A 48714-nucleotide genomic window follows, 5' to 3' on the forward strand; every position below is an offset into this window, starting at 1 on the left:
GGAAGCATGGCGATACAACCGTCATGGCCACACCGCATCTGACCGATGGCACCGTGTCGGTAATCGATATGGAAAGCTGGGAAACTGTCAAACGGATCAAGACCGAAGGGCCTGGGTTCTTCATGCGCAGCCATGAAAACTCGCCTTATGTCTGGGCTGATGTATTTTTTGGTCCGAACAAGGACGCTATGCATGTGATCGACAAGCAAAGCCTTGAAATCGTGAAGACTCTGCGCCCCGCGCCGGGTAAAACCGTCGCCCATGTGGAGTTTACCAGGGATGGCAGCCACGCGCTGGTTTCGATCTGGGAAGATGACGGCGCAGTGATCGTCTATGACGCGCAAACACTGGAAGAAGTCCGGCGTTTGCCGATGCGCAAACCTTCGGGGAAATACAATGTCTGGAACAAGATCACCTTCTCGGAAGGCACCAGCCACTGAGGAAAAATGGCCGGTTTGGAAACTGGCCATTCTGCTTTACCCCGCCACGGCACTGACCGTGGCCATCAATTTGTTTTTGCTGGGCTTAATTTCGCACAGTGTCGGATTTGGGGCGATTGAACCCGTTCCGGCCCTTCTTTGGTCCATCCCTTTGGGCATTCCTGCGACATGGCTGGCAGGGCGCTGGGTACGCGGATTGATGGACGAGGCAGACGGCTGAGCAAAAAGTCTGCCTGCCTGACCAAAGTCAAGTATCGGAAAGAGAGATTCCCATACGGTTTTGAAAAGATTTCCGAGTTGGATTCTCCATGTCCGCCTATCAATTTCTCCACATTCTCCCTGACCGTGCCATGCGTGCGGCATGTGGATTGGCGGGCGTCCTCCTTCTGTTGTTGCAAATGCTTGGTCCGGTGCTGGCGAGTCCCGGACAAAGCATGTGGGTGGAGATCTGCTCGGAGGCAGGGGCGGTTTGGGTTGAGGTAGACCTTGAGGAGGAAAACACCGATCCAACCGTTCCCTGCCCGAAATGTGCCGACTGCGCGCTTTGCGCGGTGACAACGGCAGGACCCGTGCCAGACTCTCCGCTGCTGGTCACGGCCCGCAACGTGGAAATTGTGCGCCCTGCTTTCGGGCATCTGTGCAATTTGTACAACTCGAAACGACTGTGGCCCGAAACCCGAGGCCCCCCGTTTGCGACCCAAGAAGAATCTGAACGCGCCCCGCGCGCGTCCATGGCGTCCACCCAAGTATTCGGAGGTGCGCCGTGGTCGTAAGTCGCGCAATCCCTTTCCTGCTGGCTTTCACCCTGTCCTGCCTGATGGCGATCAGTGTCCATGCTGACAGTCTGGCCAGTTTTCTGCCCGAGATTAAACCTGCCGATCTGGCCCCCGGTGCTGATGCCTTTGGTCCGGTGCGCGATGACGTTCCGGTTGCGCCTGTCCTGAAGGGTGGCGAGACCGTAGCCTGGGCGTTCCTGACGTCTGACTTTGTGGGAACGACGGGCTATTCCGGCAAACCGATCCATGTGGTCGCCGGCATCGATGAGGATGCTGTGCTGACTGGCGTGCAACTGGTCAAGCACTCTGAACCCATCGTGCTGATCGGTATCCCCAATTCTCGCATGGTAGAGCTGACCGAAGGCTATACAGGCCTGGACCTGAAGGTAGAGGCCGAAACCGGTGGTGAGGGGCATGACCTCGACATCATCTCGGGCGCGACGGTCACGATCATGGTGATTGATGACAGCCTCGTGCGCGGCGGTATCAAAGTGGCGCGCGCGCTGGGATTGGGCGGGCTGTCTGCGCTGCTGGCTGACGGGCCGAAACGCGAAGTCGATATGGCGAAGGATGAGGTCTATGACTGGACCACCCTGTCCGGGGATGGCTCGGTGCGGCGGCTGACGCTGGATATCGGACAGGTCAATGCGGCGTTTGAAGCAACCGGCGATCAGCGCGCGATCAAGCGCCCCGAACCGGGCGAGCCTGATGACACCTTCATCGACATGCATATGGCGCTGGTCTCGGTCCCTTCAATCGGTAAATCGCTGCTGGGCGAGGCCGAGTATCAGAACCTGACCGAATGGCTGGACGAGGGCGAACAGGCCATTCTGGTGCTGGGCCGTGGGGCTTACAGCTTCAAGGGATCAGGCTATGTGCGCGGAGGAATTTTCGACCGTATTCAGCTGATCCAGGGCGACAATTCGGTGCGGTTCTTCGACAAGCAGCAGCGTCGATTGGGCAAGGTTGCCGCGTCCGATGCGCCCAGCTTTACCGAGTTGGATATTTTCAAGATCCCCGCCGACGCCGAGTTCGACCCGGCTGAGCCCTTCCGTCTGCAACTTCTGGTTCAACGGGCCGTCGGAGCGGTTGAGAAAACCTTTCTGACCTTCGATCTGGGCTATAAATTGCCCGAGCAGTACCTGCTGCCCGTTGCAGCCCCGGCTGTGGTGGACGACGCAACCGGCGAAGCTACGGCCAAAGCTGCCTTGTGGCAACGCATCTGGAAGGACCGCACGGTTGAGATCGGCGTTCTTGGCGTCATGCTTCTGGTGCTGAGTGCGACGTTCTTCTTCCAGTTTCACGCCACGATGAATGCGCGGTTCTTCTACTGGTTCCGCATCGGTTACCTGAGCATGACCCTGTTCTTCATCGGCTGGTACGCCAATGCACAGCTGAGCGTGGTGAACCTGATGGCGTTGGCAGGCAGCCTGCGCACCGGATTTAGCTGGGACGCATTCCTGCTGGACCCGCTGGTGTTCATCCAGTGGTTCGCTGTGGCAGCTGCCCTGCTGTTCTGGGGTCGTGGGGCCTATTGCGGCTGGCTGTGCCCGTTTGGTGCCTTGCAGGAACTGACCAACAAGATCGCGCGTGCGCTGAAAGTTCCGCAATGGACCCTACCCTGGGGCCTGAACGAACGCCTCTGGCCCGCAAAATACATGATCTTCCTTGGGCTTTTCGGTCTCAGCTTTGTCTCGATCCCGCTGGCCGAGAAATATGCCGAGATCGAGCCGTTCAAGACCGCGATCATTCTGAAATTCATGCGCGACTGGCCTTTCGTGGTCTTTGCGCTGCTCCTGCTGGGGATCGGGCTGTTCATCGAACGGTTCTATTGCCGCTATCTCTGCCCGCTGGGCGGGGCGCTGGCGATCCCAGCCCGGATGCGCATGTTCGACTGGCTGCGCCGCTACAAGGATTGCGGCACGCCCTGTCAAACCTGCGCCAATGAATGCCCCGTTCAGGCGATCCACCCCACCGGTGAGATCAATCCGAACGAGTGCGTCACCTGCCTGCATTGTCAGGTGCTCTACCAGTCCGAGGACAAATGTCCCGTCGTTATCCGCCAGTTGAAACGGCGGGCCAAGACAGGGTCGGTCGATCTTAAGACCCCACTCGGACAACCACCGGCGAACCATCCAAACGCCAAACCGCAAAACGTTTCCTAAAGGAGGAACGATCATGTCGGAACATGACAAGAAACTAACCGTCACACGCCGTGGGATGCTGGGTGCAACAGCAACCGGCGCCGTATTGGCCGGGACCGGTCTGGGCTCGACCCTGATGACCGCGAAAGAGGCCAGCGCTGCCGCCAATGCCAATCTGCAACCCGGTGAACTGGACGAATATTACGGCTTCTGGTCTTCAGGTCAGACCGGCGAATTGCGCATCCTGGGTTTCCCGTCCATGCGCGAGCTGATGCGCGTGCCTGTGTTTAACCGCTGCTCGGCCACTGGCTGGGGTCAGACCAACGAGTCGCTGAAGATCATGACCGACGGTCTTCTGCCTGAAACCAAAGAGTTTCTCGCCAAGCGCGGCATGAAAACCTATGATAACGGCGACCTTCACCACCCGCATATGTCGTTCACCGACGGCACCTATGATGGCCGTTACCTGTTCATGAATGACAAGGCCAACACCCGCGTCGCTCGTGTGCGTTGCGACGTGATGAAATGCGACAAGATCACCGAGATCCCGAACGCCAAGGCGATCCACGGTCTGCGTCCGCAAAAATTCCCGCGTACCGGTTATGTCTTTGCCAATGGTGAAGATGAAACGCCGCTGGTCAATGACGGCAGCGTGCTGGATGATCCGTCGCAATACGTGAACATCTTCACCGCGCTGGACGGCGACACCATGGAAGTCGCGTGGCAGGTGATCGTGTCGGGGAACCTCGACAACACCGACTGTGACTATCAAGGTAAATACGCCTATTCGACCTCATACAACTCGGAAATGGGTATGAACCTGGCCGAGATGACTGAAAACGAGCTGGACCACGTCGTTGTCTTCAACCTCGCGGAAATCGAAGCGGGTATCGAAGCTGGCGACTATCAGGAACTGAAAGGCGTCAAGGTTCTGGACGGCCGTAAGGGTCAGAACAAGAAGTACACCCGCTACATCCCGATCCCGAACTCGCCGCACGGCATCAACACCGCGCCCGACGGCAAGCACGTCTGCATCAACGGTAAGCTGTCGCCGACCGTGTCGATCATGGATGTGACCAAGCTGGACGCACTGTTCGAAAGCGACGCCGACCCGCGGTCGTGCATCGTGGGTGAACCGCAGCTGGGTCTTGGCCCGCTTCACACTGCTTATGACGGTCAGGGCAATGCGTTCACCACACTGTTCCTCGACAGTCAGATCGTGAAGTGGAATCTCGACAAGGCAATCGAGGCTTACGGCGGCGCTGATGTGGACCCGATCATCTCGAAGGTCGATGTGCATTATCAACCGGGCCACAACTCGACCACCATGGGTGAAACCAAAGAAGCCGATGGCAAGTGGCTGATTTCGATGAACAAGTTCTCGAAAGACCGGTTCCTGAACACGGGTCCGCTCAAGCCTGAGAACGAGCAGTTGATCGATATCTCATCGAACGAGATGAAAGTGGTGCACGACGGCCCAACCTTTGCCGAGCCGCATGACTCGATCATGGTTCGTGCTGACATCGTTAATCCGGTCAACGTATGGGATCGGAACGATGTCACATGGGAAGACGCCCGGAAACAGGCCGAGGCAGATGGCATCGATCTGGAAGAAGGCGCCGAGGAACCGATCCGGGATGGCAACAAGGTGCGGGTCTACATGACTTCACAGGCACCGACCTTCAGCCTTGAGAAGTTCACCGTCAAACAGGGTGACGAGGTGACTGTTTACATCACCAACCTGGATGACGTGGACGATGTGACCCACGGCTTCTGCCTGGGTAACTACGGTATCGCAATGGAAGTTGCACCGCTGGCAACCGCCTCGGTCACCTTCACCGCTGACCGTCCGGGCGTACACTGGTTCTATTGCCAGTGGTTCTGCCACGCGCTGCACATGGAAATGCGCGGCCGGATGCTGGTCGAACCGCAGGGAGCATAACCCATGCGTTGGTCCCTGCTCATACCGCTCCTGCTCGGCTCGCCCCTTTGGGCGGCGGACTGGGATGTGCCCAACCGGGCAGGGGCCATCAACGAAATACTGGCGCAGGCGGCGGATGGAGACACCCTTCGCCTGAGCCCCGGCATTTACCCTGAGACGCTGGTTCTGGACCGGCCCGTCACCCTTGACGGGCTGGGACAGGCTACCATCGACGGGCAGGGCAACGGCAGCGTCATCACCGTGACTGGGTCGGGCGTGACGGTGCGCGGGCTGACCTTGATCGGATCAGGTTCCAGCCATGACGGGATCGACAGCGGCATTCAACTGACCAAGACGGCCTTTGCGCCGGTGGTCGAGGATAACGTGCTGCTGGGCAACCTTTATGGCGTCGACATTCATGGTGCCAAGGACAGCATCGTTCGTGGTAACCGGATTGAAGGACGTTTGGACCAGCGGATGAACGACCGCGGCAATGGCGTCTATGTCTGGAACGCGCCAGGTGCGGTGGTTGAAGGTAACGACATCCGCTACGGGCGCGACGGGATCTTTGTGAACTCGTCCAAGAAGAATACCTTCACTGGAAATCTGTTCCGCGATTTGCGATTTGCCGTGCATTACATGTATGCCGACGACTCGGTCGTCAGCGACAACGTCTCGATCGGCAACGATCTGGGCTATGCGGTAATGTTCACGACCAATGTGACGGTGGCCAACAATGTCTCGATCGGCGACCGTGAACATGGCGTTATGCTGAACTACGCCAACAAGAGCACCATCACCGGGAATGTGGTGAAAGGCGCGAAAGAGAAATGCACCTTCCTCTATAATTCCAACAAGAACGAATTCACCGATAACTGGTTCCAGGGATGCGGCATCGGCATCCACTTTACCGCTGGCAGCGAACGCAACCGCATTGTCGGCAATGCCTTCATCGGCAACCGGACGCAGGTGAAATATGTCTCGACCAAATGGGTCGAGTGGTCTGAAGACGGGCGCGGCAATTACTGGTCCGACTTCGCCGCTTATGATGTGGATGGCAACGGCATCGCCGATGCCCCCTATCGCCCCAATGACTCGATGGACCATGTGCTGTGGACCCAACCCGCAGCCAAATTGCTGCTCGGCTCCCCTGCCGTGCAGCTGGTGCGCTGGTCGCAATCGGCCTTCCCGGCGCTGTTGCCGGGCGGTGTTATGGACAGCAATCCACTGATGCAAGCCCCTGAACCCCCAGCTATGAAAAAGGTGCCTCATGACGGATAAGGCCCTGTCAATTGACCATGTTCTCAAGGACCGAGGGAAAACCCGCGTTCTTGACGATATCACCCTGTCCCTTGCCCCCGGCCAGCGCGTGGCGCTGCTGGGCCATAACGGCGCGGGCAAGTCGACTCTGATCAAAACCATCCTCGGCCTGACGCCGATTCACGGCGGAGCCATTCGGATCGGAGACGCAACCCCCGGCAGCGCACAGGCGCGGCAAGAAACGGCATATCTGCCCGAGGCGGTGTCGTTTCATCCGGCGTTAACAGGGCGAGAACAGTTGACCCTGTTCGCCAAGTTGTCCGGCGCAAAGGCCGATGTGCCAGGCCTGCTGGAACGCGTTGGCCTCAGCGATGCTTTGGACCGCCGGATCGGTGCCTATTCCAAAGGGATGCGGCAACGTCTGGGTCTGGCGCAGGTTCTGCTGGGCCAGCCGAAAGTGGCGCTACTGGACGAGCCAACCTCGGGCCTGGACCCGATTTCCCGGCAGGATCTCTATGCCATCATCGACGAGCTGGCCGCGCAAGGCACTGCCGTGTTGATCGCGTCCCACGCGCTGACCGAGGTCGAGGCCCGCACCGACCGCATCGCCATCATGCGCAAGGGCCGGATGGTAGCCGACGACACGCTGAACAACCTGTCGGCGCTGGCAGGTCTACCAATCCGCTTGAAGGTGCGCGCCAGTGCCAACGCTGATGCCCTGGCCGCCGAACTGGGTGGCAGCCGTATCAATGGCGCATCGGTGGAGCTGCTCTGTACCCCGTCCGACAAGATGGAAGCCCTGCGCCGCATCGCTGGCATGGGCGATGCGGTGGCTGACGTCGAGATGACGCCACCGAAACTGGAAGATCTCTATCGTTATTACGCACAGGAGGAGAGGCTATGACCCGCTTCCTCGCCATCACCCGCACCGAGATGCTGATCCTTCGCCGCAATCGCTGGCTGCTGGTCGCCACACTGATCATGGTTCTGTTCGCTTTGGCCCTCACCTTCGCAGGCAGCGCACCAACTGGCACACTGGGCGTCGACATGCTGACCGTTTCGGTCGCATCGATGACTACTTTGTCGGTTTACCTCGCACCGCTGCTGGCCTTGATGATCGCTTTCGACGCCATCGCAGGCGACGTGGACCGGGGCAGCCTGTCGCTGCTCCTGTCCTACCCTGCGGGGCGCGGAGAAATACTGTTGGGCAAATTCACCGCCCATCTTGCGGCGCTGGCTTTTGCCATGACCGTGGGTTTCGGCACCGCAGGCGCAGTGGCCGCTTACTTTGGTGGTGCAGGGCAAGAGAGCCTGATGGCTCTGGTCCGCCTCATCCTCACCTCGATTCTGTTGGGCGCCGTGTTTCTGGCGCTGGGATACCTGCTGTCAGCTCTGGCGAGGGGCGCTACGGCGGCAGCAGGTCTGTCGGCCGGGCTTTGGCTGGTTTTTGTCGTCCTCTATGATCTGGGCCTGTTGGGGGCTGTCGTCATGGATAAGGGCGGCGCCTTCACCCAATCCGTCTTTCCATGGGTGATGGTGGCCAACCCGGCCGACGCATTCCGTTTGTGGAACATTGCTGCGACTGAGGGCGTAGCAATGGCATCAGGCATGACCGGGGCCGCTCAGGCATTGCCCGTATGGGCCGCGCCCGCCTCTTTGTTGATCTGGCCGGTCATAGGCTTTGCTCTTGCGCGGCTGGCATTCCGGAGGGTCGAGCCATGAAACACCTCGCCCTGATCGCGTTGATCGCGTTGGTTGCTTGCAAGGAAGATGTCGCCGAGGCTCCCGATCCGGTCGATCTGACCACCGATGCGCTGAGCTTTTTCTGCCAGATGAACATAGCCGAGCACGGCGGCCCCAAGGGCCAGATCCATCTGGAGGGGTATCCCGCACCGCTGTTCTTTGCACAGGTGCGCGACATGGTCGCATACCTCAAAAGCCCTGAGCGTGATGCCGACATAACTGCCGTCTATGTCAGCGATATGGGCATCGCGCCAAGTTGGCGACAGCCGGGCATCTCGAACTGGATCGCGGCTGATGGTGCGACCTTCGTTGTTGGGGCCGATGTGGCAGGCGGCATGGGTGCGCGCGAAGTGGTGCCCTTTGCCAATCCTGCTGATGCCCAGGCATTCATCGAGATCTACGGCGGAACCGCATTGGGTCTGCCTGACATCCCGGATGCCGAAGTGCTCGGCCCTGTTGATCTTGATCTGAAGTTGGAGACCCCTGTATGACCGCCCTGTCCCGCCGCCGATTTCTGATCATCTCAGCCGCCTGTGCTGCGGCCACTCCGGCTACGGCCTCTGACGCGCGCTGGCAGGGCACTGCGTTGGGTGCCGCTGCGAGTTTGCGGTTGGTCGGGCTAACGGACGCTGAAGCCGCACCTGTCATTGCCGCCGTCGAGACCGAGGTTGCCCGGCTGGAGGACATCTTCAGCTTGTATCGCCCCCAGTCGCAGCTCAGCCGCTTGAATCGCGACGGTGTTCTGACAGCGCCGGCTCCTGAATTGTTGAACGTGCTGAGCCTGTGCGCAGCGCTGCATCAGGCCTCGGACGGAGCATTTGATCCAAGCATTCAACCCCTGTGGTACGCATTGGCAACGGGGGCACGTCCTGAAGACTTGGATGAAATTCAGCAAGTGGTAGGCTGGGAACAGGTGTCTTTCGATGCTTCGGCCGTGCGTCTTCCCGTGCCCGGCCAGTCGGCCCTGACGTTGAACGGCATTGCACAGGGCGCGATCACGGATCGGATCGCCGCACTGCTGCGCAGCTTCGGTCTACGCGACATTCTGGTTGATATGGGCGAGGTTGCCGCTTTGGGCGCGCGGGGCGATGGTACACCCTGGAAAGTTGGGCTGGCAGCGCCGGATCAGACGGTTCTGAAGCGGATTGAATTGCGCGACCGGGCAGTGGCGACATCGTCTTCGCTGGCGACTCAGCTTAGCCAGGGATGCGGGCACATCATTACCCCCGATGGGCCCGCAAGCCGCGACAGAACTGTTTCGGTTTCCGCCCCGGAAGCGGCAATTGCAGATGGGCTGTCCACGGCGATTTGCGCAGCGCCTGCCGGCAAAGTACAAGGGATCGCAGGGCGCTTCTCCGAAGCCCGTGTCGAATTGAATGTATGACAATGGATCACAATTCTCAGATCGGTCAAAAAAATTCTCGAAAAATATGATATAGGTCAAATCGTGCGCGGTTTCAGACCGCTAGGAAGTAGAGACGCGAACCTATCTTTCCAAATTCGAGTCGCCAGCTATGAGCCAGATGACGAGCAGACGCGCTTTTCTGAGCGCGCGCATCCTTCGGGAGGACCGCGATGCTATTCGTCCACCCGGGGCAGTTGCATCTGGCTTCAGCGATCTGTGCACACGTTGCGAAGACTGCGCCGGGGCCTGTCCGGAAGACATCATCACATTCGACGACAGCGGTTTTCCTGTTCTGGACCTTTCCGCCGGCGGCTGCACAATGTGTGGTGACTGCGCTGAAGCCTGTCCAACCCCAGCATTGTTGCCTGAACGCGTGGCCGAGTGGCCGTGGCGTGCGCAGATTGAGGTCGCAAGCTGCCTGTCAATGAACGGGGTGAGTTGCCGCGTGTGCCAGGACAATTGCGAGCAGGACGCCATCCGCTTTCGCCTGCAACTGGGCGGACGGGCGGAGCCTGCGCTTGATTTCGAAGCCTGCATCGGATGCGGCAGCTGCTCTGCCGCGTGCCCAGCCGGGGCCATAGCGATGCACCGCCCCACCCCACAACACCCGGAGGTGACTTTATGAATATCTGTGGCTGTCTCGTCCACATCGCCCCCGATCACACCGACGCGGCACGTGCGGTGATGACCGGCACCCAAGGCGTCGAGCTTCATGCCGAAGCCGAGGATGGTCGGTTTGTGGTGGTTGTAGAGGATACAGCCGACCAGCTGGCCTCGGACACCATCATGGATCTGCACCAGATCCCCGGCGTGATCTCACTGTCGCTGACCTATCACCATTTCGAAGATCTCGCGGAGTCATCTCCGCAATCCAATGCCCAAAGCCAACCGACCAGCAGGAGGCCCATGCAATGACCATCTCTGAATCCCGTCGTACTTTCCTCAAGGCATCCGCCGCTGCCGCAACCGCCTCGGCTGCCGGCATTCCCATGGCGACCGGTCAGGCCAACGCTCAAACCGGCGCGCCCGATATCCGCTGGGATAAGGCCGCCTGCCGGTTCTGTGGCACAGGCTGCTCGGTTCTGGTCGGCACCAAAGACGGTCGTGTGGTTGCTACGCAAGGCGACCCGGACGCGCCGGTGAACCGGGGCCTGAACTGTATCAAAGGCTATTTCCTGTCCAAGATTATGTACGGCAAGGACCGTCTGACCACGCCTCTGCTGCGAAAGACCAACGGCGTTTACGACAAAAACGGTGAATTCGAGCCGGTCAGCTGGGATGAAGCTTTTGACGTGATGGCCGCCAAGTGGAAAGAAGCCCTGGCCAAGAAAGGCCCGACCAGCGTCGGCATGTTCGGTTCAGGCCAGTGGACCGTCTGGGAAGGCTATGCAGCTGCCAAGATGATGAAAGCTGGCTTCCGGTCGAACAACATCGACCCGAACGCGCGTCATTGCATGGCCTCAGCCGTGGTTGGCTTTATGCGCACTTTCGGCATTGATGAGCCAATGGGGTGTTATGACGACTTTGAGCACGCAGATACCTTCGTGCTGTGGGGGTCGAACATGGCCGAGATGCACCCGATCCTGTGGTCGCGCCTGACCGACACGCGCCTGACCAAGCCCGGCTCGGAAGTTCATGTTCTGTCGACTTACGAGCACCGCTCGTTCGAGCTGGCCGACAATGGCATGGTCTTTGCACCGCAAACCGATCTGGCGATCCTGAACTATATCGCCAATTACATCATCCAGAACGGTGCGGTGAACGAAGAGTTCGTCAAGAACCACGTCAACATCACCAAAACGGCGACCGATATCGGCTATGGTCTGCGGGACAACCACCCGCTGCAAGAAGCGGCCGAAAACCCCAATGTCGGCAAGATGGATCCGATCAGCTTCGAAGAATATGCCGAGGCCGTTTCGGAATACACGCTGGAATACACTGCGGAACTGTCCGGTGTTCCCGCTGACAAGCTGGAGCGTCTGGCCAAGCAATATGCTGACCCCAACCGCAAGGTCATGAGCCTGTGGACCATGGGCTTCAACCAGCACACTCGCGGGTCCTGGGTGAACTCGTTGATGTACAACGTTCACCTGCTGGTGGGCAAGATTTCGGAACCCGGCAATTCGCCCTTCTCGCTGACCGGTCAGCCGTCGGCCTGTGGTACCGCGCGCGAAGTCGGCACCTTTGCCCACCGTCTGCCCGCTGACATGGTGGTGATGAACGACAAGCATCGCGAGATCTGCGAGACTGCCTGGAACGTGCCTGCTGGCACCATTCCGGCCAAGCCCGGCTTCCACGCCGTGCTGCAGCACCGCAAGCTGAAGGATGGCGATCTGAACGCCTATTGGGTTCAGTGCACCAACAACATGCAGGCCGCGCCGAACATCAACGAAGAAGGGTATCCCGGTTATCGCAACCCGGAAAACTTCATCACTGTTTCAGACCCCTATCCAACAGTTACCGCCGTTTCCGCTGACCTGATCCTGCCCACCGCCATGTGGGTCGAGAAGGAAGGCGCCTATGGCAACGCCGAACGCCGCACGCAATTCTGGCGCCAGCAGGTCAAGGCACCGGGCGAGGCCAAGTCGGACGTCTGGCAGGTGATGGAATTCTCGAAACGCTTCACTGTCGAAGAGGTCTGGGGCGAAGAGTTGCTGGCCACCATGCCGGAACACCGTGGCAAGACCATGTATGACGTTCTGTTCACCAATGGCAGCATTGATAAATTCCCGCTGTCGGAAATTGCTGAAGGTTTCGACAACGACGAATCCGAGCATTTCGGATACTACGTGCAGAAGGGCCTGTTCGAGGAATATGCCGAGTTCGGCCGCGGGCACGCGCACGATCTGGCACCGTTCGAAGTTTATCACCAGGCTCGTGGTCTACGCTGGCCAGTCGTGGACGGTAAAGAAACGCTTTACCGTTTCCGCGAAGGCTATGACCCATATGTATCAGAGGGCGCCGGTGTTGAGTTCTATGGTCACAAGGATGGTAAGGCCAAGATTATCTTTGCGCCGTATGAGCCTGCCGCAGAAGAGCCGGATGCGGAATTCGATCTGTGGCTGTGCACCGGTCGCGTGCTCGAGCACTGGCATTCAGGTTCGATGACTCGCCGGGTGCCGGAACTGCACCGCGCCTATCCTGCCGCTGTGGTTTACATGCACCCGCAGGACGCCAAGGATCGCGGTTTGCGCCGGGGTCAGGAGATCGTTCTGTCCACCCGCCGTGGCGAGGTCACCAGCCGGGTCGAAACCCGGGGTCGGAACAAGGTGCCGCGCGGTCTGGTCTTCATGCCGTGGTTTGACGAAAGCCAGCTGACCAACAAGCTGACGCTGGACGCGACCTGCCCGCTGTCGAAAGAGACCGACTTCAAGAAGTGCGCCTGTAAGATCGAGCGCGCGTAACCAGCAAGGATTGTACGGTTAATTCCCATGTCTCTTGTCGACAAACCCCTTTCGCCGCAGCGGCGTCGGTTCCTGCAGGACTCGGCCCGGGCGGCGGGCGGCTGCGTGGTCGCCGGGTCGGTGCTGGCCTATCTGGCCCGCGACGCCCGCGCTCTGCCAGCCCAGGCTTTGCGCCCGCCCGGCGCTTTGCCGGAAAAGGAGTTTCTGTCGGCCTGCATCCGTTGCGGTTTGTGCGTGCGGGATTGTCCCTACGATACCCTAAAACTGGCCGAGCTTGGTTCCGACGCGGTGGCGACGGGAACGCCGTATTTCACCGCGCGGGATATTCCCTGCGAAATGTGCGACGACATTCCCTGTGTCGCCGCATGTCCCACCGGAGCGTTAGACCCTGGGCTGGACAATATCGACGATGCTGAGATGGGCGTCGCGGTGCTAGTCGATCAGGAGAACTGTCTGAATTTTCTCGGCCTGCGGTGCGACGTTTGTTATCGCGTCTGCCCCGTCATTGACGATGCGATCACATTGGAAACCGCGCATAATACCCGGTCAGGCCATCACGCGCTGTTCATTCCGACCGTCCATGCCGATCACTGTACCGGTTGTGGCATGTGCGAGAAGAGCTGTGTTCTGCCCGAAGCTGCCATCAAAGTCCTGCCCGCGCGGCTGGCGCGCGGCAGCTCGGCAGAGCATTACCGTAAGGGCTGGGAAGAAAAGGCCGCCAAGGGCGCGCCGGTGGTTGAGGGGATCATCGATCTGCCCGACCGTTTGCCTGGACCCGGCACAGACAACTTGGTCGCTCCGGGCGGGTTTGCCCCGGGGTATGACTTGCCGGCGGTCGGACAATGAGCACCCGCACACATATGCCTGTCGGTCAGGAAGCTGTCGCCAGCAAAGGCTGGCTTGGCGCGCATCGTTATCTGATATTGCGGCGTACAAGTCAGTTGTTCTTTCTGGTTCTGTTTTTGCTGGGCCCATGGTTCGGCATCTGGATTGTCCAAGGCACACTGGCAGGATCGCTGACGCTGGGCGTGTTGCCATTGACCGATCCCTTCATCCTGTTACAGAGCGCCGTCTCGGGCCACTGGCCCGAGGTGACGGCGCTGATTGGCGGGCTCATCGTTCTGGTGACCTACGCGCTGATCGGCGGCAGAGTCTATTGTTCCTGGGTTTGTCCGATCAACCCGGTGACGGATGCGGCAAACTGGCTGCACCGCAAGCTGGACCTGCCGAAAGGATGGCAACCCAAACGCGGCACACGCCTGTGGATCCTTGCAACTGTCCTGCTTGTCTCGGGGCTGAGCGGCGTGATCGCGTGGGAATTGATCAATCCGATCACCATGCTGCATCGCGGGCTGATCTTCGGCATGGGCTTTGTCTGGGCCATGATCGCTGCCATCTTTGTCTTTGACGTGTTCGTTTCACGCCATGGCTGGTGCGGGCATCTGTGCCCGGTCGGAGCGTTCTATGGCCTGATCGGGTCAAAAAGCCTGCTGCGGATCAGCGCCACCAAACGGACCGCCTGTGACGACTGCATGGATTGTTACGCGGTTTGCCCGGAAAATCAGGTGATCTCACCCGCGCTGAAAGGCAAGCCGGGAAGCACACCACTGATCCTGTCACCCGACTGCACAAACTGCGGACGCTGTATCGATGTCTGCGCGGTCGATGTCTTTAACTTTACTCACCGGTTCGACGACCACGTCGTTCAACCTTCCGATCCAGTTGCCGCGCCTGAGCCGCGCGCTGCCAGACCTATCTAGGGGAGTGCCAAGATGAAAAAAACAATCGTTACAGGCGGAATTGCCCTTCTACCCGTATTATTGCTGAGCGGATGGGCCCTTGCACAATCTGCACAGGTCGAAACCCTGCGAGGCGCGGAAGTGGACGAGCCGATCCCGCTGGATCAAATCCACAAGAACGTTGAAGGACGGATGCAGCGCAATTATCGCCAGCAGCCGCCGCTGATCCCACACTCGGTCGAGCAATATCAGATCGATGTACGCACCAATCAATGCCTGTCCTGCCATGACTGGTCCAAAGCGGGTGAGCGCAATGCACCGACTTTGTCGATGACTCACTATCTGGATCGCGAAGGTCGCGAGTTGGATCAGGTTGCCGGAACCCGGTACTTCTGCAACCAGTGCCACGTTCCGCAGGCAGACGCGCCGCCGCTGGTCGAAAACGTGTTCGAGCCCTCCGCCGGTAACTGATCCAACGCAAGACTGAAAGGAGCACCGACATGGCAGACTCCCCCGAAAAACGCGGCTTGCTTGGTCGCCTCTGGAACGCGATCTGGACACCGGCAGTGATGTTCAGCTCGGGCTTTTTGATCCTCGCTGGCTTTCTGGCCGGTATCCTGTTCTGGGGTGGATTTCACTGGACCCTGGAATTGACCAACACCGAAGAGTTCTGCGTTTCGTGCCACACAATGGAGACGAACTTGGGCGAATACCGCGAGACGATCCACTACAACAACCACTCCGGTGTGCGTGCGATCTGTTCCGATTGCCACGTTCCGGATGAATGGAATCACAAGATCAAAGCCAAGATCATGGCCGTGAAAGACGTCTACCACGAGCTTGCCGGAACCATCAGCACGCCTGAGAAATACGAGGATCACCGTCTGGCAATGGCCTCTGCAGTGTGGAAAAAGATGAAAGCGTCCGACAGCCGCGAATGCCGCAACTGCCACAATTTCGACTACATGGACTTCACCATTCAGGAAACCCGCGCCGCGTCGGAACACCAGCGCGCCATTGACACCGGTATGACCTGTATCGATTGCCATCAGGGCATCGCACACAGCCTGCCGCCGAACTACCTGGAAGAATATGAGAAGGTGGCCGAAGCCATTGAGGGCGAGGTTCTGCAGGAGCACGCAACCGCCTCGGGTGACGATATCCGCGACTTTCTGAATAACAACTCGAATTGATGAGGGGGCGGCAATGCTAGAAATACTTGGAACCATCGGCGGCACCATCCTGAGCTTGCCAGGCATTTTGGGACTGGCCCTTGGCATGATGACCCGCAAGCTGTGGCTTGGCGCAGTTTTAGGGGGCGCCGTCGGCGTGTTTGAAACGCTGGTTTTTGCTGGATTTCAGTTTGCCCAGGTGGAGGCTTTGGAACTGATCATAGCCGTTGTAGTTGGCGTCTGTGCAGGCAGCCTGGGCACGGCCATTCGTCTCAAGGGCGCAACGGCTTGATAGGCATCCGGTTTCGCTACACCGGCGAGATCGGAACATGCTGCGGTCCTGGGGGCATAATCTGCTTTCAGGTTCAGAGAAATGAACAGGTCGGGGAAGGGAAATTCCGGCCTGTCAGCATCGGTCGCCCAGGGCAAGATCGACTGATCGGTGGTTCGCAAAGTGCGCTGTCCCAAAAGTAGGGCAAACCTTTGCCGTATCTCGCCAAGGCCTTTTCAAAGGTACTCTGCACGCGCTTCAGGCAGTGGACCGGGTGCCTGTGCTGGCGCGTACACCCGTATGCGAGATCTGTCAGCGTCTCAGTGGTACCTTAATTCTTGGTCAGCCACATGAGGTTGGTCGTCTGTTATGACGCGTGCCCACGCTTGAGCACTTAGACGACCCTTGATCCTTGAACGAGGGTCAGGTGTTTGGCAATTCACGTAGCCACTTGAACCGGCACAGCTTGGTTCAGGTGCGAATTGACTCGCAACGCACGCCGGAAACCCATCGCATTCAATAATTCGCCTTGGCGGCCAAAGCTTTGCAGGTTTTTACACTGACAGCCGGGTGGTGTGGCAAATCAGCCATAAATCTGCCAGACAAGATAACTTGTTAACGATGGTGCCCCTGCGTTAAGTGGATTGAACAAAAAATCCTCTCTATTTTTGCACATGCAAATAAAGTATGTACTGATGAGACCTAGGGGGGGGAAATAAAATGGGCGGGATCGCAAAGCAATGACGCGAGTCCTTGAGGCAGATCGTATCTCCGAAGTTCTGAAACTGGCGGGCCTGCAAGACCACCTGTCGATGTTTCGACAAGAAAGTGTGGACGACCAGATTCTTGACGAATTGACCGACCCGGAATTGCGTGACCTGGGGCTAAACGTCGGTGAAAGAAAGAGATTCCGCAAAGCGCAGGCCAAGCTGAAATCCAATGGCGCCTTGGCGCACGACCATCTGCGGTCCGAAGCTGAGCGCAGGCAGTTAACGTTGGTTTTTTGCGATCTCGTGGGGTCGACGCAGCTGGCACAACGATATGACCCGGAAGACCTGATGCAGATCATGAATCTGTATTTGGACACGGCGATCGGCACTTTGAAGCAGCATGGGTGCCACCTGGCCTATCGGCAAGGGGACGGCATCATGGTCTATTTCGGATACCCCAAGGCCATGGAAGACGATGCGGAGCGCGCCGTACGGGCCGTTCTGGAAACCATAGAGGCAGTGCAGAATCTTCAAAACGACTTTGGCGAAAAGCTTAACCTCCGCGCAGGGATCGCCACCGGAATGGTCGTTGTGGGCGTCGTTTCGTCCAAAAGCCTGGGGTCCGAACAATTTCTGGTTGGTGAGACGGCAAACCTGGCATCCAGGCTGCAGGGGCTGGCCGAACCGGGTGAATTAGTCGTTTCGTCCGAAACCATGCGACTTACGCGGGGAACATTCGAGTTCGAACCGCGCGGCAGCCACGACCTGAAAGGGTTCGAAAACCAGCGCGAAGTCTATTGCGCCCTGAAGGAAATTGAAACCACCAGTCGATTTGACGCCCGAACCGGGCAATCAGCGGTCGAGCTTGTAGCGCGGCGCGATCACCTGTCTTCCTTGACGCAACTTTGGGCGGACGTTCAGACGGGCTCGGGTCGGATGACCCTTATCGGTGGTGCGGCAGGGATCGGTAAGTCGCGGCTGATCAAGTCGTTGTCTGAAACGATAAAGACCAGGCCACTGACACTGCAGTGTACGCCGCATTTGGCCAGTCTTCCACTGCACCCAGTGGTTAGTGAGTTGCGGCGGGTATCTGGCGACAAATCAAACGACAATGTACAAGCAGCGATATCCGCTTTTGTTCAATCCGCCTCACGTTTGAACGACTCGGATTTGCCTGCCCTGTTAGAGCTGGCAGGCATCGAGTCAGACGCGTCGACTGAACCAGACCCGCTGAAAAAGGCGCGCAAATCGATGGATGTGCTGCTACGCAGTATCGGAAGCATATGCGACAGGCGTGGCACGCTGTTGTTGGTGGTTGAAGATGTTCACTGGGCCGATGCGACCACACTGGATTTGCTGGATGCGCTTGCGGCCAATTTGGCTGACCTTCCTGTACTTATGGTTCTGTCACACCGCCCTGAATACGAGCCGCCGGAACACTTTCTGGATCAGGCGGTCAACGTCGATCTGTCTCCACTGGCGCGCCCTGAAGCGTCCGAACTGATCCGATGCGTGGCCGCACCATACAGCTTGCCGGTGATCCTGATCCGGCAAATCATCGAAAAAGCCGATGGCGTACCGCTTTACATCGAGGAAATGACCAAGGCGGTTCTGGACCAGCTGCCCGCTGACGCCCCGATCAACGCCGAGGTACTGGATGCACTGAGCGTTCCTTCCACCCTGCAGGACTCGCTGATGTCGCGTCTTGACCGGATGGAAAACGCCAAACCGGTTGCACAATTGGGATCGGTCATCGGACGCAGCTTCTCTGCTCGGATGATCCACGCGGTCGCGCAGGACGACATGGATGTGGACAGTGCCCTGCTGCAACTCATGGCAGCCGGTGTTTTGCTGATCACCAGCGACGATGGGTCGGCCACCTACACGTTTAACCACGCGTTGGTTCAGGATACCGCATATAACTCATTGCTGCGGGAAGACCGGCAAAAATTGCATCTAAAAATTGCCGAGGCTCTGCTGGACGGTCACACGGCGTTTGAAGCCCCAACCCCTGATACGATCGCACATCATTGCGATCTTGGCGGATTGAAGGACGAGGCCGTCACCAACTGGTTTACGGCTGGTGAGCAGGCTTTGTCCCGGCTTGCGAACTTGCCAGCGATTTCGGCGTTTCGGGCCGCGCTGCGCAACCTTGGGACCATGCCGGCCAGTGCCGAACGTGACGGGTTTGAACTGCGCGTTCAGATGAACATTCTGCCCGCCTATATGGCGATCTACGGCTGGTCTGCTGACCAGGTCGGAGAAACGGCTGCCCGCGCGATGGAGCTTGCCCAGGCTCTGAGTGACGGTGAGACACTGTTTGCAGCGACCTTCTGCCGCTGGACCAATTTCTTTGTTGGCGGACAGATGAACCATGCGATGGAGATGGGACAAGCGCTGGATACGATGGCCGGGATGACCGGGGATCCGGTCGCCAACGTTCTTACTGCCCGCGCCCTGAGCTTCACCCATTATTTTCGTGGTGAATTCACGGAATGTGAACGTCAGCTTGACCGTGCCTTCGGCCTGATCACGCCAGAGCTTGATAGGGCGATGATGCCGATGACGCAATCCTCGACCCTAGCCTCACTGCTGGCGATTCAGGGATGTCTGCTGTGGCAAAAAGGTAGGTTTGACGAAGCTGAAGCAGCGCGGTTGAAATCCATCGAAGTCAGCAGAGCGCTGAGCCATGCGCCCAATCTGGTGTATATCATGGGTGCCTGCTGCATGTTCCTGCCCTATGCTGGTGAGTGGGACAGGATGGACGTGACAATGAAAGAAGCCCGCAAGATCGCCGATGAGGAAGGGTTCCTGTATCTGCACGCCATGCAGGACATTTATATGGGTCTTGCGAAGGCTGGCAAAGGCGACCTTGCGGACGTGCCAGAACAGATTGAGGCCCGCATGAACCTGATCTCGAAATCGGGTGGCAACTTCACGTTCCCTCAGAACCAGATCGTGCTGTCCGAACTCATGATCGATCACGGTGACATCGATCGGGCGCTGGACCGGCTCGAGGCGGTCTGCGCCCCGGGTTGGGCGCGCGGAGAAACGTTAAACAAGCCGGAATATCACCGGGTTCGGGCCAAGGCATTTGCCGCACGCGGGGACTTGGACGCAGCCAGGAGTGAAGCAGAACAGGCATTGGCGCTGGCCCAAGGCATCGGCGCTGTTGTCCAGCAAGATCGAGCCAGACAATTAATGGACCGTCTGAACGAAACAAATTGAAAAAGACCAAGTGCTACGCCAAAACAGGGTGCACAACCAAGGGGGATTTGCAATGACCGACGCATTAGACTGGGGTGACGATCAGTGGAACACAGTGAACAAAGCTGTCCATGATGAGGCATTACGCGCCCGGGTCGCGGCGAGTTTTCTGCCGTTATACGGGCCGCTGCCCGCAGATACACAGTCTGTCCCGCTAAACCGGCTTGAACTGGTCGACAACGAAAACGGCACCGCAAAACGTCTTGGAGTCAACGACTTTGACACCACGCGCCTGACCACTGTTTCGGTGAACGTCTATCTGAAAGGCGCGCAGGTGGCCGACCCCGAGCTGTCCGCGGCCATGATCATGTTCCGCCGTGCCGCTGCAATTGTGGCACGGGTCGAAGACGACATCATCTTCAACGGTCAGCCCGGCACCGGAGAAGGCCCTAAACCCACCCCAAGTGCGCCCGCCTCGTTGCCGCCAATCTATACCGTCAGCGGCGGCGGTAAGTATGAAGGTCTGTTGGAAGCGGGTCAGAAATCTTCTGGGTCGTCTTCGACGAAGAAGACCTATACCGGCCCCGAGGTGTTCGAAGCTGTGGTTGCGGGTATCAATGAGCTGGAATCGCGCGGGTATCTTGGCCCCTATGCCTGCGTGATGGGCAATGGCCTTTTTCAAGCAGTAACAAAGCCGATGGAAAACTCGATGGTGCTGCCCCGCGACAGCATTCTGCCATTTCTGGATGGTCCGTTATTGCGCTCGGGTACCTTGCCTGCAAACAAGGCGGCGCTTGTGTCGCTGCAAGGTGCACCGGTTGAAATCGTTGTACCGTCCGAAATCGGGGTCAAGTACCTGCAGACCTCGGCAGAGGGTGAGCATGTCTTCCGCGTGCAACAGAAATTCCGCCTGCGGATCAAGGAAGAACAGGCTATCTGCACCCTAACCTGCTGACCGGGGGTCTGGTCGTGCGCGAGTTTACAGTCCGCGGTGTCACCCTGCGCTGGTCAGAAACGATCAGCGCCGCTGGTGGCAAGCGCGCTTTGATTGAGGCCGGACCGTCCGTGTCGCCTCATGACACAGTGCGGCTGATCTGTTCGCAAGCCGGCGTCCCCGAGCGGGCCATTTGCGGCTGGCCCCTGCACTGCGATCCCAAAACAGGACTTCAGCACTTTGCCGCGATCTTGCCATCCGTGACGCACGACAAGACGCTCAGCTGGCGTCCGGTGTTGACATCCGGGGGCCGTGAGTATGACCCGGGACCTGACACTGCCCCAAAGGCGGCACCAATGCAGCAGCCAAAGCCTGCGCAGCAGTCACCGGATCTGAATCATATCGCCAAGTTTATTGTCCCCTTCACCACCAACTTCCACCCCTCGGGCGAGACACCGGACGGGGTCTGGCTGCATTTTGCAATCAAAGAAGGCGGAACAGTCGAAGGTCCGCACCTGAAAGGGGTGATAGAGCCGGTTGGAGGTGACTGGATGCGCGTTCGCCCTGACGGCGTGGGGTTGCTCCACGCCAAGGCGCTGATCAAGCCAACCGACGGCGGCGCGCCGATCCTGTTTGAAGATACCGGCGTGTGTGATTTTGGCCCCGATGGCTATGCCGCACTGTTGAAGGGCAACCTGCCAACTTCGGCCCCTGTGCGGCTGGCTCCGCGTTACCTGACCTCAAACCCGCACTATAGCTGGATGAACCGGGTGCAGGGATTTGGCATTGGCGAAGCCAGCCTGTCAGATATCACCCTGCACTTTGACGTCTATTCCGCGAAAGGAACATCAGATGGCTGAAAAGGTTGTCATTCTTGGCGGTGGCGTGGCTGGCATGAGCGCCGCGCACGAACTGATTGAACGCGGGTTCGAGGTTGAGATCCACGAACGCCAGATGATCCCTGGCGGCAAGGCACGCAGTATCCCTGTGATGAAGGGCGAAGGCGATCATGGCTCGAAAGCGAAGCACATCAAGGCGCTTAAAAAATGGGCCGAGATGGACGGGGCCAGCTATCCGCCCGGAGTGAAACGTCCATGGTTGCCGGGCGAGCATGGGTTCCGGTTTTTTCCGAACTTCTATCGGCATATCACTGATACGATGGCCCGTACGCCTTATTATGATAAAGGCACGTGCTTTGATAATCTGGTGCCGACAACTCAGGTTCTGGTCTGTCAGTTCGACAAGCCCGGCATCATTGTACCCGAGCGGTTTCCACGCACTCTCAAGGACGTGGCGGATGCGTTCAAGACGATTGCGTTCGCGCTCTCGCCACGGGACCAAATCGCGTACGAGGATGTTGAACACTTCGTTGCCTGCATGTGGCGGATAGCGACGTCCTGCAAGGAACGCCGGTTTGACGAATATGAGCGGATCGGATGGTGGGATTTCATCGGTGCCGCAGAACGTTCCGAAGCGTATCAGAAATTCCTTGCCATCGGTCTGACCCGTTCACTGGTTGCTGCCAAAGCGACGACTGCCAGCACCAAGACCGTGGGCGACATTGCTGTACAACTGCAACTGGGCATTGCTACGCCTGAACCGCAATGCAACAGGTTGCTGAACGGACCCACCAACTTGGTCTGGATTCAACCCTGGCTGGATTACCTCAAAAGCAAGGGGGTCGTTTACAAGTTCGAGTCAAAGGTGACGGGCATCGAATACCAAAACGGACGGATCACAGGCGCGACGGTTGAACAGGATGGCAAAGAACAGAAAGTCACAGGCGACTGGTTCATCAGTGCCATGCCGATCGAGCGCATCGCGCCACTTCTCACGCCCGAGATGATTGCGGCCGACCCAGCCCTTGCCAAATTGCCACTGCTTGCAAACGACGTGCAGTGGATGAACGGCATACAGTTCTATCTGACCAAAGACGTCACGCTGACCAACGGCCACGTCATCTTCATTGACAGTCAGTGGGCCCTGACCGCCGTGTCGCAGAAACAGTTCTGGTCAGAGATCAACTTCGACAACTGGGCCGAGGGCAAAACCAAAGGCCTGCTGTCGATTGACATCTCGGAATGGGACAAGCCGGGCTTGAACGGAAAGACCGCGCGCAATTGCACCCGGGAAGAGATTGCAAAGGAGGTGTGGGACCAGCTCAAACGCAGCCTCAACGTTGATGGTGAAACCGTTCTGCGGGATGAGGACATGCACTATTGGTTCCTTGATCCTGATATTGTACAGGACCCCGAGGATCCAAAACGCCAAAGCAATGTGGAACCTCTGCTGGTGAACCGCATCAACAGTTGGCGGCTGCGGCCAGACGCTGCCACGCTGATCCCGAATTTCTTTCTGGCATCGGACTATGTGCGCACCTTTACTGACCTTGCCACCATGGAAGGAGCAAATGAGGCTGCGCGCCGTGCGGTCAATGCAATCCTGCAACGCAGCGGTTCGGATGCCGAACCCTGCCAGATCTGGGACCTGCACGAGCCTGATATCCTGAAACCGCTGCGCGCCTATGACTATGCCCGCTACCAAGCCGGCCTGCCCTGGGACAACCGGTATGCAGTCGCGGTCGAGGCCGCCTTGAAAATGGGTCAAGACTCTACAGGAGTTGACCGCGGTGGCGATGGCCCCCTTGCGGTCGTCGGAGAACCGGCTGCAGAATACTCAAAGCCCGGCGGAGTCATCGAAGATCCGGCCATTGCCGAGGCGCTGCGCATGATTTGCCCGCCGAAAGAACTGTTTGATCTGATGGCCAGTTATGAGCCCACCGCAGATCTGCCGATCCCCGGAGACGAGGTGGTCGAAGATGTGGCCTATGATCTGGGCCGCGATAGCGGTCAGTCTGATGTTCAGTCCAGAGTCTTGCCGCTGACGGATGCACCGTTCACCTCTGTCGGACCCGGGCTTGCCCCGACCAGCACGGAAGAAAGCAAACCCCGCGTGATCATCACGCAGAAGGGTTAACCTCGTGAAACCCGGAACCGCGCATCTGGACCCTGCAGCAAAGCAGGAGTTTCTGAATCAGTTGACCTCTTACGGGGATAGTGCGCGCGAAACGCTATTGGGGCTTTTGCCAACTGGTGAGCCCCAGGCTTATCTCTACGGTCCGATACGAGATTACATCGAAACGTCAGGCAAAGGACTGCGGCCTGCTCTGTTACTGGCCACCTGCGAAGCCTTCGGTGGCAACAAAGAGGAAGCACAGGTGTCCGCAGCTGTGCTTGAGCTTCTGCACAATGCTTTTCTGATCCACGACGATATAGAAGACCAAAGCGATTTCAGGCGCGGGCGCGCATGTATGCACAAGCGGCTTGGGGTCCCTTTGGCCATAAACACGGGCGACGGGATGCAAGCGCTCGCCCTGCGGCTGTTGCGGCAGAACCTGGGTTCGCTTGGGTTGGAAACTGGAATACGCGTGGTGGATGAGTTCGACCATCTGCTCCAGCAATCTATCGAAGGTCAGGCGCTGGAACTGGGTTGGATAAGTGACAACAAGTTGAACGTGGACGCCTCGGACTATCTGCGAATGTGTCTGAAAAAGACCTGCTGGTACAGTTTCATCCACCCCATGCGGATCGGGGCATTGATTGCGCAGCCACAGGATGTCGCATCGGGCGCGCTGAACCTGGATGATTTCAACGCATTCGGCTTCTTTTTGGGGGCTGCGTTTCAGATACAGGATGACGTTCTGAACCTCGTGGGCTCGCAGGACAAATACGGCAAGGAAATCGGCGGCGATATCTATGAGGGCAAACGCACGCTGATGTTGGGGCAGCTTGGCCTGCACGCCGATGAACCGGAACAGAAGCGGCTGGCCGATATGCTGTCAAACCCGCGCGAAAGCCGGTCGACGCATGATGTTGCCTGGGTGCTAGAGCGCATGGACCACTATGGCAGTATCGGCTTTGCACAGGATGCGGCCAACGATCTGCTTGCTTCCGCCCGTCAGGAATTTGCGCAAGTGTTTGCCGGCACCCAAGAGGCCCCGCGTGCATTTTTGGGACAATTCATGGATTACCTCGTGACCCGTCAGGTCTGAGTGCCCGCGACCTCAAACACCACAACGATCGAAGTCTGCTCGGTCCCCATGCAGGCGATCCGGCCGTGATAAGCGCCCGATTCCGTCAAATCGGGTACGGTGACGACAACTGCCACATCAGTGGCCTCTCCGGCGGCCAGCCGAATCTGGGGTGGAAGAACGTTGACCCGGTTCGCAGGCAGTATTTCTCCATCTGGATTGGTCAGATCACCGGGTTCGAATTGCATTTCAACCGTCTCTGCGCCCTCCGGCGCAGCAAAGGACAACAAGATCGTGGCCGTTCCACCAGGGTGGCAGGTTTTGCGACAGGTGAAAGGCCCTTCGAGATGTTTCCGGCTGCCGCGCTCTGTCTCAAGCACTCGGCGCGCGATATCCGAAATCGGTTGCGTGTCCGGCTGCGACGCAATCGGGCTTATGACACGTGCCGGGCTTACATAGGGTTTTCGCTCGAAATAAGGCATGACCTAATGTGCACCTGCGGCGCGGATCAGTAAATGGAAAATCCACCTGCCAAGATGCCAACTCGGCTATTTTCCTTTCCAAACCGGATCGCGTTTTTCGGCAAAGGCGCGGGCACCTTCCAGTTGATCTTCGCTGGCATACAGGACATCCACACTGCGCAACTGACGCTTTGTGATGCGATTCATCGCATCCTGGAATTTGGCATCTTCGGCATCGCGCACGATTTCCTTGATTGCCGCGTAAACCAATGGCGGGCCCGAAGCCAGAAGGCGGGCCAGTTCCCACGCACGGGCCATGAGTTGATCTGCAGCAACAATCTCGTTCACTAGCCCCCAGCGATTGGCTTCCTCAGCGTCGAACCAACGTCCGGTCAGCAGCAGTTCCATGGCGATGTGATAGGGAATGCGTTTGGGCAGCTTGACGCTGGCCGCATCCGCAACTGTTCCTGACCGGATTTCCGGCAGGGCGAATGTGGCATGGTCGGCTGCAAGGATCATGTCAGCCGAAAGGGCCAGTTCCAGCCCGCCGCCGCAGGCGATACCGTTGACGGCGGCAATCACCGGTTTGTTCAGGTCGCGCAGCTCTTGCAGGCCGCCGAAACCTCCGACGCCATAATCGCCGTCTACCGCGTCACCGTCAGCGGCGGCTTTCAGGTCCCAGCCAGGGCAAAAGAACTTCTCACCAGCACCAGTCAGAATAGCGACGCGTAGTTCTGGGTCGTCGCGAAACTCGGCAAAAGCCTCGCCCATTCTGCGGCTTGTGACCAGATCGATGGCATTGGCCTTGGGTCGGTCCAGCGTTACCTCAAGGATCGTTCCGTCCCGGCGGGTTTTGATCGGGTCCATTTCTCAGGCCTTTCTTATCAGAGCATCCACGGCAACGGCCTTGTCCGGCGTGCACAGGAGCGGGTTAACTTCGACCTCGCCAAGCGTATCGGCATTTTGCATAACGTAGGCCTGAACAGCCTCGACCGCAGCAATGATCGCATCCATATCAGCCGCTGGTTGGCCGCGATAGCCTGCCAGCAAGGGCGCGATCTTCAGTTGGTCCAGGGCGGCGCAAATGTCTGCGGGCGCGCTGGGTACCAGCAGGGAAACCGTGTCGCGCAGAACTTCGGTCAGCACGCCCCCTGCCCCCAACGTCAGAACAAATCCATGCGCGGGATCACGGACAACGCCGACCAGAAGTTCAGCAACGGTTCCGGTGATCATCTCTTCGATCAGGATGTCTTCGGTGCCGATGTCCGCAGCGACACTGACCACATCTTCGGTTTGGATGCCCAACCGAACGGCGGCGTGTTCGGATTTATGGGCCAACCCAACGCCTTTCACGGCAAAGGGGGCTTCCATGTCCTGCGCTGCCGCACGGGCTTCCGCTGGCCCGCAAACCGTACGGTTTTGCGGGATGCGCAGGCCGCATTCGGCCAGCGCCTGTTTCGACTCGCCTTCGGTCAGGGTATGGTTCGCTTCAACCGTGCCCGGCATCCAGACAGGGTGCGCAGAAGGGGCCGAGACCTGACCCGCCGCGCGGGTGGCCGACAGCGCCTCGCGCAGACCCATGAATGGAACAACGCCTCCCGCCATTAGGCATTGCGCGACGTCTTCAGGTAGTAGTTCAGGCAGCGTTGCAACGATTGCAAACCGAGCGCCGTTATCCTTGCGCACCCTCAACGCTGCTCGGGTTGCGCAGCTCCAGTCGGTGGCGTCGGTGGTCGGATAGTCGACAATTGAGTATGTCAGGTCGATATCCTCGCCCGTCATCCCGGACCATGCCTGTGCCATCGCCTCTTCGTCGCGCCAGATATAGGTGTGATAGTCCAGTGGGTTACTCAGCGCGACCATGGGGCCAAGCGCGTCACGCAGGCGCGCTTTTTTATCATCGCTCAGCCGAGGAAAGGTCAGGCCGGTGCCGATAGCCATGTCTGCGATCAGGCTCGCCTCACCCCCGGAACAACTGATCGAGGCGATGTTGCCGCCGGGGAGTGGCCCATAGCAGTGCAACAGTTTCAGCGTTTCGAGGAAATCAGGCAACGCAGTCAGACGTGGTATGCCCAGCCGGTCTAACAACGCTTGTGCGCCCGCATCGCTGCCCGCAAGAGACGCGGTATGCGATATGGTCGCGGATTGCGCCTGTTCCGATGCGCCGACTTTGAGGGCGACCAGCGGGATACCTTTTGCATACGCCTTGGCGGCCAGCGCCTCCCATTCGCGGACGTCCTTGAAACCTTCGATATGCAGGCCCACGGCTGTGACGCGCGGATCGTCGATCAATGCCGAGGCAATCTCGGCCTGACTGGTCTGGGCCATGTTTCCGCAAGCGACCATGTAAGCAATTGACAACCCGCGTTTCTGCATTGTCAGGTTGATCGAGATATTCGAGCTTTGCGTCAGGATCGCCACGCCCTTGTCGACCGGCGTCGCCCCGTGCTGGTCCGGCCACAGCAGCGCCCCGTCCAGCGCATTGATGAAGCCATAACAATTCGGGCCAAGGATAGGCATGTCGCCGGCCGCAGCAATCAGCTGATCCTGTAAATCCCTACCGCTGTCATCTTCTGCAACAGCCTCGGAAAAGCCTGACGCAAAACACACCGCCCCGCCTGCACCCATTCTGGACAAGACATGAACCGCCTCAATCGTGGCGTGGCGGTTGATGCCGATGAAAACTGCATCAGGGGCTTCGGGCAGGTCTTCGATATGGCCAAAGACTCTGTGGCCCGCAATCTCAGAGGCTTTGGGATGCACCGGCCAGATTTGACCTGCATAGCCCATACGTTCAGATTGCAGAATAACCTGCTGACACCAGGCACCACCGCCTATGACAGCGATGGTTTTCGGGCGCAAAAGCCGGGTCAGATCTTTGTTCATTGTCAGGCGCCCAAAGGACGAAGAAGATCACGGCTGATGATGTGGCGCTGAATTTCACTGGTGCCGTCCCAAATGCGCTCAACCCGGGCATCGCGCCAGAACCGCTCGATCGGGAAATCATCCATCAGACCCATTCCACCGAAGATCTGCAGCGTGGTATCGGTGACCCGCGCCAGCATTTCCGAAGCATAAAGCTTGGCCGAGGCGATCTCGCGGTTCGATGGCAGGTTTTGGTCCAGACGCCAAGCGGCGGCAAGGGTCAGCCAGTCGGCGGCGTCGAGCTCGGTGATCATGTCAGCGATCTGGAAACCTACACCTTGAAACTTGCCAATGGGCTGACCGAACTGCTTACGCTCGGCAGCATAGTTCAGCGCATAGTCAAAACAGCGCCGCGCGCGCCCGACCGAAAACGCCGCAACCGTCAGGCGGGTTGCGTACAGCCATTCGTTCATCACCGCAAAACCGCCATCGACCTCGCCCAGAACCTGTGCGTCGGGCAAACGGCAATTGTCGAAATACAGGATATAGTTCTTGTAGCCCTTATGGCTGACCGAGCTATAGCCCTCGCGCACTTCAAACCCCGGGGTGCCACGATCCACAAGGAAGGTGGTGATGCGTTTCTTGGGCCCTTTCGGGGTCTCGTCGACACCGGTCGCGATAAAGACGATAAAGAAATCCGCGTGTTCGGCACCTGAGATGAAGTGTTTCGATCCGTTGACAACCCAATCGCCGCCGTCCCGTGCCGCCTGACATTTCATGCCGCGCACATCCGAACCGGCATCCGGTTCCGTCATCGCCAGGGCGTCCATCTTTTCGCCACGCACCGCTGGCAAAAGGTAGCGTTCGCGCTGCGCATCATTGCAGGCCATCAGGATGTTTTGAGGGCGTCCAAAGAAATGCGTCAGCGCCATCGAGCCGCGGCCAAGTTCCCGTTCGACCAGTGTGAAATCCAGATGCGACAGGCCTGCGCCGCCGACCTCCTCGGGGAAATTACAGGCATAAAAGCCCAGATCGATGCATTTCTGCTTTATCTCGTTGCCCAGCTCTACCGGGACCGTTCCCGCGCGCTCAACCGCGTCTTCGTGCGGGTAGATTTCGTTTTCAACAAAGCTGCGGACCGTCGAGACGATCATTTCTTGTTCTTCGGACAAACCGAACTGCATGGCGCGTATCCCTTGGATCAGTAGTTGACCCAGAGAACGTCATCCCTCAAGTTCTCGACATGCAGTATTAGGCGATGATTATGCAGGATTCGAAATTTTTGCCACAGTATTTCAACATTGTGCTCTTCGATGGGTTCTCGAACCATTGTCTTGCGAACATGGTCGAACCCTTACGGGCAGCCAATAACATGTCGCGGCAAGCGCTTTATGCATGGAGGTTCTGTTCACTTGACGGGGCACCTGTACACAGTTCCAGCGGCCTAAGCGTCACACCGGATGGCGCAATCAAGGATCAGAATGGCGACGTACTGGTGGTTATGCCATCTTATGGCTTCCTGAAACTCGATACCCGGGCGACTGCGCGGGCCATTCTGGCCGCGTCAAAGCGGCATAGGCAGGTCGCGGGATTGGACACCGGAAGTTGGCTGCTGGCACGTGCCGGATTGCTGGATGAACGCCGTGCGACCATTCATTGGGATGAGATTTCGCGGTTCGAAGAAAGCTTTCCAGCCGTCGACACAGTGCGTGAAAGATATGTGATTGATGGCAATCGGCTGACCTGTTCCGGGGCGATGGCGGCGTTCGACCTGGCTTCTGCCCTTATTCGCCACGATCATGGCCCGCTTTTGTCCATGGAAGTGGCGCATCTTCTGATGAGCCGGAACGGTCGCGATCCTTATGCTCTGCCGTTGAAATCCGAAGAAACATTGGTCAATCGGGCGCTGGACGTGATGCAGGCGAATATTGAAGTGCCGCTATCAATCGCACAGGTAGCACGACGCATCGGATGCTCGCAAAAGCGGATCGAAACCCGCGTACGGACCGAACTGAAAACCACACCGCAGGCGCTGTATCGACGCTTGCGTCTGACGCTTGCGCGCAATCTTGCAGAGAATACGGAACAGTCAATTGCCGAAATCGCCGGGCGTTGTGGATATGAAAACGCCAGCGCGATGACCCGGGCGTTCAAGGCCGAATTCGGTCAAACCCCGACCGCGTTTCGGGCAAGCTAACTTGGTATCCAGGAGGCGCGCGCTCAGACTCGCGCGTCTCGCTTTTCCTGTTCAATTTGGCGACGGACATGGGCGTAATCAAAAATGCCATAGGCCAAGATTGCAGCGGATAGCGGCAGAACCGCCATTCCCACCCAGACGAAAACCGAATCCGCATCAGCAAACTGCATCAATCCAAACCCGGTAATCGCCACGCCCAACGCTGTTTTCACATAGGCCAGCAATGTGCGCCGATTGGCCAGTTCGGTGCGCAGGAAGGCCAACACCATGTTGTCCAGCGCCCGTCGGGATTTGAGATCAGAAGGAGGAGTTTCGTCATCCATAGCTTATGGATGCGAAATTCGCGGCCGAACTCAAGAAAAATCCTTATAGCATCGCCCGAAGACCCAGCCAGAAGGCAATCCAGCACAGAACCAGACTGAGGAGGATGTTTGCGGCCGCCATCAGGATGGTGCGTTCACGGTGCAGTTGCAGGGACTGATAGGCAAAGCTGGAAAAAGTGGTGAAGCCACCACAGAAGCCAAACACCAGGCGGCGTTCCTCTTCCGGTAGAATGTGGGGATCGCCCAGATAACCGACCCACACGCCCAGCAGCAGACAACCCGCCACATTCACGACCAGCGTCGACAGAGGCAACTCATGCACGATCACGCGGTTGAGCATATGCCGGGCGACCGCGCCCAGACCGCCACCAAGGGCAAATGCCGCATGCAGATAGAGATCACTCATTTGCGCGCTCTCCGGCGTGGTACTTACGTCCGATCGCCTCACCCAGAATGGCGGCGGCGAGGCCGAATACGATCTCAAGGATCAGTGCTAAGACCATATATGTGATTTCGGTGTGGTTCAGCCGATCGAGCTCGGCCACGAACGAGGAAAAGGTCGACAATCCACCGCAAAAACCAACTGCACCCAGATGCATGAAATGCGCATGAACCCGGTGCCGTACCGCATAAAGCCAGCCGATGAATAGACAGGCGGCGATATTGATTCCGAACGTCGCAGTCACGAAAGGCACGCCGGGTATCTCAAGCGACAGCACTTCGCGCAGCAGCGACCCAAGCGCGCCGCCGACAAAAACGGCGAGGTACATGAGTGTGCGCTGCAAGCCCGTGGCCCCCTGATCAGAATCGTATCGTTCGACCTATGTGCATACAGGCTTGGGGTTTAAACGCCAATGATCCGCGTATGAAGCCCGGCAAAGGTCAACGGAACGCGCCTTGGATCAGCGCGCCCGTCGATCGTTCAGAACCGCTGAGCCGAAGCGCGCTCCCAATCACTTGCAAACCCCGCAGGAATATCATCGGCCAGCAACCCACCTTCCGGAAGCCGTTCATAGAGGTCCGCATATGTGAACTCTTTTTCATCCGTTGAGCGGCGCAGAATGTCCGAAGGGTGCAAATCCGCCGCCTTTTCGTAGCCCATCGCGCCAAGGATTTCGCGGAAGCTTTCCAGCGTCGCATCGTGAAAGCGATGCACCCTCTGCCGTTTTTGTGGCACATTCACAGCCTTCGCGCGCTCCTGATCCTGAGTGGCAATACCAGTGGGGCAGCGGTTGGTGTTGCAATGCAGCGACTGGATACAGCCCACGGCAAACAGCATCGCACGGGCTGAGTTGCACATATCTGCACCCAGGGCGAGTTTTTCGATCACGTCATAGCCCGTCGCAACCTTGCCCGAACAGATGATGCGAACCTTGTCACGCACGCCAATGCCACGCAGGCAGTTGTCGACAAAGATCAACCCTTCATTCAAGGGCATCCCCAGCCTGTTGGAGTACTCCACTGGCGCAGCACCGGTGCCACCTTCGGCCCCGTCCACGGTGATGAAATCGGGCAAAATTCCAGTGTCCAGCATTGCCTTGCAAATGCTCATGATTTCCGACCGTTTACCGATACACAGCTTGAAGCCCACTGGCTTGCCCTCTGACATATCACGCAGGTGTTGCACGAACTCCATCAGCCCGGTGGGGGTGTCAAAGGCCGAATGAGCGGGGGGTGAGATCACATCTTTATGGGGTTCGACGCCGCGAATTTCGGCGATTTCTTCATCGACCTTGACCGCAGGCAGCACTCCGCCATGCGCTGGTTTTGCACCCTGGCTCAGCTTGATTTCGATGGCTTTGACCACATCCTTGCGGGCTCTTTCGGCAAATTTGTCCTTGTCGAACCCACCTTCGGGCGTGCGGCAGCCAAAATAGCCAGTGCCAATCTGCCAGATGATATCGCCACCTTCGGCCAGATGGTGCGGGCTTATCCCGCCCTCGCCCGTGTTGTGGGCAAAACCGCCGTCCTTGGCACCCCCGTTTAAAGCCTTTATCGCAGTATGGCTGAGGGCCCCGAAGCTCATGGCAGACACGTTCAGTCGTGATGCATCGTAGGGCTTGGAACATTGCGGGCCGCCCAGCGTGACACGCTTTTCACTTTCTTCCACCTCTTTCGGTGACAACGAGTGATTGGTGCGGTGATAACCCACCTGCGTGATGTCGTACTGGGTGCCAAATGCCTGAGTATCCTGCTGACCCTTGGCACGGGCATAGACCAGGCCGCGTGTGATCCGGTTGAAGGGCCGCCCGCTTTCGTTGGTTTCAACAAAATACTGGCGGATTTCGGGGCTTACGAATTCCAGCATGTAACGGAAATGGCCCAGTACCGGATAGTTGTTGAGCACGTTGTGATTGGTCGTCATCAGGTCATAGGCCCCGATTGCGATATAGGGCAGCACGATCACCAGCAGCCACAGCGCTGGGTTCCAGAACCAACCAAGCAGCAAGGTCAGGGGCAGGCCAAAAAAGGCAACCGCGTAGTATAAATTGCGTACAATCATGCGTCTGATCTCCGGTTTCTAACTTGGTTTCTACGCCCCAGCGTCAACGCTGCGCCTTGAGCTCTTTGACCCAATTATCCCACTGGGCGTGGTCACCCCTGGCCAGCAGGATGCCCTCTTTCAGTTTGGACATGCCAAAGCCCCAGGCCATCTTGGTGTCTACATGTGGCGGCATCACCAGTTCACCCGGCGTGACCATGGCATCAATGATGAACGGCTTGGTGCTGGCTTTGGCCTGCGCTACGGCCTCCTTGATGTCAGCGGCATGGTCCACCCGCACACCGTCACCACCGCAGACCTTGGCGTATTCGGCAAAATCGGGGTTCACCAGATCGGTGGCCATCGGGTTCACCGCATAGCCTGCGACCTCCATCTCCATCTTCACAAAGCCCAAGGTCTGGTTGTTGAAGACAATCACCTTGATCGGCCAGTCATAACGCACGGCAGTTACGAAATCCTGCATGGACATGCCAAAGCCGCCGTCGCCACAGAATGTCCAGACCTCACGCGAGGGGTCCAGCGCAGCAGCACCAAGCGCTGAGGGCAAGCCCGAGCCCAGCGAGGAATGGTTGAACGAGCCCACCATGCGCCGCCCGCCCTTCATACGGGTCTGCCGCGCCACCCAGATGGTGCATTCACCGATGTCCATGGCAAAAACCGCATCCTCTGCGGCCTGATTGGAAATCTCTCGGGCGAATAACTGCGGGTGCAACGGTTCGCTTGCACGTTCGAGGCTGGCCTCCTTATCCTGTCGCGCCAACCACTTGTTGCAGAGCTTGACCTGATGATCGGCGAAGCTGAGGTCTTCATTAGCGGCGATCTGAGGCAACAGCCGGTCCAACGTTGCACCGACATCCCCCAACAGGCCCGATGCGATAGGTGCGCGGCGGCCCAGATTTTCGACGCTTCGGTCGATCTGAACGATCTTGGCCTTCTCTGGCAGGAACCATTCATAGGGAAAGTCGGTGCCCAGCATCACCAGCACATCACAATCACGCACCGCGTGATAGCCGCCGGGGTTGCCGATCAGACCAGTCATGCCAACCACATTCGGGTCGTCATAGTCAAAGATGTCCTTGCCCTTCAACGTATGCACAATAGGAGCGTTCAGTTTTTGCGACAGGGCCAGAACCTTATCTTTGGCCTCGCGGCAACCAACGCCAGCAAAAAGTGCTACCTTCTTGCCCGCGTTAATGATCTGCGCCGCGCGGGCGATTTCATCCTCGGGCGGTATCAGTGTTGAGGGCTGTTTCAGAAGTGGATGGAACTGGTGCAGGCTGGGCACCTTTTGTTCGGACACATCCATAGGCAGCTCGATCCGCACCACCTCGCGATTGATGAGCGCCCGTTGCACTGCGATCTGTGCAAGGCGTGGCATCTGATCCGGCGTGTGGATCACCGCCTGATAGTCGCACACATCGTCAAACGCCTTTTCCAGGTTCACTTCCTGATGATAGCCAGTGCCGCGCTCTCGGTGGGCGACCTGGCCAGTGATCGCCACAACACCCGCGCCTTCGCGTTTGGCATTATAGAGCCCATTGATCAAATGCAGTGCGCCGGGTCCAACCGTGCCTGCACAAATGCCGATGCCACCGGTCAGATGCGACTGCGCATAAGCCGCGTAAGCCGCATTTTCCTCATGCCGCATCCCTTTCCACTCGAACCTGTCATCCCCGCGCATGGCTTCGAGAAACGGGTTCAGCGCATCGCCGACCACGCCAAAGATCTGACGCCCGCCTGCATCCGACAATATGTCCAGCAGGACCTCACACACGTTTTTCGCCATGTCTCTCTCTTCTCGTCCCGAATGAATTCAATGGGATATAGCCAACATCGTGTCCCACCTTTTTTCAATAGCCATCCCCAAAAACCAAGATGGATCGCGGAGTCTTCATATCATTTACTGGTCAACTAGACATGACGCCTTGCGCAGGATGCCTTTTTCATTCCAGCGCCTAAATCAACGCCGATACCACGACGCAAAAGAACCTATATCAAGTGGATCAAGGCTGGCATCTACAAGGTTGTGAGACAAGATCAATTCGCAAGTGCCGCCATTGCCAACATCCAGCAGCCAAACGACATGCTGCGGTAAGCCCAAGTTGCAGCCCTTCGCTGTGTGCTGTAATCGCCCGTTGTGCTTTCTGTTCGGCATCCAGCTTGCGAGACATGTCAGCAAACGTTACTCTGGCCCCAGGCCGTTCTGAGGCGGCCCCCTGGTCTGCGGAAAGCTGTCATCGGCACCTCTCAGAGAATGAATGAAAACCACATCGGTTTCTCAGCCCGGATTAGCGGACCGTCGGGCAGCGGAGGGAAATCCGATGACCAAATCACTCGATCAACTGCGCCGTGATGCCAAGGCTCTGGGCAAAGCGCTGACTGCGGGCGACAAAGGCGCGCTGCTGCGCGTCCATGGCATTGTTCCGACCCCAAGGAACGGGGTCTACAAACACGCGGATTGTCTGCATATCATCGCACGAGAGACCGGATACGCTTCGTGGCCAGCATTGAAACGCGCTATTGAAATACACGGTATGGATCGCGCACAAAAACAGGGACGGCTGCGTTGGGCGCTTTACAACGGCTCAAACGAGACGATCGCACATCTACTTGCGGACGAGCCGGACCTTGCCGACGGTCAAGTGCCTCTCCTCGTTGCGCTGTACGACGTGGCAGCGATGCGCAGGATCCTGACCCATGACGCGGACGTCGCGACGCGCGATTATCCGCCGCGTCGACCGATGTGCCATCTGGCGTTTTCGAAACATATCAAGGCAGCGCCCGAGAAAGAAGCTGAGATGCTCGCCATGGCGGAGTTACTTGTCGCGCATGGGGCAGATGTGAATGACAGTTTTGCATTCGAACCGGACACAGAGCACCGCTTGTCGGCGCTCTACGGCGCCATCGGCCACGCTGACAACATGCCGTTGGCCAAATGGTTGTTGGAAAATGGTGCAAATCCCGACGACAATGAATCCCTCTACCACTCCACTGAACTCTGTCATACTGAAGGCCTTCGTTTGCTGTTGAAGCATGGCGCGCATTCCAAGGGCACAAATGCGCTGCCCCGGGCTATTGATTTCAACAACGCCGCTTCCGTTCGCTTATTACTCGAACATGGTGCTGACCCAAATGAAGGCATCAACCCACACCCGTCGGGTGAACCTTCCTTGGTGATCCCCGCCCTGCATCAAGCGGCCCGGCGTTTGGCTTCAGGTGAAATCGCTCAGCTTTTGCTGGACCATGGCGCGAACCCAAATACTGTCAGTTGCGGCCACTCACCCTATGCCTTTGCCCGCATCTTCGGAAACCAGGATGTAGCGGCAGTATTGGAACGGGCGGGCGCATCCACGCAGCTTTCGTCGACGGAAGAACAGCTTGCGCGCGCAGCGGACGGGAAACCAAATCCGAATGATCGGATCGACATGAGTACATTGTCGGAAGAGATGAAATATCTTCTGTGCCGCCTCGTCTGGCGTGAAGGCACGCTGCCTCACATGCAACGCCTGGTCGTGATGGGCTTTGATCCCAATCTTCCGGACGAGATGGGAATGACGCCACTGCACCTTGCCGGCTGGGAGGGGATGTCCGACGTTATGTCGTATTTTCTTACTCAAGACCCAGACCTTGACCACACAAACGCCTACGGAGGCACACTGTTGTCGACGATCATCCATGGGTCGGAAAACTGCCCACAAAAAAAGCACCGCGATCACATCGGGTGTGCACGCTTGGCACTAGAGAATGGTGTGGCGCTCCCCCGAAAAGCTTCACAATTTGCAACAGTGCCCGAGATATCCGCCTTTCTTGCTGATTGGGCAGAGTCGCATCCCGAACAAATCGCGGAGCACGGGGTGGTTTGACGTCGAGATCTGCGCCAGACCAACGGTCTGGCTTAGCCAGAAAACTCATCTGTCGATCTTCGTCGGAAGTATCCGCCCCAATGGTGCGTGTTGAACTGGTCCAAACGCTTTAAAACCGGTCTTCTCGTAAGCGGCGACAGCGAGAGCTGTGTCGCCAGAAAGGCGCTCCTTCCCAGCTTCGAAGAAATCCTTGAACCAACTGTCGTACAGGCTTTGGGCAATAGAAGTCGCTCACGCGGGGCATACCTGCTGCCATGTAGCGTCTCCAAAGCGGGCTTTGGCAATCCACGGTGTCGTCTTGATTGTTGGGTAACTGGCCTTAGTTCGCTTTTGGCGAACCCACCATGCGTGTGGCCTCTTCCCAGTGTTTGATTGAAGGACTAGATTTGGAACCGGAAATCTATGTAGGCATTGTTAGTGCTGAAATTTCAGCTTTCTAGGCGTTTAGCCGACCGAATTCATAAGGTTGAAACACAGCGACCATTGGTTCGGCGGAGCGAAAGTCAGTTTCCTGTGTTTGACACAATCTCTTTCTGGCGCACGTTACGGACTATACATCTGAACCAAATACCACTATCGCCGAGTCTTTCCCGGCATTTGGTGACCCATGCAAGATTTCTCTGCCCTCCCGAAAACCCTATCCATAGCGCTGTCCCAAAAAGGCTATAGCGGCTTGACGCCTGTACAAGAGGCCGTGTCAGACGAAGCGCTGGCAGGAAAAGATTTGCTTGTCTCTGCGCAAACAGGTTCGGGCAAAACCGTGGGCTTCGGGCTGGCAATGGCGGAAGAACTTCTTGATAAGCACGGTCGATTTGACCGACCAGCGGCACCATTGGCCGTGGTTATCGCACCCACGCGCGAATTGGCCTTGCAAGTTCGGCGAGAGTTCGACTGGCTGTTTGCTGAGGCCGGGATAGTCACTGCATCGGCAGTAGGTGGTATGGATGCGCGCACAGAGCGCAGGACACTCGAGCGCGGTGCACATGTCGTGGTCGCCACGCCTGGGCGGCTGCGCGATCATATCTCACGTGGGGTGATCGACCTGAGCGATCTGCGGACCGTCGTCCTCGACGAAGCCGACGAAATGTTGGACATGGGGTTCGCCGAAGACCTTGAATACATCCTTGATCAAACGCCTAAGAACCGGCGTACCTTGATGTTCTCGGCCACTGTTCCGCGAGGCATCGCCAAGCTTGCCCAGACTTACCAGAAAGAAGATGCGCAGCGGATCAAGGTCGGAAGCACAGAAGCACAGCATTCGGACATTACCTATAGTGCGTTGAACGTGGCCCCGTCGGATATCGAAAAAGCGATCATCAATTTGCTGTGCTATCATGACGTACAGACCGCGATTGTGTTCGCCAATACCCGCTCCATGGTTGCGCGTTTGACCGCGAAATTCTCCAACCGGGGATTTTCTGTCGTCTCACTGTCAGGGGAACTTAGCCAGACAGAGCGCACCAATGCGATGCAAGCCCTGCGTGACGGGCGCGCGCAGGTCTGCGTTGCAACGGACGTGGCCGCCCGCGGCATTGATCTTCCAGGGTTGGAGTTGGTGATCCATGCCGATCTGCCCTCAAATGCGGAAACTTTGCTGCATCGCTCTGGACGGACAGGCCGTGCCGGGCGCAAGGGAACGTCCATTTTGATCGTGCCAGGTCGGCAACGCTCAAAGGCACAACGATTGCTGAAGACAGCCAAGTTGGAGGCCGAATGGGGCACCCCGCCCTCTGCGGATGAGGTGTTTGCACGGGAAGAGGAACGCATCATTTCCAATCCCGCCCTGGATGAGCCGCCAAGTGCCGAAGAAACGGCCTTTGCGGAACGGCTGCTCAAGGGAAGAACTCCAGAGCAGGTCGCGGCAGCCTATATGCGCCTCTACCGAGAGCGCCACTCAGCACCAGAGATCCTGGGAACGACGCCAGAATCTGGAAAACGCAACACTGATAGGCGCGCGGTGTTTGGGCCAAGCACTTGGTTCTCGCTTTCAATAGGGCGCAAACAACGTGCGGAGCCGCGTTGGCTGTTGCCAATGCTGTGCCGCAACGCGGGTTTATCCAAAGACGCCATCGGCGCAATCCGCGTTCAGTATCAAGAGACCTTTGTCGAGATTGCCAATGATGCTGTGCCCGCAATGAAACAAGAATTGGGGGCCGAGCTCACCATAGAACAAGGCGCGACGCTGACTGAGCTGGCAGGCAAACCAGATTTCGATGCCTCTCCGAAGGGACCGCCAGCGGCACCACATTCATCAGACGACGCAGCCAAAAACCGAAGACCTCGTGCAGGCAAGCCGTCGAAAGCTGCGCGCGTCTCCGAACTTTCCGACCAAGATGCCCAGATTGCGTCCGAGCGCCCAAAGGGCAAAGAAAAATCCGCTGCGCGTACGCCGAATGGACAAGCAAGTGAAGGCAAGCCAAAGCAGGACAATGCCCTGCAGGCGCAGCCGAAGCGCGAGCGCGTAAAGGCAAAACCAAAGCCTGCCGCGAGGGACAAGAAGCAACAAAAACAAGACAAGAACGCTTCTGACACATCAAAACCTCTGAAAGCACGAAAGGCGCGTCATAAGGCTAACAACAAAGACGCAAACACGCCGCGTTCAAAAAGCAGAAACGTCAAGGGCGGAGAAGCAAGACCTTTCCGCAAGCCTTCTAAGAGAAATTGAGCGTTCAGATACCTGTCGACAAACCGGTGCGAGAAGATACGTGCTTTGTTTGGAGAAAAGCGATTTGGCGCGATTTTTCGGCCCATAGCAAACATTGAACAGCTAAGCTACAGACGCAGCAGGAGCCCGAAAGCTGCCCTTCAACGAAGACTATACCGTGGGAGGATCGGCGGAAGGCCCACATCCAGGATCATGTCCGCGAGGTTGATTTCCCGCGGGGCATGGTCTGGGTCGAGTATGACAACAGAATACTGTTGGAGAGGCCCGCACAGCTCCCATCGGCAAGGCCGAGGCGGCCCTCTAGTTCTGTCGCGCTTTTCGGAATGCCCCTGCGGCCAACGCCGACCTTTGTTCATTCGGTTTTCATATTGCCCTGCATTGGAACAGATCAGAGAAGCCCGCGCCGTATGGTCTCGGACCATTCCTTCGTCAGAACTTTGGTTTGCGCGCTGCCTTCGGTGGCGCACAATTTGCGGTAAAGATAGAAATTCTCGGTGTCACAACGCATGGTGCATTCGGTTTCGACCGACACCTGCCAATCGTCCCGTTCGAACGTAAAGCTCCAGGTGGTATCGAACCGCGCGGTGGCGGGGTCGTCGGGATGCACCGTATAACGCATCCGCACATTGCTGCCGACGATCATATCGTGATACGGATCACGCGTCTTTCCATAATCGTCGAAGGTTTCCAGAACCTCGGTCCCGTCGCTGTCTATCGCGCGGTTGGACTGCGATGCGGGCGCGCGCAACTGTTCGGCATCCAGAAGCGGAAAATCCAGCGCCGGGCCCGGCGCGGCGGGGGCGATTTCCTCTTGTATCGCGCGCACGGGCAGCTGCAGCGCGCAGCCCGCCAGATGCAGCGTGATCTGCGCGGCCTGTGGCGCGGGCCAGATAATTGGCCAGTAGGAACCGGACAGGGCCAGCCGCAAGGTGTGACCGGCACGAAGGCGGTGCGCGCATTCATTCAGCACAATCTCGGCCTCGTAAACCTGGCCCGGCTGCAATGCTTCGGGGGATTCGTGGCTGCGATAGTGGCACAGGTTCAGGGCGCGATAGGTGATGCGTTGCGATACGCCGTCAGGAGACAAATCGCATAGCCGCGCAACCAGTTGCGCGACGGGCTTGTCTACCGAGAACCGGATTTTCAGCCGGGCCCGGCCCAACAGCTCCAGCGGTGTCCGCATCACGGCGCTGTCGAAGCACACCGACAGCGCGTCGTCCGCAGCCTGATCGTCGGGCAATTCGTTGTCGATCCGCATGCCCGGGCAAAAGTAACCGCCCCCTGCGCCCACATTCGCAGCTGTGGCGACGATGACCTCGCCCTCGGTCGGCGCACCGGCAAACCCCGCAGGGCTTAGATGCCAGGTCTGGTCCTGCACCCGAGGTGACGGCCATTCAGCCTCGGCGATCCAGCGGCCTTTGCGCGGCCCGTTCTGCGGCGTCGGGTTGAAATGTTCCTGCATGTAAGCGCGATAGGCGGGAAGGTCCTCGGCCCCGTTTTTCTGCCCTTTCAGCCAGCGGTCAAACCAGCCGATAACCTCGGAATGAAAATCGCAGGCATCCAGTTTCGAAATATGGGCATAGCGGTGTTCCCACGGGCCGATCATCGCCTTTGCTGGCACGGTCAGATTGGCGGCCAGCGCCGGCGGCGCGTTCACATAGGCATCGGCCCAGCCGGTTATGGCCAGAACCGGGGCCTGAATGGCCGACCAATCCTCGGACACCGAACCGTGTTTCCAGAACGCGTCGCGGGTGGGGTGACGCAACCAGTCGGCGGTAGAAAACGGGACATTCTCCAGGCGCGCAAGCCAGTCTTCACGCCAGTCGGAGCGCAGTTCGGGATCGGCCGGACGGGTCAGATAGGCAAACATCTGACTGCCCCAGTTCACATTGTCACTGAGCAGGCAGCCCCCCATGAAATGGATGTCGTCGGCATAGCGATCGACTGTCGACGCCACGCTGACCACCGCCTTCAGCGCCGGTGGGCGACGCCAGGCCATCTGCAACCCGTTGAAGCCGCCCCACGAAATGCCGATCATGCCGATATTGCCGTCGCACCAGTCCTGAGACGCGATCCAGTCCAGAACCGCCTCGCCGTCGCGAAGCTCTTGCTCCGAATACTCATCGTCAAACTGCCCCTGACTGTCACCGGTTCCGGTGATGTCGACACGGACACAGGCGTATCCAGCCTCGGCAAAGACCGGATGCGTCGTCTCATCCCGGGGTGCGGTCCCGTCGCGCTTGCGATAGGGCAAATACTCCAGAATGGCGGGCGCCGGGCGCGTTTCGGGCAGCCAGACCCGGGCGGCAAGCTGCCGCCCATCTGGCAGGTGAATCCACAAATTCTCGACGATTTCGACTGACATGGATGTTCTGAGCTCCCTGTTTGGGTCACAAGAGAACTCAGATTCCGTGGAAGGTAAATGGTGCGGTTTGAATCGTGCTTGTACTATCCGCATACAAACAGCGTACACTTGCAAAAAATTGTGACCGTGTCCGAAACGCACCCTTGTTCCCTGTCATGTGAAACAGCCCGCCGGAACAGCCGTCATGCCTTAACTGCAAGGTCTGCAGTTGTCGTTTCAGCTTCGATAGCACTGGCCAGTGCCTTGCGGAACAGTTTGGCACCCTTGTCCAAACCAAGATCGATATGGGGTGTCTTGGCGCGCTTCATGCCCAAATGCACCTGCTCCAGCACCTCTTTGTCTTCGAGAAACGCCATACGCGCGCCGTCATTCATGAACTTTGAGACCTCTGCGTTGTCAGGGTCCGTGTTTCGGTGCTGAAACCAGAAATACCGGGTTCGATCCTCGTCAATCGGCGTCATGAAATTGTACGAGATATTGACATAAGTCTTGTCGACCGAGGGCTTGCCATAACCGCCAGTACCAACAGGCGTATATACGGATTTGTTCAGCGCGATGGCAGGCAGGCACATCTCGTAATGCTGTAGTCGATCGCAATCTCCCGCGAACGCCACCAAGTTGGCATAGTAGGGTGAAGGCGGTTTGTTTTCGATCCAGCGTGACACGATCACGCCGCGGTCTGTCTTTTCGACATTCAACGGTTCTTCATCCGTGCCCGCGCCCGCAAAGGACGAGACATGGACCCAGGCCACGTGGCTGGGATCCAGCAGGTTGTCGCAAACCCAAAGATAGTGGCAGTCGATATCCATCACGCCACCATCGGTCTTGCCCCAACTTGGATCGTCAAAATTTTCAATTGGGAAGATCTTGTCCGGGTCAGCCAGTTCGGGGTCTCCCATCCAGATCCAGAGCAGCCGGTACCGGTCGACCACCGGGTAAGACTTCACAACCGCCCGGCGCGGGGTCATGCCACGCTGGGTGGGACTGTCGGTGCATCTGCCTGAACAATCGAACTTCAGACCGTGATAGCCGCATTCCACCACATCGCCGATCAGATTGCCTTTCGACAACGGCAATTTGCGATGTGGGCAGGCATCCTCAAGCGCCACGGGGATACCATCCTGCTGCCGATAGAAAACGACATTTTCGCCCAGAAACGTCTCGGCCTTCAACTCGCGCCCGATATCCTTGCTCCAGGCCGCGACGTACCAGCAGTTTCTCAGAAACATCGTTATGCTCTCCAATGTGACAGATGGCTTGTTCCAGTATGGGCACGCAAGCCCCCATAGGCCATGCTGGAATTGTAATGGCTGTCATAAGCCTGACTAATTTCAATCAGATGCAGGCGGAGGAATTTCTGGTTGCGCCGCAACCTCGGCATGAATCCAGTTTAGGAACTCGGCAACCTTGGCGCTATCCTTGGTCTCATGCGGTCTTACCAGCCAATAAGACAGCGGTGACTGAGTCACTTCCGCGAAGGGGCGTGCCAAACGCCCGTCTGCCATCATGTCGATGACCAGGGGTTCGCGCCCTAACGCCACGCCCAACCCTTCAATCGCGGCCTGAACAACCATGTTCGACTGCCCCAGCCGCCGTGTCCGCAGCGCGGTTGGCAAGGTCAGGCCACAACGTCGCGCCCAGAATTCCCATGTGGGACTGACCGCCCCATGATGGAGGTTCTCATCCACCAGCATCGTATGCCGCTCAAGATCCCCGACCTTTTGAAGATCGGGCAACAACGAGGGCGCACAAACCGGAAACAACTGCTCGTTCATGAGCAAATCGACCTGACAGCCGGGATAGTCGCCCAAGCCATAGCGAATTCCGATGTCCGCATCCGCACCGGAAAACGGGAATTGCCCGGTATCAGTTGCGATCGAAATCGACAGGTCCGGGTGGGCCATGTCAAAGCGCAAAAGGCGTGGAAACAACCAGTTGAACGCAAAACCCGGCAGGCATGAGATCACGATTGTCCGATCAGAGCGCGTTTTATCCCTGAGTTGCGCGCAAACATCCGAGATGCGCCCCAGCCCTTCCGAGATCGCCAGCGCCAACAACTCTCCTTCGCGGGTCGGGCGTGACTGCCGTGCACCGCGCACCAAAAGTTCGCGCCCCAACCACTCCTCGAGGGTGCGAACGTGCTGGCTGACGGCGCTTTGGCTGACGCCCAATTCGGTTGCAGCGGCTGAAAACCCCGAATGTCTGACAACCGCCTCGAACGCTCTTAGTGCGGAATAGGGTAAGTTCAAGATCATATTAGTAACTCTAATGTCACTCATTAACACTTTCAAATAGGTTGGGGACAGGCTCCTCGCGTAACTTTGACCAGTTCAATCCCGTAGGAGACGCGAATGTCGGACATCACGCCGGAACGCGGTGCGCAAAACCTGTTGGCAAACTGCGCCCACGCAACGGCCGGAGAACGGTTGCTGATCGCCTATGAACCGCCGGAGTACGGGTATTTCGATGCGGATAGTGTCGAAATCGTCTCGCGTGTTGCCAGATCCATGGGCCTGTCAGTCGACACCGTAGACGTGGGGTTCAACCCGGATAACCCGCACCTGTCGCCGGAACTGCTGGCCCGGTTCGAATCTGCCGATGTCATCCTGTTTCTGGCCCGGCTCGGGGACCAGTTGCGGTTTTCTCACATGCCGAAGGGCAAAAAGATCATCGTCAGCTTTGCCCTCAGCCGTGAACAATTCGGGTCGGGGTTTTCAAACGGGCATCACGACGCCTTCATGGAACTCAAGGCTGAGATCAACGCGGTTTTGAACAACGCACACGAGGTGCAGTTCACCTGCCCTTTGGGCACAGATGTATGCGGGCGGCCTGAAATGAACCTCGACCCGTCGGGCGATACTTCAATCCTGCGTTTCCCGATGTCGGTTTTCACGCCTGTCCCCGCACACAGCTTCTCGGGCCGCGTGGCCCTGACCTTCCTGACGGGAACCGGATCAAAATACTATGAAGGTTATACAACCGAATTCACCCATCCTGTTCTTGCCTGTCTCGACAAGGGCCGCCTGACCGGGTTCGAGGGGCATCCGTCGGATGTGGCGCAGGCCAAGGCCCATTATGATCGCGTGGCGGGACAGTTCGGCATAGACCGGAACTTTGTGCATTCCTGGCACGCGGGCATTCATCCAGGCTGCGGTTACCCTTGGGACATGCGCCGGAACTACGAACGATGGAGCGGTGCCGCCTTTGGCAATCCGCGCATCCTGCATTTCCACACCTGCGGTGCATATGCCCCGGGCGAGATCAGCTGGAACGTGATTGACCCAACTGTCGTGATCGATGGCACGACCTATTGGGATAACGGGTGTTTCTACGCCGAGCGCCTGCCAGGCGGGCCTTCGATTCTAAACCGGTACCCATGCGCGGCGGGCCTTTTTGAGCAGCCCGACATGGATATCGGCTTACGGAAAACAGGCTGACCTGTCTGTTTTGGTCGCACGATCCAACGCGCAGACCCAGCTACAGCACCGCATCAGGATTAATCCGGTTGCTCCGAAGGGAATGCCTGTCCATAAAAAACGCGGGACACAGCTCTGTCCTGCCCAAAAATATCTCTCATGACCTAGGAAAGGGAACCGTTTCATGTCTGCCTGGATCCGGATGATTTCTGACGATGATGCCGATGCGCCATTGAAGGCGGTGCTGGACCTTGCACGAACACCGCACGGTACGGTGGACAATGTCATGCGTGTGCACTCGCTGCGCCCTAACACCATGAAAGGGCACGTGGTTTTGTATCGCGCGTGCTTGCACGATGACAGCAACACAATCCCAATGTGGTTTCAGGAAGTGATCAGTTCTTATGTGTCGACCTTGAACACATGCCCTTATTCTTACGCCAATCACTGGGCCAATGCGCGGCACCTGATCGGCGATGAAGCGCAGGCAGACAAGATCGAGGCCGCGCTCAAAGCGCAACGACCGCAGGATGCGTTCGAAGGCGCACATCTGGAGGCTCTGATCTACGCCGAAAAGCTGACTGTTTCGCCTGGTACTATGGTTGAAACCGACGTCATCGCGCTTAGACAAGCCGGTTGGGGCGACGGCGAAATACTCGAAATCAACCAGATCGTCGGCTATTTCAACTACGCCAATCGATTGCTCAACGGATTGGGCGTAACAACGGATGGCGATGTTGTGGGTTATTACGCCAGCGAGTAAACTCAAGACGCGATTCCGGGTCACTTTCGGGCTTTGGAGATCCCCGGCGCGGTCGGCATGTTGTTCAGCACGCTTTACAACATCGTCGACATCTTCTTTGCCGGGTTTCGGTCGACCAGTGCAAGCCGGACCGACATTGGGGTTTCAGACATTCTTCGTCACGGTTTCTGTCGGCATCGGGCTGAGCGCGCTGGTGGGGTACGCTTTGGGGGCTGGAGAATCCTGAACCGTCAGATATGTGGTCGCGCAAAGCACCTGCCACGTTTCATTTGCATCCCAGAAAAGACCGATCGAGGCGAGGTAAGGGATGCTGACCTCACGACGGTTCGCATGCGCGGCCTCGTCCGGTAGGGCAAACAGCTCCAACGGTATATTGGATTAGTGTCCCAATTCCCCTCCATTGCGTCTACTTTCTGGGGCGATGTTCCAGCGTGTTCAAACGGTGCAGATCGCCCATGTAGATCTGCGCCTGGATCAGTATGGCACCTATCCCCGTTGCGGTTATGAACGTGGCGCGCACGTCGTGACCGCGATCTCCGATCAGCCGGCGAAAGGCCGAGATCCCAAGGATCAGGAAAGCCATGGTCAGGCTGTTCACTATCAGCATATGCGCCAGACGTTAGGGCATCGTCGGTTTGAAGATGATCACCTACCAATCGGTGGCAAAGACCGCATCATCGCACATCTCGAACCCGGCATGCGTGTGCATCCAGCTGTTTAGATCCAGAAGGCGGACATGGTGGCACCGAATACGACAAGGAAGGTTGCCGTTGTGTGTAACCGGTTTGGAACCTTGGAAAACCTAAAAAACATGATGCCCGGAAAGACCGCTTCTAGAAAGAAGGCCGTCAGGATTTCCTGGGCCAGCAGCGGCCCTGCGATATTGCCGACAGTCCGTCTTGCAGCCGATTAGCCTAACGGTGGGCTATATCAACTAGCGGCTTCAAACGCGCGCACCATCGTTCCCGTGGCGCTTCTTGGACCACCGTATGTTTCAAGCTTCCCTATTCACCCCAAGGAGTGCCGCAGTTTACCTTCAAACTGTCACATGTCCCAGAAACCGTTCGTTCCGCACCTGTTCCGGACGTGATTTGTAGTGTTTGAAAAAGGCTCGCGACATCGCAGTACGGGAAGAAAAACCAGTTGCAGACGCGATCTCTACTAGCGGCATATCTGTGAACTTCAACAGACTATTGGAGCGCTCCAGTCGGAGCTCTTTATACGTTTCCAACAGCGTCGAGCCGGTCTTGCACAGAAATCGTCTTTGAAGCTGTCGGGTGGATGTGCCGATCACATCAGACAGATCCGAAATTCTCAGCGGATCTTCGATGTTCTCCAGCATTGTGTCGACTGCAAGAGTGACAAGCCTGTCGCCATTCGCCTTGCGAATAAGCCGGTTAGCGGCCTGACTTTCGGACATGCGCCGAGGCTCGCTCAAGCCAATGTATCGCCGCAGAGTGTCCGCCAGATGCTCGCCATGGTCCATTGATACAAAATCGGCCAACAGGCGCAGCGCACTGATCCGCGTATTCGCACTGTGCGTACGCCCGTCGGAGGAAAAATAGGTTGAAGTTCCGCTGCTTTTTATTCCACGTTCCAGCGCCGCCGCTTCGAAAGCTGAATGCACAGCGGCAATGGTTCGGTCCGATCCGCTGATTTGGGACAACAACATCACGCTCCCCCCGACAAGAAGGGATCGGGGCGAAAGGTTCAATACCTGATTGACCCAGGATCTTTCTGCGGCAGTGGGCGTCCACGCGTTTTCGATATCCCCCCAGAAGATGGCTGTACGTCCCGCCCAAAAAAGCGGGCCGCCAACCGAATCGTTCCCAGGAACACGGAAGTTCACGACATAGCTGTGTTTATCGACCAAAGAGTTCAGCACTTGGTAAAACTCGACCACCAGTTCGGCTGACGCTTTGTCGGAGTTACGGTGCAAAATGACATCAATGCACTGCACTCGATCTGAAACAGGAGCAGACGTTTCTGCCAAATGAGCGTGGTCATTCGCTACGACATAGTGTTTCATTTTGATGTACCAACCTCGCTTTGGTCAGCACCAAATCAGAACATGAGTTTCCGATTGGCGAAAACCCCGCCTGTTTTTGGCGGGGTTTTGTTTTTGCGTTTACTCGGC

42 protein-coding genes and 1 pseudogene (1 of these 43 only partly in view) are annotated in these 48714 nt (G+C 57.9%); 28 read left to right on the forward strand and 15 right to left on the reverse strand.

Annotated features, from left to right (window positions below):
- The 23 genes from AC2FLD_RS07535 to AC2FLD_RS07645 all read left to right on the forward strand — a co-directional run.
- On the forward strand, positions 1-440 hold the end of the coding sequence (locus tag AC2FLD_RS07535) for a cytochrome D1 domain-containing protein (RefSeq protein WP_496668314.1). The gene continues 1186 nt to the left of window position 1, outside the view; only the last 440 of its 1626 coding nucleotides appear in the window; its start codon lies off the left edge, out of view; it ends in the stop codon at positions 438-440.
- A complete protein-coding gene (locus tag AC2FLD_RS07540) occupies positions 397-660 on the forward strand; it encodes a hypothetical protein (RefSeq protein WP_050603726.1) in 264 nt (87 codons plus the stop codon). Before AC2FLD_RS07535 ends, AC2FLD_RS07540 begins: the two co-directional genes overlap by 44 nt.
- Before the next feature lie 130 nt (positions 661-790).
- On the forward strand, positions 791-1213 hold the full coding sequence (locus AC2FLD_RS07545; protein ID WP_496668386.1) for a DUF2946 family protein: 423 nt from the start codon (positions 791-793) through the stop codon (positions 1211-1213).
- A 44-nt stretch (positions 1214-1257) separates the two neighbouring features.
- Positions 1258-3381: a 4Fe-4S binding protein gene (locus tag AC2FLD_RS07550; protein WP_496668388.1), complete on the forward strand. Its 2124-nt coding sequence runs from the start codon at positions 1258-1260 to the stop codon at positions 3379-3381.
- A 13-nt stretch (positions 3382-3394) separates the two neighbouring features.
- Positions 3395-5302, forward strand: a complete 1908-nt coding sequence (nosZ, locus tag AC2FLD_RS07555) for a TAT-dependent nitrous-oxide reductase (RefSeq protein ID WP_050603724.1) — start codon at positions 3395-3397, stop codon at positions 5300-5302.
- 3 nt (positions 5303-5305) lie between these two features.
- The gene (locus AC2FLD_RS07560) at positions 5306-6562 is read left to right on the forward strand and encodes a nitrous oxide reductase family maturation protein NosD (RefSeq protein WP_496668316.1); all 1257 of its coding nucleotides are present in this window, start codon (positions 5306-5308) and stop codon (positions 6560-6562) included.
- Positions 6552-7445: an ABC transporter ATP-binding protein gene (locus tag AC2FLD_RS07565; RefSeq protein WP_496668318.1), complete on the forward strand. Its 894-nt coding sequence runs from the start codon at positions 6552-6554 to the stop codon at positions 7443-7445. The genes AC2FLD_RS07560 and AC2FLD_RS07565 overlap by 11 nt, the downstream gene beginning before the upstream one ends.
- Complete coding sequence (locus AC2FLD_RS07570; RefSeq protein WP_050603721.1) at positions 7442-8263, forward strand: ABC transporter permease; 822 nt, start codon at positions 7442-7444, stop codon at positions 8261-8263. Before AC2FLD_RS07565 ends, AC2FLD_RS07570 begins: the two co-directional genes overlap by 4 nt.
- Positions 8260-8775 carry a nitrous oxide reductase accessory protein NosL gene (locus tag AC2FLD_RS07575; RefSeq protein WP_496668320.1) on the forward strand — a complete coding sequence of 172 codons (516 nt, stop codon included), beginning with the start codon at positions 8260-8262 and terminating at the stop codon, positions 8773-8775. Before AC2FLD_RS07570 ends, AC2FLD_RS07575 begins: the two co-directional genes overlap by 4 nt.
- Entirely contained in the window at positions 8772-9668 is an 897-nt protein-coding gene (locus tag AC2FLD_RS07580; protein ID WP_496668322.1) for an FAD:protein FMN transferase, read from the forward strand. Before AC2FLD_RS07575 ends, AC2FLD_RS07580 begins: the two co-directional genes overlap by 4 nt.
- Positions 9669-9798: 130 nt before the next feature.
- Positions 9799-10314, forward strand: a complete 516-nt coding sequence (gene napF, locus AC2FLD_RS07585) for a ferredoxin-type protein NapF (RefSeq protein WP_496668324.1) — start codon at positions 9799-9801, stop codon at positions 10312-10314.
- Positions 10311-10604, forward strand: a complete 294-nt coding sequence (locus AC2FLD_RS07590) for a chaperone NapD (protein WP_496668326.1) — start codon at positions 10311-10313, stop codon at positions 10602-10604. The genes napF and AC2FLD_RS07590 overlap by 4 nt, the downstream gene beginning before the upstream one ends.
- The gene (gene napA / locus AC2FLD_RS07595) at positions 10601-13093 is read left to right on the forward strand and encodes a nitrate reductase catalytic subunit NapA (protein WP_496668328.1); all 2493 of its coding nucleotides are present in this window, start codon (positions 10601-10603) and stop codon (positions 13091-13093) included. The genes AC2FLD_RS07590 and napA overlap by 4 nt, the downstream gene beginning before the upstream one ends.
- Before the next feature lie 27 nt (positions 13094-13120).
- The gene (napG, locus tag AC2FLD_RS07600) at positions 13121-13939 is read left to right on the forward strand and encodes a ferredoxin-type protein NapG (RefSeq protein WP_496668330.1); all 819 of its coding nucleotides are present in this window, start codon (positions 13121-13123) and stop codon (positions 13937-13939) included.
- Positions 13936-14853, forward strand: a complete 918-nt coding sequence (gene napH, locus AC2FLD_RS07605; protein ID WP_496668332.1) for a quinol dehydrogenase ferredoxin subunit NapH — start codon at positions 13936-13938, stop codon at positions 14851-14853. Before napG ends, napH begins: the two co-directional genes overlap by 4 nt.
- A gap of 12 nt (positions 14854-14865) precedes the next feature.
- Complete coding sequence (locus AC2FLD_RS07610) at positions 14866-15303, forward strand: nitrate reductase cytochrome c-type subunit (RefSeq protein WP_050603713.1); 438 nt, start codon at positions 14866-14868, stop codon at positions 15301-15303.
- A gap of 29 nt (positions 15304-15332) precedes the next feature.
- Positions 15333-16025 (forward strand): NapC/NirT family cytochrome c, encoded by a 693-nt coding sequence (locus AC2FLD_RS07615; protein WP_496668334.1) that lies wholly within the window; start codon positions 15333-15335, stop codon positions 16023-16025.
- Positions 16026-16038: 13 nt separating this feature from the next.
- Positions 16039-16296, forward strand: coding sequence for a hypothetical protein (locus AC2FLD_RS07620; RefSeq protein WP_496668336.1), 258 nt, complete (start codon positions 16039-16041; stop codon positions 16294-16296).
- A gap of 719 nt (positions 16297-17015) precedes the next feature.
- Positions 17016-20213: an adenylate/guanylate cyclase domain-containing protein gene (locus AC2FLD_RS07625; RefSeq protein ID WP_496668338.1), complete on the forward strand. Its 3198-nt coding sequence runs from the start codon at positions 17016-17018 to the stop codon at positions 20211-20213.
- Between the two features lie 52 nt (positions 20214-20265).
- Positions 20266-21147, forward strand: coding sequence for an encapsulin (locus tag AC2FLD_RS07630; RefSeq protein WP_157054175.1), 882 nt, complete (start codon positions 20266-20268; stop codon positions 21145-21147).
- 14 nt (positions 21148-21161) lie between these two features.
- Positions 21162-21986 carry a DUF3237 domain-containing protein gene (locus AC2FLD_RS07635; protein WP_496668340.1) on the forward strand — a complete coding sequence of 275 codons (825 nt, stop codon included), beginning with the start codon at positions 21162-21164 and terminating at the stop codon, positions 21984-21986.
- Positions 21979-24102, forward strand: a complete 2124-nt coding sequence (locus AC2FLD_RS07640) for a hydroxysqualene dehydroxylase (RefSeq protein ID WP_496668342.1) — start codon at positions 21979-21981, stop codon at positions 24100-24102. The genes AC2FLD_RS07635 and AC2FLD_RS07640 overlap by 8 nt, the downstream gene beginning before the upstream one ends.
- A gap of 4 nt (positions 24103-24106) precedes the next feature.
- Positions 24107-25177: a polyprenyl synthetase family protein gene (locus AC2FLD_RS07645; protein WP_496668344.1), complete on the forward strand. Its 1071-nt coding sequence runs from the start codon at positions 24107-24109 to the stop codon at positions 25175-25177.
- Here the strand turns inward: AC2FLD_RS07645 and AC2FLD_RS07650 are convergent.
- The 4 genes from AC2FLD_RS07650 to AC2FLD_RS07665 all read right to left on the reverse strand — a co-directional run bounded on the left by AC2FLD_RS07650 (position 25168) and on the right by AC2FLD_RS07665 (position 29666).
- Complete coding sequence (locus AC2FLD_RS07650; RefSeq protein ID WP_496668346.1) at positions 25168-25638, reverse strand: hypothetical protein; 471 nt, start codon at positions 25636-25638, stop codon at positions 25168-25170. The genes AC2FLD_RS07645 and AC2FLD_RS07650 overlap by 10 nt on opposite strands.
- A 66-nt stretch (positions 25639-25704) precedes the next feature.
- On the reverse strand, positions 25705-26484 hold the full coding sequence (locus AC2FLD_RS07655; RefSeq protein WP_050603706.1) for a carnitinyl-CoA dehydratase: 780 nt from the start codon (positions 26482-26484) through the stop codon (positions 25705-25707).
- Positions 26485-26487: 3 nt separating this feature from the next.
- The gene (locus AC2FLD_RS07660; RefSeq protein ID WP_496668348.1) at positions 26488-28503 is read right to left on the reverse strand and encodes an acetate--CoA ligase family protein; all 2016 of its coding nucleotides are present in this window, start codon (positions 28501-28503) and stop codon (positions 26488-26490) included.
- A 2-nt stretch (positions 28504-28505) separates the two neighbouring features.
- Complete coding sequence (locus AC2FLD_RS07665; protein ID WP_496668350.1) at positions 28506-29666, reverse strand: acyl-CoA dehydrogenase family protein; 1161 nt, start codon at positions 29664-29666, stop codon at positions 28506-28508.
- An 80-nt stretch (positions 29667-29746) separates the two neighbouring features.
- Here AC2FLD_RS07665 and AC2FLD_RS07670 point away from each other — a divergent pair, with 80 nt between their 5' ends.
- A complete protein-coding gene (locus AC2FLD_RS07670; RefSeq protein WP_496668352.1) occupies positions 29747-30679 on the forward strand; it encodes a GlxA family transcriptional regulator in 933 nt (310 codons plus the stop codon).
- Between the two features lie 23 nt (positions 30680-30702).
- Here the strand turns inward: AC2FLD_RS07670 and AC2FLD_RS07675 are convergent, their stop codons facing one another.
- From AC2FLD_RS07675 to AC2FLD_RS07695, 5 genes are all read right to left on the reverse strand, one after another.
- Positions 30703-31002 (reverse strand): DUF202 domain-containing protein, encoded by a 300-nt coding sequence (locus AC2FLD_RS07675; protein ID WP_496668354.1) that lies wholly within the window; start codon positions 31000-31002, stop codon positions 30703-30705.
- Positions 31003-31045: 43 nt separating this feature from the next.
- Positions 31046-31408 carry a fluoride efflux transporter CrcB gene (gene crcB, locus AC2FLD_RS07680; RefSeq protein ID WP_496668356.1) on the reverse strand — a complete coding sequence of 121 codons (363 nt, stop codon included), beginning with the start codon at positions 31406-31408 and terminating at the stop codon, positions 31046-31048.
- Complete coding sequence (locus AC2FLD_RS07685) at positions 31401-31787, reverse strand: fluoride efflux transporter FluC (protein WP_496668358.1); 387 nt, start codon at positions 31785-31787, stop codon at positions 31401-31403. The genes crcB and AC2FLD_RS07685 overlap by 8 nt, the downstream gene beginning before the upstream one ends.
- A gap of 137 nt (positions 31788-31924) precedes the next feature.
- Entirely contained in the window at positions 31925-33505 is a 1581-nt protein-coding gene (locus tag AC2FLD_RS07690; protein WP_496668360.1) for an FMN-binding glutamate synthase family protein, read from the reverse strand.
- A gap of 43 nt (positions 33506-33548) precedes the next feature.
- Positions 33549-35291: a thiamine pyrophosphate-dependent enzyme gene (locus AC2FLD_RS07695; RefSeq protein ID WP_496668362.1), complete on the reverse strand. Its 1743-nt coding sequence runs from the start codon at positions 35289-35291 to the stop codon at positions 33549-33551.
- A 535-nt stretch (positions 35292-35826) separates the two neighbouring features.
- On the opposite strand from AC2FLD_RS07695, the gene AC2FLD_RS07700 reads away from it, so the two are divergent.
- Both AC2FLD_RS07700 and AC2FLD_RS07705 read left to right on the forward strand, forming a co-directional pair.
- Entirely contained in the window at positions 35827-37368 is a 1542-nt protein-coding gene (locus tag AC2FLD_RS07700; RefSeq protein ID WP_496668364.1) for an ankyrin repeat domain-containing protein, read from the forward strand.
- Positions 37369-37975: 607 nt separating this feature from the next.
- The gene (locus tag AC2FLD_RS07705; protein ID WP_496803718.1) at positions 37976-40033 is read left to right on the forward strand and encodes a DEAD/DEAH box helicase; all 2058 of its coding nucleotides are present in this window, start codon (positions 37976-37978) and stop codon (positions 40031-40033) included.
- 388 nt (positions 40034-40421) lie between these two features.
- Here AC2FLD_RS07705 and AC2FLD_RS07710 read toward each other — a convergent pair whose 3' ends face one another.
- The 3 genes from AC2FLD_RS07710 to AC2FLD_RS07720 all read right to left on the reverse strand — a co-directional run bounded on the left by AC2FLD_RS07710 (position 40422) and on the right by AC2FLD_RS07720 (position 44677).
- Positions 40422-42398, reverse strand: coding sequence for a CocE/NonD family hydrolase (locus AC2FLD_RS07710; protein WP_496668368.1), 1977 nt, complete (start codon positions 42396-42398; stop codon positions 40422-40424).
- Between the two features lie 182 nt (positions 42399-42580).
- The gene (locus AC2FLD_RS07715; RefSeq protein WP_496668370.1) at positions 42581-43627 is read right to left on the reverse strand and encodes an aromatic ring-hydroxylating dioxygenase subunit alpha; all 1047 of its coding nucleotides are present in this window, start codon (positions 43625-43627) and stop codon (positions 42581-42583) included.
- A 102-nt stretch (positions 43628-43729) separates the two neighbouring features.
- Positions 43730-44677, reverse strand: coding sequence for a LysR substrate-binding domain-containing protein (locus tag AC2FLD_RS07720; protein WP_496668372.1), 948 nt, complete (start codon positions 44675-44677; stop codon positions 43730-43732).
- A 72-nt stretch (positions 44678-44749) separates the two neighbouring features.
- Here AC2FLD_RS07720 and AC2FLD_RS07725 point away from each other — a divergent pair, with 72 nt between their 5' ends.
- A complete protein-coding gene (locus AC2FLD_RS07725; protein WP_496668374.1) occupies positions 44750-45835 on the forward strand; it encodes a hypothetical protein in 1086 nt (361 codons plus the stop codon).
- Positions 45836-45998: 163 nt separating this feature from the next.
- Positions 45999-46577, forward strand: a complete 579-nt coding sequence (locus tag AC2FLD_RS07730; protein WP_496668376.1) for a carboxymuconolactone decarboxylase family protein — start codon at positions 45999-46001, stop codon at positions 46575-46577.
- A gap of 406 nt (positions 46578-46983) precedes the next feature.
- Here the strand turns inward: AC2FLD_RS07730 and AC2FLD_RS07735 are convergent, their stop codons facing one another.
- The 3 genes and pseudogenes from AC2FLD_RS07735 to AC2FLD_RS07745 all read right to left on the reverse strand — a co-directional run bounded on the left by AC2FLD_RS07735 (position 46984) and on the right by AC2FLD_RS07745 (position 48516).
- Complete coding sequence (locus AC2FLD_RS07735) at positions 46984-47184, reverse strand: hypothetical protein (RefSeq protein WP_496668378.1); 201 nt, start codon at positions 47182-47184, stop codon at positions 46984-46986.
- Positions 47185-47294: 110 nt separating this feature from the next.
- Positions 47295-47462 (reverse strand): annotated as a pseudogene (locus AC2FLD_RS07740) (cytochrome ubiquinol oxidase subunit I); the annotation flags it as partial.
- 151 nt (positions 47463-47613) lie between these two features.
- On the reverse strand, positions 47614-48516 hold the full coding sequence (locus AC2FLD_RS07745) for a helix-turn-helix domain-containing protein (RefSeq protein WP_496668380.1): 903 nt from the start codon (positions 48514-48516) through the stop codon (positions 47614-47616).
- Between the last annotated feature and the right edge of the window lie 198 nt (positions 48517-48714).

The organism is Ruegeria sp. CDSA021 (genome assembly GCF_059612325.1).

Excerpts from the sequence above, each read along its gene's own strand:
- AC2FLD_RS07615 (WP_496668334.1), top strand. The coding sequence starts at position 15,333 with ATGGCAGACTCCCCCGAAAAACGCGGCTTGCTTGGTCGCCTCTGGAAC.
- AC2FLD_RS07705 (WP_496803718.1), top strand. The coding sequence starts at position 37,976 with ATGCAAGATTTCTCTGCCCTCCCGAAAACCCTATCCATAGCGCTGTCC.
- AC2FLD_RS07565 (WP_496668318.1), top strand. The coding sequence starts at position 6,552 with ATGACGGATAAGGCCCTGTCAATTGACCATGTTCTCAAGGACCGAGGG.
- AC2FLD_RS07625 (WP_496668338.1), top strand. The coding sequence starts at position 17,016 with ATGACGCGAGTCCTTGAGGCAGATCGTATCTCCGAAGTTCTGAAACTG.
- AC2FLD_RS07545 (WP_496668386.1), top strand. The coding sequence starts at position 791 with ATGCGTGCGGCATGTGGATTGGCGGGCGTCCTCCTTCTGTTGTTGCAA.
- AC2FLD_RS07560 (WP_496668316.1), top strand. The coding sequence starts at position 5,306 with ATGCGTTGGTCCCTGCTCATACCGCTCCTGCTCGGCTCGCCCCTTTGG.
- AC2FLD_RS07735 (WP_496668378.1), bottom strand. The coding sequence starts at position 47,184 with ATGCTGATAGTGAACAGCCTGACCATGGCTTTCCTGATCCTTGGGATC.
- AC2FLD_RS07715 (WP_496668370.1), bottom strand. The coding sequence starts at position 43,627 with ATGTTTCTGAGAAACTGCTGGTACGTCGCGGCCTGGAGCAAGGATATC.
- crcB (WP_496668356.1), bottom strand. The coding sequence starts at position 31,408 with ATGAGTGATCTCTATCTGCATGCGGCATTTGCCCTTGGTGGCGGTCTG.
- AC2FLD_RS07710 (WP_496668368.1), bottom strand. The coding sequence starts at position 42,398 with ATGTCAGTCGAAATCGTCGAGAATTTGTGGATTCACCTGCCAGATGGG.
- AC2FLD_RS07670 (WP_496668352.1), top strand. The coding sequence starts at position 29,747 with ATGCAGGATTCGAAATTTTTGCCACAGTATTTCAACATTGTGCTCTTC.
- AC2FLD_RS07720 (WP_496668372.1), bottom strand. The coding sequence starts at position 44,677 with ATGAGTGACATTAGAGTTACTAATATGATCTTGAACTTACCCTATTCC.
- AC2FLD_RS07660 (WP_496668348.1), bottom strand. The coding sequence starts at position 28,503 with ATGAACAAAGATCTGACCCGGCTTTTGCGCCCGAAAACCATCGCTGTC.
- AC2FLD_RS07695 (WP_496668362.1), bottom strand. The coding sequence starts at position 35,291 with ATGGCGAAAAACGTGTGTGAGGTCCTGCTGGACATATTGTCGGATGCA.
- AC2FLD_RS07580 (WP_496668322.1), top strand. The coding sequence starts at position 8,772 with ATGACCGCCCTGTCCCGCCGCCGATTTCTGATCATCTCAGCCGCCTGT.
- AC2FLD_RS07610 (WP_050603713.1), top strand. The coding sequence starts at position 14,866 with ATGAAAAAAACAATCGTTACAGGCGGAATTGCCCTTCTACCCGTATTA.
- AC2FLD_RS07730 (WP_496668376.1), top strand. The coding sequence starts at position 45,999 with ATGTCTGCCTGGATCCGGATGATTTCTGACGATGATGCCGATGCGCCA.
- napF (WP_496668324.1), top strand. The coding sequence starts at position 9,799 with ATGAGCCAGATGACGAGCAGACGCGCTTTTCTGAGCGCGCGCATCCTT.
- napG (WP_496668330.1), top strand. The coding sequence starts at position 13,121 with ATGTCTCTTGTCGACAAACCCCTTTCGCCGCAGCGGCGTCGGTTCCTG.
- AC2FLD_RS07575 (WP_496668320.1), top strand. The coding sequence starts at position 8,260 with ATGAAACACCTCGCCCTGATCGCGTTGATCGCGTTGGTTGCTTGCAAG.
- AC2FLD_RS07675 (WP_496668354.1), bottom strand. The coding sequence starts at position 31,002 with ATGGATGACGAAACTCCTCCTTCTGATCTCAAATCCCGACGGGCGCTG.
- AC2FLD_RS07590 (WP_496668326.1), top strand. The coding sequence starts at position 10,311 with ATGAATATCTGTGGCTGTCTCGTCCACATCGCCCCCGATCACACCGAC.
- AC2FLD_RS07725 (WP_496668374.1), top strand. The coding sequence starts at position 44,750 with ATGTCGGACATCACGCCGGAACGCGGTGCGCAAAACCTGTTGGCAAAC.
- napA (WP_496668328.1), top strand. The coding sequence starts at position 10,601 with ATGACCATCTCTGAATCCCGTCGTACTTTCCTCAAGGCATCCGCCGCT.
- AC2FLD_RS07630 (WP_157054175.1), top strand. The coding sequence starts at position 20,266 with ATGACCGACGCATTAGACTGGGGTGACGATCAGTGGAACACAGTGAAC.
- AC2FLD_RS07620 (WP_496668336.1), top strand. The coding sequence starts at position 16,039 with ATGCTAGAAATACTTGGAACCATCGGCGGCACCATCCTGAGCTTGCCA.
- AC2FLD_RS07655 (WP_050603706.1), bottom strand. The coding sequence starts at position 26,484 with ATGGACCCGATCAAAACCCGCCGGGACGGAACGATCCTTGAGGTAACG.
- AC2FLD_RS07665 (WP_496668350.1), bottom strand. The coding sequence starts at position 29,666 with ATGCAGTTCGGTTTGTCCGAAGAACAAGAAATGATCGTCTCGACGGTC.
- nosZ (WP_050603724.1), top strand. The coding sequence starts at position 3,395 with ATGTCGGAACATGACAAGAAACTAACCGTCACACGCCGTGGGATGCTG.
- AC2FLD_RS07700 (WP_496668364.1), top strand. The coding sequence starts at position 35,827 with ATGACCAAATCACTCGATCAACTGCGCCGTGATGCCAAGGCTCTGGGC.
- AC2FLD_RS07570 (WP_050603721.1), top strand. The coding sequence starts at position 7,442 with ATGACCCGCTTCCTCGCCATCACCCGCACCGAGATGCTGATCCTTCGC.
- AC2FLD_RS07540 (WP_050603726.1), top strand. The coding sequence starts at position 397 with ATGTCTGGAACAAGATCACCTTCTCGGAAGGCACCAGCCACTGAGGAA.
- napH (WP_496668332.1), top strand. The coding sequence starts at position 13,936 with ATGAGCACCCGCACACATATGCCTGTCGGTCAGGAAGCTGTCGCCAGC.
- AC2FLD_RS07640 (WP_496668342.1), top strand. The coding sequence starts at position 21,979 with ATGGCTGAAAAGGTTGTCATTCTTGGCGGTGGCGTGGCTGGCATGAGC.
- AC2FLD_RS07650 (WP_496668346.1), bottom strand. The coding sequence starts at position 25,638 with ATGCCTTATTTCGAGCGAAAACCCTATGTAAGCCCGGCACGTGTCATA.
- AC2FLD_RS07690 (WP_496668360.1), bottom strand. The coding sequence starts at position 33,505 with ATGATTGTACGCAATTTATACTACGCGGTTGCCTTTTTTGGCCTGCCC.
- AC2FLD_RS07550 (WP_496668388.1), top strand. The coding sequence starts at position 1,258 with ATGGCGATCAGTGTCCATGCTGACAGTCTGGCCAGTTTTCTGCCCGAG.